The 57,671-nt window shown below is 72.5% G+C and carries 48 protein-coding genes; 19 read left to right on the top strand and 29 right to left on the bottom strand.

The window, feature by feature from the left end; translation table 11 throughout:
• Window positions 1-54: 54 nt before the first annotated feature.
• Window positions 55-255 (top strand): hypothetical protein, encoded by a 201-nt coding sequence (locus tag ACI78T_RS18550; RefSeq protein ID WP_456559601.1) that lies wholly within the window; start codon window positions 55-57, stop codon window positions 253-255.
• A 9-nt stretch (window positions 256-264) separates the two neighbouring features.
• On the opposite strand, the gene ACI78T_RS18545 is transcribed toward ACI78T_RS18550, so the two are convergent.
• The 18 genes from ACI78T_RS18545 to ACI78T_RS18460 all read right to left on the bottom strand — a co-directional run bounded on the left by ACI78T_RS18545 (window position 265) and on the right by ACI78T_RS18460 (window position 20,639).
• On the bottom strand, window positions 265-603 hold the full coding sequence (locus ACI78T_RS18545) for an RNA polymerase-binding protein RbpA (protein ID WP_456559600.1): 339 nt from the start codon (window positions 601-603) through the stop codon (window positions 265-267).
• Window positions 604-737: 134 nt separating this feature from the next.
• The gene (gene secG / locus ACI78T_RS18540) at window positions 738-971 is read right to left on the bottom strand and encodes a preprotein translocase subunit SecG (protein ID WP_116450422.1); all 234 of its coding nucleotides are present in this window, start codon (window positions 969-971) and stop codon (window positions 738-740) included.
• 57 nt (window positions 972-1,028) lie between these two features.
• Window positions 1,029-2,810, bottom strand: a complete 1,782-nt coding sequence (locus ACI78T_RS18535; protein ID WP_456559599.1) for an ABC transporter substrate-binding protein — start codon at window positions 2,808-2,810, stop codon at window positions 1,029-1,031.
• A gap of 50 nt (window positions 2,811-2,860) precedes the next feature.
• Complete coding sequence (gene tpiA, locus ACI78T_RS18530; RefSeq protein WP_456559598.1) at window positions 2,861-3,685, bottom strand: triose-phosphate isomerase; 825 nt, start codon at window positions 3,683-3,685, stop codon at window positions 2,861-2,863.
• A gap of 11 nt (window positions 3,686-3,696) precedes the next feature.
• The gene (locus tag ACI78T_RS18525) at window positions 3,697-4,890 is read right to left on the bottom strand and encodes a phosphoglycerate kinase (RefSeq protein ID WP_456559597.1); all 1,194 of its coding nucleotides are present in this window, start codon (window positions 4,888-4,890) and stop codon (window positions 3,697-3,699) included.
• Entirely contained in the window at window positions 4,890-5,894 is a 1,005-nt protein-coding gene (gene gap / locus ACI78T_RS18520; protein ID WP_456559596.1) for a type I glyceraldehyde-3-phosphate dehydrogenase, read from the bottom strand. The genes ACI78T_RS18525 and gap overlap by 1 nt, the downstream gene beginning before the upstream one ends.
• A 177-nt stretch (window positions 5,895-6,071) precedes the next feature.
• The gene (gene whiA, locus ACI78T_RS18515; RefSeq protein ID WP_116450417.1) at window positions 6,072-7,052 is read right to left on the bottom strand and encodes a DNA-binding protein WhiA; all 981 of its coding nucleotides are present in this window, start codon (window positions 7,050-7,052) and stop codon (window positions 6,072-6,074) included.
• Between the two features lie 91 nt (window positions 7,053-7,143).
• Window positions 7,144-8,076, bottom strand: a complete 933-nt coding sequence (locus ACI78T_RS18510; protein ID WP_456559595.1) for a gluconeogenesis factor YvcK family protein — start codon at window positions 8,074-8,076, stop codon at window positions 7,144-7,146.
• A 17-nt stretch (window positions 8,077-8,093) separates the two neighbouring features.
• On the bottom strand, window positions 8,094-9,041 hold the full coding sequence (gene rapZ, locus ACI78T_RS18505; RefSeq protein ID WP_456559594.1) for an RNase adapter RapZ: 948 nt from the start codon (window positions 9,039-9,041) through the stop codon (window positions 8,094-8,096).
• Window positions 9,038-11,074 (bottom strand): excinuclease ABC subunit UvrC, encoded by a 2,037-nt coding sequence (uvrC, locus tag ACI78T_RS18500; RefSeq protein ID WP_456559593.1) that lies wholly within the window; start codon window positions 11,072-11,074, stop codon window positions 9,038-9,040. The genes rapZ and uvrC overlap by 4 nt, the downstream gene beginning before the upstream one ends.
• Before the next feature lie 85 nt (window positions 11,075-11,159).
• Complete coding sequence (locus tag ACI78T_RS18495; RefSeq protein ID WP_456559592.1) at window positions 11,160-11,468, bottom strand: hypothetical protein; 309 nt, start codon at window positions 11,466-11,468, stop codon at window positions 11,160-11,162.
• A gap of 99 nt (window positions 11,469-11,567) precedes the next feature.
• Complete coding sequence (locus ACI78T_RS18490; protein ID WP_456559591.1) at window positions 11,568-11,981, bottom strand: universal stress protein; 414 nt, start codon at window positions 11,979-11,981, stop codon at window positions 11,568-11,570.
• Window positions 11,978-13,561 carry a tripartite tricarboxylate transporter permease gene (locus ACI78T_RS18485; RefSeq protein ID WP_456559590.1) on the bottom strand — a complete coding sequence of 528 codons (1,584 nt, stop codon included), beginning with the start codon at window positions 13,559-13,561 and terminating at the stop codon, window positions 11,978-11,980. The genes ACI78T_RS18490 and ACI78T_RS18485 overlap by 4 nt, the downstream gene beginning before the upstream one ends.
• The gene (locus ACI78T_RS18480; protein WP_456559589.1) at window positions 13,561-14,121 is read right to left on the bottom strand and encodes a tripartite tricarboxylate transporter TctB family protein; all 561 of its coding nucleotides are present in this window, start codon (window positions 14,119-14,121) and stop codon (window positions 13,561-13,563) included. Before ACI78T_RS18480 ends, ACI78T_RS18485 begins: the two co-directional genes overlap by 1 nt.
• On the bottom strand, window positions 14,118-15,101 hold the full coding sequence (locus ACI78T_RS18475; RefSeq protein WP_456559588.1) for a Bug family tripartite tricarboxylate transporter substrate binding protein: 984 nt from the start codon (window positions 15,099-15,101) through the stop codon (window positions 14,118-14,120). Before ACI78T_RS18475 ends, ACI78T_RS18480 begins: the two co-directional genes overlap by 4 nt.
• Before the next feature lie 69 nt (window positions 15,102-15,170).
• A complete protein-coding gene (locus tag ACI78T_RS18470; RefSeq protein ID WP_456559587.1) occupies window positions 15,171-16,097 on the bottom strand; it encodes an alpha/beta fold hydrolase in 927 nt (308 codons plus the stop codon).
• A gap of 72 nt (window positions 16,098-16,169) precedes the next feature.
• A complete protein-coding gene (gene uvrA, locus ACI78T_RS18465) occupies window positions 16,170-19,061 on the bottom strand; it encodes an excinuclease ABC subunit UvrA (protein WP_456559586.1) in 2,892 nt (963 codons plus the stop codon).
• A 129-nt stretch (window positions 19,062-19,190) separates the two neighbouring features.
• The gene (locus ACI78T_RS18460; protein WP_456559585.1) at window positions 19,191-20,639 is read right to left on the bottom strand and encodes an amidase; all 1,449 of its coding nucleotides are present in this window, start codon (window positions 20,637-20,639) and stop codon (window positions 19,191-19,193) included.
• Window positions 20,640-20,687: 48 nt separating this feature from the next.
• Between ACI78T_RS18460 and ACI78T_RS18455 the strand changes: the two genes are divergently transcribed.
• The 10 genes from ACI78T_RS18455 (at window position 20,688) to ACI78T_RS18410 (ending at window position 33,153) form a co-directional block, all read left to right on the top strand.
• On the top strand, window positions 20,688-21,374 hold the full coding sequence (locus ACI78T_RS18455) for an MBL fold metallo-hydrolase (RefSeq protein WP_456559584.1): 687 nt from the start codon (window positions 20,688-20,690) through the stop codon (window positions 21,372-21,374).
• A 270-nt stretch (window positions 21,375-21,644) separates the two neighbouring features.
• The gene (locus ACI78T_RS18450; protein WP_456559583.1) at window positions 21,645-22,652 is read left to right on the top strand and encodes a LacI family DNA-binding transcriptional regulator; all 1,008 of its coding nucleotides are present in this window, start codon (window positions 21,645-21,647) and stop codon (window positions 22,650-22,652) included.
• A 474-nt stretch (window positions 22,653-23,126) separates the two neighbouring features.
• Complete coding sequence (locus tag ACI78T_RS18445) at window positions 23,127-23,957, top strand: sugar phosphate isomerase/epimerase family protein (RefSeq protein WP_456559582.1); 831 nt, start codon at window positions 23,127-23,129, stop codon at window positions 23,955-23,957.
• 59 nt (window positions 23,958-24,016) lie between these two features.
• Window positions 24,017-25,210 (top strand): substrate-binding domain-containing protein, encoded by a 1,194-nt coding sequence (locus tag ACI78T_RS18440; RefSeq protein WP_456559581.1) that lies wholly within the window; start codon window positions 24,017-24,019, stop codon window positions 25,208-25,210.
• Window positions 25,211-25,249: 39 nt separating this feature from the next.
• Window positions 25,250-26,797, top strand: a complete 1,548-nt coding sequence (locus tag ACI78T_RS18435) for a sugar ABC transporter ATP-binding protein (RefSeq protein WP_456559580.1) — start codon at window positions 25,250-25,252, stop codon at window positions 26,795-26,797.
• 3 nt (window positions 26,798-26,800) lie between these two features.
• The gene (locus ACI78T_RS18430) at window positions 26,801-27,787 is read left to right on the top strand and encodes an ABC transporter permease (RefSeq protein ID WP_456559579.1); all 987 of its coding nucleotides are present in this window, start codon (window positions 26,801-26,803) and stop codon (window positions 27,785-27,787) included.
• A complete protein-coding gene (locus ACI78T_RS18425) occupies window positions 27,784-28,869 on the top strand; it encodes a Gfo/Idh/MocA family protein (RefSeq protein ID WP_456559578.1) in 1,086 nt (361 codons plus the stop codon). The genes ACI78T_RS18430 and ACI78T_RS18425 overlap by 4 nt, the downstream gene beginning before the upstream one ends.
• Complete coding sequence (locus tag ACI78T_RS18420) at window positions 28,866-29,516, top strand: gluconate 2-dehydrogenase subunit 3 family protein (protein ID WP_456559577.1); 651 nt, start codon at window positions 28,866-28,868, stop codon at window positions 29,514-29,516. Before ACI78T_RS18425 ends, ACI78T_RS18420 begins: the two co-directional genes overlap by 4 nt.
• A gap of 1 nt (window position 29,517) precedes the next feature.
• Complete coding sequence (locus ACI78T_RS18415; protein WP_456559576.1) at window positions 29,518-31,164, top strand: GMC family oxidoreductase; 1,647 nt, start codon at window positions 29,518-29,520, stop codon at window positions 31,162-31,164.
• Window positions 31,165-31,473: 309 nt separating this feature from the next.
• Window positions 31,474-33,153, top strand: coding sequence for a M20/M25/M40 family metallo-hydrolase (locus tag ACI78T_RS18410; protein WP_456559575.1), 1,680 nt, complete (start codon window positions 31,474-31,476; stop codon window positions 33,151-33,153).
• A gap of 46 nt (window positions 33,154-33,199) precedes the next feature.
• On the opposite strand, the gene ACI78T_RS18405 is transcribed toward ACI78T_RS18410, so the two are convergent.
• From ACI78T_RS18405 to uvrB, 6 genes are all read right to left on the bottom strand, one after another.
• Complete coding sequence (locus ACI78T_RS18405) at window positions 33,200-34,297, bottom strand: winged helix DNA-binding domain-containing protein (RefSeq protein WP_456559574.1); 1,098 nt, start codon at window positions 34,295-34,297, stop codon at window positions 33,200-33,202.
• An 11-nt stretch (window positions 34,298-34,308) separates the two neighbouring features.
• Window positions 34,309-36,348 (bottom strand): S9 family peptidase, encoded by a 2,040-nt coding sequence (locus ACI78T_RS18400; RefSeq protein WP_456559573.1) that lies wholly within the window; start codon window positions 36,346-36,348, stop codon window positions 34,309-34,311.
• Between the two features lie 47 nt (window positions 36,349-36,395).
• Complete coding sequence (locus ACI78T_RS18395) at window positions 36,396-37,490, bottom strand: TerC family protein (protein WP_456559572.1); 1,095 nt, start codon at window positions 37,488-37,490, stop codon at window positions 36,396-36,398.
• Between the two features lie 117 nt (window positions 37,491-37,607).
• On the bottom strand, window positions 37,608-38,726 hold the full coding sequence (locus ACI78T_RS18390) for a TerC family protein (protein ID WP_456559571.1): 1,119 nt from the start codon (window positions 38,724-38,726) through the stop codon (window positions 37,608-37,610).
• A gap of 264 nt (window positions 38,727-38,990) precedes the next feature.
• On the bottom strand, window positions 38,991-39,332 hold the full coding sequence (locus ACI78T_RS18385; RefSeq protein ID WP_456559570.1) for an MmcQ/YjbR family DNA-binding protein: 342 nt from the start codon (window positions 39,330-39,332) through the stop codon (window positions 38,991-38,993).
• A gap of 10 nt (window positions 39,333-39,342) precedes the next feature.
• Window positions 39,343-41,454: an excinuclease ABC subunit UvrB gene (gene uvrB, locus ACI78T_RS18380; protein WP_456559569.1), complete on the bottom strand. Its 2,112-nt coding sequence runs from the start codon at window positions 41,452-41,454 to the stop codon at window positions 39,343-39,345.
• Window positions 41,455-41,940: 486 nt separating this feature from the next.
• On the opposite strand from uvrB, the gene glgX reads away from it, so the two are divergent.
• Both glgX and treY read left to right on the top strand, forming a co-directional pair.
• Window positions 41,941-44,052: a glycogen debranching protein GlgX gene (glgX, locus tag ACI78T_RS18375; RefSeq protein ID WP_456559568.1), complete on the top strand. Its 2,112-nt coding sequence runs from the start codon at window positions 41,941-41,943 to the stop codon at window positions 44,050-44,052.
• Entirely contained in the window at window positions 44,049-46,355 is a 2,307-nt protein-coding gene (treY, locus tag ACI78T_RS18370) for a malto-oligosyltrehalose synthase (RefSeq protein WP_456559567.1), read from the top strand. The genes glgX and treY overlap by 4 nt, the downstream gene beginning before the upstream one ends.
• Window positions 46,356-46,426: 71 nt before the next feature.
• On the opposite strand, the gene ACI78T_RS18365 is transcribed toward treY, so the two are convergent.
• From ACI78T_RS18365 to ACI78T_RS18355, 3 genes are read right to left on the bottom strand one after another with little or no spacing between them, the layout of a single operon-like run.
• On the bottom strand, window positions 46,427-47,647 hold the full coding sequence (locus tag ACI78T_RS18365; protein WP_456559566.1) for an ABC transporter permease: 1,221 nt from the start codon (window positions 47,645-47,647) through the stop codon (window positions 46,427-46,429).
• Window positions 47,644-48,372: an ABC transporter ATP-binding protein gene (locus tag ACI78T_RS18360; RefSeq protein WP_456559565.1), complete on the bottom strand. Its 729-nt coding sequence runs from the start codon at window positions 48,370-48,372 to the stop codon at window positions 47,644-47,646. The genes ACI78T_RS18365 and ACI78T_RS18360 overlap by 4 nt, the downstream gene beginning before the upstream one ends.
• The gene (locus tag ACI78T_RS18355; protein ID WP_456559564.1) at window positions 48,369-49,391 is read right to left on the bottom strand and encodes an efflux RND transporter periplasmic adaptor subunit; all 1,023 of its coding nucleotides are present in this window, start codon (window positions 49,389-49,391) and stop codon (window positions 48,369-48,371) included. Before ACI78T_RS18355 ends, ACI78T_RS18360 begins: the two co-directional genes overlap by 4 nt.
• A gap of 226 nt (window positions 49,392-49,617) precedes the next feature.
• On the opposite strand from ACI78T_RS18355, the gene treZ reads away from it, so the two are divergent.
• Window positions 49,618-51,372 carry a malto-oligosyltrehalose trehalohydrolase gene (gene treZ, locus ACI78T_RS18350; protein WP_456559563.1) on the top strand — a complete coding sequence of 585 codons (1,755 nt, stop codon included), beginning with the start codon at window positions 49,618-49,620 and terminating at the stop codon, window positions 51,370-51,372.
• A gap of 1 nt (window position 51,373) precedes the next feature.
• Window positions 51,374-52,111, top strand: a complete 738-nt coding sequence (locus ACI78T_RS18345; protein ID WP_456559562.1) for a dihydrofolate reductase family protein — start codon at window positions 51,374-51,376, stop codon at window positions 52,109-52,111.
• On the opposite strand, the gene ACI78T_RS18340 is transcribed toward ACI78T_RS18345, so the two are convergent.
• Both ACI78T_RS18340 and ACI78T_RS18335 read right to left on the bottom strand, forming a co-directional pair.
• A complete protein-coding gene (locus ACI78T_RS18340; RefSeq protein WP_456559561.1) occupies window positions 52,081-52,416 on the bottom strand; it encodes a GYD domain-containing protein in 336 nt (111 codons plus the stop codon). The genes ACI78T_RS18345 and ACI78T_RS18340 overlap by 31 nt on opposite strands.
• A gap of 77 nt (window positions 52,417-52,493) precedes the next feature.
• Window positions 52,494-53,051, bottom strand: a complete 558-nt coding sequence (locus tag ACI78T_RS18335; protein ID WP_456559560.1) for a maltokinase N-terminal cap-like domain-containing protein — start codon at window positions 53,049-53,051, stop codon at window positions 52,494-52,496.
• A 57-nt stretch (window positions 53,052-53,108) separates the two neighbouring features.
• Between ACI78T_RS18335 and ACI78T_RS18330 the strand changes: the two genes are divergently transcribed.
• The 4 genes from ACI78T_RS18330 to ACI78T_RS18315 form a co-directional block, all read left to right on the top strand.
• Complete coding sequence (locus tag ACI78T_RS18330) at window positions 53,109-54,197, top strand: ATP-dependent DNA ligase (protein ID WP_456559559.1); 1,089 nt, start codon at window positions 53,109-53,111, stop codon at window positions 54,195-54,197.
• A 40-nt stretch (window positions 54,198-54,237) separates the two neighbouring features.
• A complete protein-coding gene (locus ACI78T_RS18325) occupies window positions 54,238-55,797 on the top strand; it encodes an alpha/beta hydrolase (RefSeq protein ID WP_456559558.1) in 1,560 nt (519 codons plus the stop codon).
• A 42-nt stretch (window positions 55,798-55,839) separates the two neighbouring features.
• The gene (locus ACI78T_RS18320; protein WP_456559557.1) at window positions 55,840-56,907 is read left to right on the top strand and encodes a DNA polymerase domain-containing protein; all 1,068 of its coding nucleotides are present in this window, start codon (window positions 55,840-55,842) and stop codon (window positions 56,905-56,907) included.
• Window positions 56,908-57,229: 322 nt separating this feature from the next.
• A partial coding sequence (locus ACI78T_RS18315) for a flagellin N-terminal helical domain-containing protein (protein ID WP_456559556.1) occupies window positions 57,230-57,671 on the top strand: 442 nt, incomplete at its 3' end.

Raw genomic sequence — 57,671 nt, 5'->3', positions numbered from 1 at the left:
CCCTCCGGAGGCGGCATCCTGCCGCCGAGTGGACCCGGAGACCAGGAGCACCCGATGACCGACGGCACCGTTCTCGCCCGCCCGACGACGGGCGCGATCCCCGCCCCGCGCACGCCGGGGACGGTGCGCCCGCTGCCCTGGCTGGAGCCCGGGCAGTACGCGCGCGGCAGCCGGCCCCGGTCGCAGTACTGGGACGTGGAGACAGCCCGCTGGGTCACCCGGGCGGCCGTGCCCGGCCCGCGCCGGGGCGACTGACCGCGGGGCTCAGGCCCGGCGCTGGTGCAGCCGGGTCAGGGCCTCTTCGAGCAGGGCGTGCCCGTCCGCGTCGCTGCGCCGCTCGCGGACGTAGGCCAGGTGCGTCTTGTACGGCTCGGTGCGCGGCGCCGGCGGCGGGTTCTGCTGGTCCTGACCGGCCGGGAGGCCGCAGCGCGGGCAGTCCCAGAGCTCGGGCACGTCGGCGTCGGACGCGAAGGCCACCCGCGTCTCGTGCCGGTTCGCGCACCAGAACGGGATCCGGTTGCGGGGCGCGGCTTCCCCGCGCTCCGCCTCACCCATCGGACCTGCGCCGACCCGGGTCCCCCGGATCGCGTTGCCACCAGCCACGAGCGCCCCCTGTGTCTTCGGGTTCGTGCGGCAGATCACGGCCGCGCGGGCAGTCTAGGGCCTGGAGGGGCGATCTCCGGTCACGATTTCGCTCCGGATCGGTGCCGATCCGGAGCGAGGGGGTGTGAAGGCGCTCAGCCGACCTTGAGGAGGATGCCCAGGCCCACGATGCAGACGGCCCAGATCAGCGCGCAGAAGACGGTGAGCCGGTTGAGGTTCTTCTCGACCACGGAGGAGCCGCTGAGGGACGAGGACACCGCGCCGCCGAACATGGAGGACAGGCCGCCGCCCTTGCCGCGGTGCAGCAGGATCAGCACCACGAGGATCGCGCTGGTGAGCACCAGCAGCACGTTGAGGACCAGCTCCATGACGACTTCTCCAGGTTGGGCGGCCGGCAGGACGACACCGGGCTCTGACCTCCGAGCCTACTTCACGCCCGCGGTCGCGAGGTCGTAGCCGCTGTAGGGCTGCATCACCACGCCGTTGCGCAACCGCTGCCCCGCCAGCAGCTGGACGCGGGTCTCGGCCAGCGGCACGTACGCCGACGTGCCGTCCACCGCGCCGACGACCTCGCGCCACGCCGCCGGGTCGCCCGCCAGCCGGGCGGCGTCCACGAGCGCGTCGACGTCCGGGTCGGCCAGCCGCGCGTAGTTCGTGTTCCCGACCGCGCGGGTGCTGCGGCTGTCGACCAGCGGCGCCAGGAACGACGCCGGGGTCGGGAAGTCCGCCGTCCACGTGGCGAGGACGAGGCCGAACCCGTTGGCCGCCACGTTGTCCGGGGAGCCGACGTCGGTGGCGTAGAAGCTGGTCGCGCCCAGCGGCTGCACGGTCACGTCGATGCCGACCTCGCCCAGCTGGCCGGCGATCAGGTCGGCGACGTCGACGCTGGTCGGCGTGTCGGCGACGGCGAGGACGGTGCTGAAGCCGTCGGGCTGACCGCAGGCCTCGAGCGCGGCGCGCGCGGCGCCGGGGTCGCGGCGGGGATCGGCGTCCTCGGGGCCGCCGTCGAGGGCCCGCGGCCACAGCACCGACCGGCGGACGGCGTTGACCGGCCCGCCGAGCTGCTCCTGGATCGCCTCGCGGTCCACGGCGGCCGCGACCGCGGCCCGGCAGTCGGGGTTGTCCATCGGCGCGACGTCCGTGGGCATCGCGAGGAGGCGCATCGCGCCGGTGGTCGTGTCGTCCACCCGGTCGCGCACCGGGTGGTCCTCGTCCGCGGCCAGCCGCGACGTCGTCGCCGGCTGGACGCCGGTGCCGGTGATGTCGACGTCGGCCGACCCGGCCAGCAGCGCCTGGTCGCGCTCGACGCCGTTCACGCCGGTCCGCACGACGACGCGGTCGGGCAGGGCGGTGCGGACGTCGTCGGTGTCCGGGTTCCACTGCGGGTTGCGCTCGAGCAGGATCCCGGTCGCGGGGTCGACCGACGTGATCGCGTAGGGACCCGACGACACCGGGTCGGCGCCGTACCCGGCCCCGGTGTCGGCCTCGATCGGCACCGGGCCGCTCGACGGCAGCGCCATCACGAAGGGCAGGTCCGGCTGGGGAGCGCGCAACCGGAAGACGATCGTCCGGTCGTCGGGCGTCTCGATGGTCGGCAGACCCAGCTTGTCGGCGGACTCGTCCTGGTACGGCCCCGCGTACTCGTTGCCCGGCACGTCGAACAGGTCGACGACGTACGTCGGGCCGCCGACGATCACGTCGGAGGCGAAGGACCGCTCGATGCCGTACTTGATGTCGCGGCTGGTGATCGGCCGGCCGGTCTCGAACATCACGCCCTCGCGCAGCGTGAACGTCCAGCTCAGCCCGTCCTCCGACGCCGTCCCCAGGTCGGTGGCGAGGTCGGGGACCAGCTCGTCGGTGTGGCCGGGCTCGGAGGAGTACGTGACGAGCGTGCGGGTGTAGAGCCGCATCAGGTTCCAGACACCGGGCAGGTACGAGCGCTGCGGGTCCAGGCTGTCGATCTCGGCCGACACCACCCGCAGCGTCTCGCCGGTCGCCGTCGACGGCGCCCGGACGCCGGTCACGCCGGCGTCCGGCTCGCCCTCGACGACCGGGACGTCGGCGCGCCCGCCGGAGCCGCCGCCGCAGCTGACGGCGATGACGACGATCAGCAGGACGACGGCGGCGGCCGCGGCGATGCGGCGCGGCGACCGGTTCCGGGCCCATGCCGGCAGCCGGCCGGTCAGCCGCTCCAGGGTGTTCTCCACTGCCTGCTGCCCGCCCCCACGTCCCATGCGGCCGGCGGCGGCAGCGGGGCTCAGCTGCCGTCGGCGGCGATCCGACAGATCTGCGCGAACTCGTCGGCGTCCAGGCTCGCGCCGCCGACCAGTGCACCGTCGATGTCCGCCCCGGCCAGGATCCCGGCCGTGCTCGCGGCCTTCACCGACCCGCCGTAGAGGATACGGACGGATGCGGCCGCGTCCGGGCCGTACCGCTCGGCGAGCCGTGCCCGGAGTGCGCCGCAGACCTCCTGGGCGTCCTCCGGGGTGGCCACCTCACCCGTGCCGATCGCCCAGACCGGCTCGTACGCGATGACGATGCCGGCGACCTGCTCGGCGGTCAGCCCGTCGAGCGAGGCGTCGAGCTGATCGGTGCAGTAGCCGACGTGCTCCTCGGCCTTGCGGACGTCGAGCCCCTCCCCCACGCAGACGATCGGCACGATGCCGTGCCGCAGGGCGGCCTGCGCCTTGGCGGCGACGACGGCGTCGTCCTCGGCGTGCATGGCCCGGCGCTCAGAGTGCCCGACCGTCACGTACTGGCAGGCCAGCGCGGCGAGCATCGTGCCGCTGACCTCGCCGGTGTAGGCGCCGGAGTCGTGGACCGAGAGGTCCTGCGCCCCGAAGCCGACCGACAGCTTGTCCCCGGTGACGAGCGTCTGCACGCTGCGCAGCGCGGTGAACGGCGGCAGGACGACGACCTCGGCGGTGTCGAGGACCGGTCCGGGGACGGTGAAGGCGAGCTTCTGCACCAGGCCGATCGCCTCGAGGTGCGTCATGTTCATCTTCCAGTTGCCGGCGATCAGCGTCCGCCGGTCACCGCCCTGGAAGGCCCCCCGCTTGGGAGCGGACTCCTTGCGTGCCATGTCGGCCCCGTTCAGTCGGCGAGCACCGTGAGGCCCGGGAGCTCCCGGCCCTCGAGGTACTCCAGGGAGGCACCGCCACCGGTGCTGATGTGGCCGTAGGCGGCCTCGTCCAGCCCGAGCTGCCGGACGGCCGCGGCGGAGTCGCCGCCGCCCACGACGGACAGCCCGGCCACCGCGCCGACGGCCGCGGCCACGCCGCGGGTCCCGGCTTGGAACGGAGCCAGCTCGAACACGCCCATCGGGCCGTTCCAGAACACCGTGCGGGCGTCGCCCAGCGTGGTCCCGAACAGCTCGACGGTGCGCGGGCCGACGTCGAGGCCCATCTGGTCCTCCGGGATCTGCTCCACGGACACCGTCGTCGTCGGGGCGTCGGCGCTGAACTCCGGCGCGCAGACCACGTCGACCGGCAGCACGATCCGGTCGCCGGCCTCGTCGAGCAGCCTGCGGCACGTGTCGACCTGGTCGGCCTCGAGCAGCGACTTCCCGACCTCGTGGCCCTGGGCCTCGAGGAAGGTGAAGCACATGCCGCCGCCCACGAGCAGCCGGTCGACCTTGGGCAGCAGCGCCTCGATCACCGCCAGCTTGTCGCTGACCTTGGAGCCGCCGAGGACGACGACGTAGGGCCGGTCGGGCTCGGTGGTGAGCCGCTGCAGGACGTCGAGCTCGCGGGCCACCAGCCGCCCGGCGTAGCGCGGCAGCCGCTCGGCGACGTCGAACACCGAGGCGTGCTTGCGGTGCACGGCGCCGAACGCGTCGTCCACGTAGACGTCGGCCAGGGCGGCGAACCGGTCGGCGAGCTCGCCGCGCTCGGCGTCGTCCTTGGACGTCTCGGCGGCCTCGAAGCGGACGTTCTCCAGCAGGAGGACGTCGCCGTCGCCGAGCGCGGCCGCCTTGGCGCGGGCGTCGTCCCCGGCGACGTCGCCGGCCAGCGGGACCGTCGTCCCGAGCAGCTCGCCCAGGCGCGCGGCGACCGGCGCGAGGGAGAACTGCGGATCCGGGGCGCCCTTCGGGCGGCCGAGGTGGGCGGAGACGATCACCCGCGCGCCGGCCTCGCGCAGCGCCTGCAGGGTGGGCAGGCTCGCGCGGATCCGGCCGTCGTCGGTGATCTCGCGGGTGCTCTTGTCGAGCGGGACGTTCAGGTCGGCGCGCAGGAGCACGCGCCGACCCGAGACGCCCTCGGTGATGAGGTCGTCGACGGAACGCATCAGAGCTTGTTGCCCACCAGCGACACGAGGTCGACGAGGCGGTTCGAGTAGCCCCACTCGTTGTCGTACCAACCGAGCACCTTGGCCATGGGCCCGAAGACCTTCGTCAGCTTCGCGTCGTAGATGCAGGACGACGGGTCGGTGACGATGTCGGAGGAGACGATCGGCGCGTCGGTGTAGGTCAGGTACTTGCCGAGCGGGCCGGCCGCGGCCTCGCGGTAGGCCTGGTCGATCTCGTCGGCCGTGGCCTCGCGGGTGAGCTGGACGGTGAGGTCGGTGGCCGAGCCGGTCGGCACGGGCACGCGGATGGCGTAGCCGTCCAGCTTGCCCTTGAGCTCGGGCAGCACCAGCCCGATCGCCTTCGCGGCGCCGGTCGAGGTCGGCACCATGTTGAGGGCGGCGGCGCGGGCGCGGCGCAGGTCCTTGTGCGGGCCGTCCTGGAGGTTCTGGTCGGCGGTGTAGGCGTGGATGGTCGTCATCAGGCCGCGCTCGATGCCGAACGCGTCGTTGAGGACCTTCGCCAGCGGCGCCAGGCAGTTCGTGGTGCAGGACGCGTTGCTGATGATCGTCTGCGAGCCGTCGTAGAGGTCGTCGTTGACGCCCATGACGATCGTGATGTCGTCGTCGGTGGCGGGCGCCGAGATGATGACCTTCTTGGCACCGCCGGCGTCGACGTGCTTGCGGGCGTCCGCGGCCTTGGTGAAGAAGCCGGTGGACTCGACGACGACGTCGACGCCCAGGTCGGCCCAGGGCAGGTTCGCGGGGTCGCGCTCGGACAGCACCTTCATGGTGCTGCCGCCGATCTTGATGCCCTCGCTGTCCGCGGCGACGTCCTCCTTGAGGACGCCGAGGATGCTGTCGTACTTGAGCAGGTGGGCCAGGGCCTCGTTGCTGGTGAGGTCGTTGACCGCCACGATCTCGATGTCCTGGCCGCTGGCCGCAGCCGCCCGCCAGAAGTTGCGGCCGATCCGACCGAACCCGTTGATGCCCACCCGGACAGTCACTGCAGCCTCCACGTCAGCTCATGGGCCGCGCGTCGGGGATGCGGCCTCGCTCACCGGAAACCCTATCGGTCCCGGTGTGACGAGGCTCCCGGTCCCCGGCGATCAAGAGGACGACCTCCGCCCCGCATGCGACAGGCCCGCCACCCATGAGGGCGACGGGCCTGTCGGCGTGCTCCGCTACTGGGCGAGCATGTCGTCGGTGACGACGGACTCCGTATCAGGGATGCCGAGGTCCTTGGCCCGCTTGTCGGCCATGGCGAGCAGCCGGCGGATCCGGCCGGCGACGGCGTCCTTGGTCATCGGCGGGTCGGCGCGCTGACCGAGCTCCTCCAGCGACGCCTGGCCGTACTCCAGGCGCAGCCGGCCGGCGACCAGCAGGTGCTCGGGCGCGTCGTTGGCCAGGATCTCCAGCGCGCGCTCCACGCGGGCGCTGGCCGCCACCGCGGCCCGCGCCGAGCGGCGCAGGTTGGCGTCGTCGAAGTTGGCCAGCCGGTTGGCGGTGGCCCGGACCTCGCGGCGCATCCGCCGCTCCTCCCAGGCGAGGACGGCGTCGTGCGCGCCCATGCGGGTCAGCAGCGCGCTGATGGCGTCGCCGTCGCGGATGACGACGCGGTCCGCGCCGCGGACTTCCCGCGCCTTGGCCGGGATCCCGAGCCGGCGAGCGGCGCCCACGAGCGCCATCGCGGCCTCCGGCCCCGGGCAGGTCACCTCGAGCGAGGAGGAGCGGCCGGGCTCGGTGAGGGAGCCGTGCGCCAGGAAGGCGCCACGCCAGGCGGCCTCGGCGTCGTTGATGCCGCCGGACACGACCGCCGGCGGCAGTCCGCGCACCGGCCGGCCGCGCTGGTCGACGAGCCCGGTCTGACGGGCCAGGCCCTCGCCGTGCTTGGCGATCCGGACCAGGTAGCGCACCCCGCGGCGGATGTTGCCGCCGGCGAGCACGCTGACCCCGCTGGTGTAGCCGTAGACCTCGCTGATGTCGCGGCGCAGCCGTCTGGCCACCGATCCCGTGTCGAGCTCGGCCTCGATGACCACGCGTCCGCCCACGATGTGCAGCCCGCCCGAGAAGCGCAGCAGCGCCGTCACCTCGGCCTTGCGCTCGGACGTCTTCGTGCACTCGACCCGCGAGAGCTCGTCCTTGACCATTGCGGTCATCGCCATGTGCGGCGTCCCCTTCCCCCTTGTACCGACCGCTCAGGATCGAAAGCTGTCGACCGCCAGTTCCGATACCCGATCGGACACCCGTACTCCCTCACCGGGCACCGACCACGGAGGCCAGTGCGGCGGACAGTCGCACGGGATCGTGCCGTGGCGCGCCGTCGAGCTCGGCGACCGGAGCCAGGACGAGCTCGGCGCCGCACTCGCGCACCGCAGACAGGAGACCACGGCGGTCAACCACCGAGTCAGCATCGGCGATCACCGTGTGCAACGCCACTCCGCCCAGATGGGCCCGCAGGACGCTCAGATGCTCCTCCGGAGAAAAGCCGTCGGTCTCGCCCGGCTGCGGGACGAGGTTGAGCACCACGACCACCCGGGCCTGCGACGCGGCCAGCGCGGCGCGCAGCCGCGGCACGAGCAGGTGCGGCAGGACAGAGGTGTACCAGGAACCGGGACCGAGCGAGACCACGTCCGCCGCGGAGATGGCCGCGAGCACGTCCGGGTGCACCGGCGGGTCCGACGGGGACAGGAGGATGTCGCGGACGTGACCGGGCGTCGCGGCGATCGCCACCTGGCCGCGGATCGTGCGGCTGCGCTCCGGGTCATCGGGGTCGGTGCTCTCCACCCGCGCCACGAGGTCGAGCGGCACGTCGGCCATCGGCAGCACCCGCCCGCAGCAGCCGAGCAGCTGCCCGAGCTGGTCGAGGGCGCGGGTCAGGTCGCCGCCGTGCATCTCGGTGAGCCCGGTGAGCATGAGGTTGCCGACGGGGTGCCCGGCGAGGACGCCGGTGCCGCCCAGGCGGTGCTGCAGCAGGTCGGCCAGCTCCCGCCCCTGGTCGGTGTCGCCGGCCAGGGCGGCCAGCGCCATCCGCAGGTCGCCCGGCGGCAGCATCGGCATCTCGCGGCGGATCCGGCCGGACGAGCCGCCGTCGTCGGCGACGGTGACGACGGCGGTCAGCTCCGCCGTGATCCGCCGCCACGCGGCGAGGGCCGCCGCCAACCCGTGCCCGCCGCCGAAGGCGACCACGCGAGGTCCGGCGCCCACTACTCGCGGCCCAGGTCGCGGTGCCGGGCCGCGGCGGTGAGGCCCTCGGCGGTGAGCCGCCGGGCGAACTCCTCGGCGATGGCCACGCTGCGGTGCTTGCCGCCGGTGCAGCCGACGGCGAGCGTCAGGTACCGCTTCCCCTCCCGCCGGTACCCGGGGATGAGCAGCCGGAGGACGTCGCTGTACCGGTCGAGGAACTCGCCCGCGTCGGGCTGGCCGAGCACGTAGGCGCTCACGTCGGCGTCCTGCCCGGTCTTGGGCCGCAGCTCGGGGATCCAGTGCGGGTTGGGCAGGAAGCGCGCGTCCACCACCAGGTCGGCGTCCAGGGGCAGCCCGTACTTGAAGCCGAAGCTCATGACCGTCGCCGTCAGCGGCTGGGTGCGGCCCTCGCGGGCGAACGCGTTCTCCAGGGTGGCGCGCAGCTGGTGCACGTTGAGGTCGCTGGTGTCCACCCACAGGTCGGCGTCACCGGCGATCCCGGTCAGCAGCGCCCGCTCGGCGGAGATCCCGTCGATGAGCGTCCCGTTGCCCTGCAGCGGGTGCTCGCGGCGCACCGACTCGTAGCGACGGACGAGCACCTCGTCGCGGGCGTGCACGTAGATGACACGCGGCCGGTTGCCCGCGTCGGACAGGACCCGGATCGACTCCTGCAGGTCGCTGGAGAAGGCGCGGCTGCGCACGTCGACGACCGCGGCGAAACGGCGGATGTCGCCGCGCGCACCCAGCTCCACCATCGGCTGCAGGAGCGCCGGCGGCAGGTTGTCGACGACGAACCAGCCCAGGTCCTCCAGGACGCGGCCCGCGCTCAGCTTCCCCGCCCCCGACAGGCCGGTGACGACGACGACCTCGAGCGGCTGCACCTCGGTGCTCGCGGGGTCGAGCCCCGGCGGGACGTCGGTCTGCGGTCCGGCCGGGCCCGGTGCCCCGCCGTCGAGCTCGTCGCTCACGAGGCCACCCGGCCGACCTCGGCGGTCTCCCCCGCGCCCGGCCGTGGAGTGCCGCGCTCCGCCGGCCCCTGCGGCGCGGTGGTCGACTCGGCGCCTCCGTCGTCCTGCTGCCCGTCCTCGACCGCGGGCTCGGCGATCGCCGCCTGCACCGCCTCGGCCGTGCGCCGGCCGATGCCGGGCACCGCCGTCAGCTCCTCGACGGTGGCGGCCCGCAGCCGCTTGAGGGAACCGAACTGCTTCATCAGCGCCTTCCGCCGCGTCTCCCCGAGGCCGGGGACGTCGTCCAACATCGACACCAGCATGCTGGTGGACCGCTTCTGCCGGTGGTACGTGATCGCGAACCGGTGGGCCTCGTCACGCACGCGCTGCAGCAGGTACAGCGCCTCGGAGGTGCGGGGCAGGATCACCGGGTCGCTGTCGCCGGGCAGCCACACCTCCTCCATGCGCTTGGCCAGCCCGCAGACCGCGACGTCGACGATGCCGAGTTCCGTCAGTGACCGGCTGGCCGCCGCCACCTGGGGTGCACCGCCGTCGACGACGAGGAGGTTCGGCGGGTAGGCGAACCGGCGTGGTCGGCCCTCCTCCGCGGCGACGCCCTGCTCGTCGCGGCGGTCGGCCTCCTCCTTGAGGTGCCGGGCGAACCGGCGGCGCACGACCTCGGCCATCGCGGCGGTGTCGTCGGTGCCCTGGGCGACGGAGAAGCGGCGGTAGTCGGACTTCTTGGCCAGCCCGTCCTCGAACACGACCATGCTGGCCACCACGTTGGTGCCCTGGACGTGCGAGATGTCGATGCACTCGATGCGCAGCGGCGCGTCCGGCAGCTCCAGCGCCTCCTGCAGCTCGGACAGCGCCAGGGAGCGCGCGGTGAGGTCGCTGGCCCGCTTCACCCGGTGCCGCGCGAACGCCTCCTTGGCGTTGCGCTCCACCGTCTCCAGCAGGCTGCGCTTGTCACCCCGCTGCGGCACCCGCAGCGAGACCCGGCCGCCGCGGAGCTCCTCGAGCAGCTCGGTGTACACGTCGGCGTCGTCAGGAAGCTCGGGCACCAGGACCTCCCGGGGAACGGCCTCCCCCGCCTCGCCGATGCCGGTCTGCTCGTCGACGCCGCCGTAGACCTGCAGCAGGAACTGCTCGACGAGCTCGCCGGTGGTCACCGCCTCGACCTTGTCGACGATCCAGCCCCGCTGGCCGCGGACCCGGCCGCCGCGCACGTGGAAGACCTGGACGGCGGCCTCCAGCTCGTCCTGCGCGAAGGCGACCACGTCGGCGTCCGTGCCGTCACCGAGGACGACGGCCTGCTTCTCCAGCGCGCGGCGGAGGGCGCCGATGTCGTCGCGCAGCCGGGCGGCCTTCTCGTACTCCAACGCCTGCGCGGCCTCGGCCATCTCGCGCTCGAGCCGCTTGATCATGGTCTCGGTCTTGCCGGCCATGAAGTCGCAGAAGTCGTCGACGATCTTCCGGTGCTCGTCGGCGCTGACCCGCCCGACGCAGGGCGCGGCGCACTTGCCGATGTAGCCGAGCAGGCAGGGGCGCCCGATCTGGCCGGCCCGCTTGAAGACCCCGTTCGAGCAGGTCCGGGCGGGGAAGACACGGGTGAGGGTGTCGAGCGTCTCGCGGATGGCCCAGGCGTGCGCGTAGGGCCCGAAGTACCGGACGCCCTTCTTCTTCGGACCCCGCATGACCTGCAGCCGCGGGTACTCCTCGTTCAGCGTCACGGCCAGCGACGGGTAGCTCTTGTCGTCGCGGTAGCGGACGTTGAACCGGGGGTCGAACTCCTTGATCCAGTTGTACTCGAGCTGGAGGGCCTCGACCTCGGTGCCGACGACGGTCCACTCGACGGCGGCCGCCGTCGTGACCATCTGGCGGGTGCGCGGGTGCAGGCCGGCGACGTCGGCGAAGTAGCTGTTCAGCCGCTGGCGGAGGCTCTTGGCCTTGCCGACGTAGATGACCCGGCCGTTGGGGTCGCGGAACTTGTAGACCCCGGGCGACTCCGGGATGCTGCCGACCGCCGGGCGGTACGTGGACGGATCGGCCATGCCCCCACATTAGGTCGCGGGACCGACACGCCGCCGAGCCCCGTACCCGTCCGCCCCTGGCGTCACATCGGACGGGCGGTCCGGCTCAGGGCGTCGCGCCCGCGGCCGGCCGGGACGGGTGCAGCGCTCGCGCCACGGAGGCCGCCGCGGTCGATCCAGCGCGCTGCGCGAGCCGGACGGCCCGCGCGACGAGGGCGAGGGCGCACGGGGCGGCGACGACCAGCACGGGGACCGTCAGGAGGCCCGGGGCACCGGCACCCACGAGCAGCACGGCCAGCACCACGAAGCCCAGCAGGACCGCCCCCGACAGCAGGCGCGGGCGGGCGGGGACGGAGCCGTACGGCGCCCCGGTGGTGGACATGTCCGGGTCGCAGCCGGGCGTGAGCGCGGTCATCCACTGCCTCCTCGCGGCCACCGTCCGGCGACCCAGGGTGACGTCCGTCACACGGACCATAGGTCCGGGCGGCGCAGCTGCCAAGGGGCGGCCCCGAGGTCACCCCTGCGCGGGTGGACCCTTCACGGCGAGGACGGGGCACTCGACGTCGAGCAGGATCCGCTGGGCGGCGCTGCCCATCAGCAGCTTGCCGACGGCGCTCCGACGGCGGAGCCCGATGACCACGAGCTCCGCGCCGGTCTCCTCGACGGCCGCGGCGAGCTCCTCGGCGACGTCCCGGCCACGCGCGGGTTGGCGCAGCTCGGCAGGCACGCCGGCGACGTCGAGCTCGTCCTGCAGCCGGCGCAGCGCGTCGCCCTGGACGTACCGCTCGTCCACGAGGGCGTCGCCCCGCGAGCTGTTGACGACGACGAGGCGCGCACCCCGTCGTCGGCACTCCTCGATGCCGTGCAGCAGCGCCGCCTGCCCGCGCGGCCCGGGGACGAACCCGACGACGACGGCCGGTGCGCTCACGGCCCCTCCCCTCCGCTGACGTCACCGCTGTCGTGGCGGGCTGCGACCACGGGTCCCTTGTGCTCCAGCCGGCCGTCCCGCTGGACCTCCTCGGGTGTCGAGCGCCGCCCCCGCACGAGGCGGAGCACGATCGGGCCGATCAGGGCCGCCAGCGCCAGGAACAGCACGATGCGGCTGAACCAGGTGTCGACCAGCACCGACAGGTCGCCGCTGCTGATCGCCAGGGCGCGGCGGAGGTTCGTCTCCGCGATCGGTCCGAGGATGAGGCCGACCACCGCCGGGGCGACCGGCCAGCCGTAGCGCCGCATGAAGAACCCGAGGAGGCCGACCACGAGGAGCAGCACCAGGTCGAACGGGTCGGCGTTCACCGCGTAGCACCCGAGCGAGGCGAACAGCAGGATGCCGGCGTAGAGGTAGGGCCGCGGGATGCGCAGGACCTTCACCCAGACCCCGGCCAGCGGCAGGTTGAGCACCAGCAGCATGAGGTTGCCGATGAGCAGCGACGCGATCAGCGTCCAGACCAGCGTCGACTCGGTCGTGAGGAGCGTCGGGCCGGGTTGGATGCCGTAGCCCTGGAAGGCGGTCAGCAGGATGGCCGCGGTGGCCGACGTCGGGATGCCGAGGGTGAGCAGCGGGACGAGGACGCCCGCCGCGGCGGCGTTGTTGGCGGCCTCGGGCCCTGCGACGCCCTCGATCGCCCCCTTCCCGAACTCCTCGGGGTGCTTGGTGAGCCGCCGCTCGGCCGCGTAGGAGAGGAACGTCGGGATCTCCGCGCCGCCGGCCGGCATGGCCCCGAACGGGAAGCCGAGGGCGGTCCCGCGCAACCAGGGCTTCCACGAGCGGCGGAAGTCCTGCCGCGTGAGGGTGGGACCCGACACGGGCATCACCTGGACCGGCCCCCGGCGCAGCCGGGAGGCGACGTACAGCGCCTCCCCGACGGCGAAGAGGGCGACGGCCACGACGACGACGTCGATGCCGTCGGACAGCTGCGGGACGCCGAGGGTGAAGCGTTCCTGCCCCGTGAGGACGTCCGTGCCGACCAGCCCCAGGTACAGGCCGACACCGAGGGCGGCCAGACCCCGCAGCGGGGAGGCGCCCAGGATGGTCGCGACCGCGACGAAGGCGAGGACGGCGAGCGCGAAGTAGTCCGCGGCGGTGATGCCGACCGCGAGATCGACGATCGTCGGGGCGACGAGGGCGAGCAGCAACGTCGCGATGGTGCCGGCCACGAACGAGCCGATGGCCGCGGTGGCCAGCGCGGCGGCGCCCCGGCCCGCCTTGGCCATCTGATTGCCCTCCAGCGCGGTCATGATCGAGCTCGACTCGCCAGGGGTGTTGAGCAGGATCGACGTGGTCGAGCCGCCGTACATCCCGCCGTAGTAGATGCCGGCGAACATGATCAGCGCGCTGGTGGGCTCGAGGACGTAGGTGGCCGGCAGGAGGAGCGCGACGGTCATCGCCGGCCCGATGCCCGGGAGCACGCCGACCGCCGTCCCGAGGACCACGCCGATCAGGGCGAACAGCAGGTTGAGCGGGGTCAGGGCCTCGGCGAACCCGCCCAGGAGGTCGCTGAACCCCATCAGAACCAGCTCGTCGCGAGCTCGAGCAGCACCCCGCCGGGGAGCGCCACGTTCAGCGCCTTCACGAACACGATCCACACGATCACCGACGTGATGCCGCCGGCGAGCAGCGGCCGGACGATCCCGCGGGCCCCCAGCGCCCACGCCACGACGCCGAACATGAGGGTCACGGCCAGGGGCCAGCCGATGACGTTGATCAGCATCGCGTGGGCCAGGAACGCCACCGCGACGATGCCGAGCGACCGCCACGACGTCGGTGCGTCGAGGTCGACGTCCTCGCTCTCGTCCCCGGCCACCCGATCGCCGCGGTAGACGCGGATCCCCAGCGCGAGGGCCGTGGCGACGACGAGCCCGCCGACGAGGTAGGGGAAGAACCGGGGCCCGATCGTGTTCGTCGAGTCCGGCACGGCGATGCTCGCGGCGTCGAGGACGAGGTAGAGCCCCAGCAGGCCGAGCAGGACGGCCATGACGAGCTCGCCGGTGTTGCGCCCGGCAGGTGGCTGCGGGGCCCCGTCCTGCGTCGGCTCCGGCGCGGGCACGCTGCCCGCTGCGGTGCTCACTGGATCAGCCCGATCTGGGTCAGGATCTCCCGCACGCGGATCTCCTCCTCCGCGAGGAAGTCGCGGTAGTCGTCGCCGGTGAGCAGGAGGTCCTCCCACCCCCGGTTCTCCAGCTCCTCCTGCCACTCGTCGGAGTCGTGTGCGTCCACGACCAGCTGGATGAGGTCCTCGCGGGCCGAGCGGCTCATGCCCGGCCGGGCCATGACGCCGCGCCAGTTGTCCACCTCGACGTCGAACCCCGACTCGACGAGCGTCGGCACGTCGGGCACCTGGTCCGAACGCTCGGCCGTGGACACCGCGAGCCCGACGAGGTCGCCGGACTGCACCTGCGGTCCGTAGTCGGCGGTGCCGGAGATGCCGGCGAGCACCTGGCCGCCCAGCAGGGCCGAGAGCGACTCTCCGCCACCCGAGTACGGGATGTAGTTGACCTGGGCGGGGTCGATGCCGGCGGCCTGGGCGAGCAGGCCGGCGAGGATCTGGTCGGTCCCACCGGCCGACCCTCCGGCGATGGGGGTCCCGGCCGGGTCCGCGGCCCATACCTCGACGAAGCCCTCGATGTCGTCGAACGGCGCGTCAGCGGCAGCGACGATCAGCTCCGTCTCGCCGATCAGCCGGGCGATCGGCGTCACGTCGGTGAGCCGGGTCGCCGAGTCGTTGGTGTCGACGGCGCCGACCATGACCAGCCCCATCATCATCAGCAGCGCGTCGTCGTCCTCCCGGGCCAGCTGGCCCAGGCCGATGACGCCGCCGGCGCCCTCGACGTTGAACACCTGGACGTTGCGCGCCAGCCCGCTGGTCTGGATGACCCGCTGCAGGACGCGGGCCGTGGTGTCCCAGCCGCCCCCGGGGCTGGCGGGGGCCATGACCCGCAGGCGCGAGAGGTCGCCGGGTTGGACGACCGTGCCCGCGCACCCCGACAGCCCCCCGAGCACGGGCGCGACGACGGCACCGGCCAGGAACGAGCGCCGGGTGATCCCCACGTCTCACCTCCGCCGGTCGGTGGCGCGCTCCACGTTCCTCCTGCGGGATCGGACGCGCGACCCGGCAGGTCAGGCGACCGGCGCCCCCAGCCTCGGGTCCAGCCAGGCGAGGAGGTCGGCGACGACCTCGTCGCGGTTGGTCTCGTTGAAGACCTCGTGGCGGGCCTGCGGGTACACGTGCTGCTCGACCGGCAGGCCGCGTTCGGTGAACAGCTGCGCGAGGGCGGTCACCTGGACGGCGTCCGTGCCGCCGACCGGGTCCAGCTGCCCTGACTGCAGGAGCACGGGGAGCCCGTCCGGCAGGGCCGCGACCGCCTCGGGGGTGGCGGCCCGGACGGCGAGCGCGAAGACCCCGGCCGCGTAGGCGACGGTCAGCGGCATCTCGTCACCGCTGAGCGGATCGGCGATGTAGGCGTCGACCTCCGCCGGGTCTCGGGAGAGCCAGTCGTAGCGCGTGCGGGCCGGCTCGAAGGACTCGTTGAAGGCGCCGAGCGCGTCGAGGGCGTGGTCCCCCGCGCCGGCGGCGACGGCCTCCTCGAGCGCCGTGACGCTGTCGACCAGGTGCGGGGCGACACCGATCGGCCCCGAGAGCGCCAGCCCGGCGAGGTCGGCGCCGTTCCGCTCGGCGGCGGCCAGCGCGATGATCGAGCCCATCGAGTGCCCGAGCAGCACGCGCGGCACCCCAGGGTGGCGCTCGTCCATCACCAGGTGCAGCGCCTCGACGTCGCCGAGGACCGCGTCGACCCCGAGCCCTCCGAACCGCCCGATGCCGGTGCTCTCCGCCGTGCGGCCGTGGCCGCGCAGGTCCATGGCGTACACGGCGATGCCGCGGTCTGTGAGCGCGCCGGCCAGACGGCTGTAGCGGCCGGAGTGCTCCGAGGCACCGTGCACGACCTGCACGGTGCCCCGGACCTCGCCGCCCGGCTGCCAGTGGCGGTAACGCACCCGGGACCCGTCGGGCCCCTGCAGCACGCCGTCGTCGGACCTGAAGCTCATCGCACGCCCCTCCCGGCAGCCGGTGTGCACCCCGGACTACCGGTCGGGCCGTGCGCGGTCAAGCCGCTGGCCTCAGCTCGCCTTCCTGCGCGCCCGCTTCTTCGGGGCGGCGGCCGCCGCGACGGCGTCCGGGTCGAGCATGGGGACCAGGTACCGGCCCGTGTGGCTCTCGGGGACCGTGGCCAGGAACTCCGGCGGCCCCTCCGCGACGACCGTGCCGCCGCGGAACCCGCCCTCGGGACCCATGTCGATCAGCCAGTCGGCGCTCTTGATCACGTCGAGGTTGTGCTCGATGACGATGACCGAGTTGCCCTTGTCGACCAGGCCCTGCAGGACGAGCAGGAGCTTGCGGATGTCCTCGAAGTGCAGACCCGTGGTCGGCTCGTCCAGGACGTAGATGCTCCGGCCGTTGGACCGCTTCTGCAGCTCGCTGGCCAGCTTCACGCGCTGCGCCTCACCACCGGACAGCGTGGTGGCGGGCTGCCCGAGCCGTACGTAGCCCAGACCGACCTCCGTGAGCGTGCGCAGGTAGCGGGCGATCGCCGGGATGGCGGCGAAGAAGTCCGCCGCCTCCTCGATCGGCATGTCGAGGACCTCGGCGACCGTCTTGCCCTTGTAGTGCACCTCGAGGGTCTCCCGGTTGAACCGGGCGCCCTTGCACACCTCGCACGGGACGTAGACGTCGGGCAGGAAGTTCATCTCGATCTTCAGGGTCCCGTCACCGGAGCACGCCTCGCAGCGGCCACCCTTGACGTTGAACGAGAAGCGGCCCGGCTGGTACCCGCGGATCTTCGCCTCGGAGGTGCTGGCGAACAGCTTGCGGACGTGGTCCCAGACGCCGGTGTACGTCGCCGGGTTGGACCGCGGGGTGCGGCCGATCGGCGACTGGTCGACGTGCACGACCTTGTCCAGGTGCTCCAGGCCGGTGATGGTCCGGTGCCGGCCGGGCACCATCCGCGCGCGGTTCAGCTGGTTGGCCAGCGTCGTGTAGAGGATGTCGTTGACCAGGCTGGACTTGCCCGATCCGGACACGCCGGTCACGGCCACCAGGCACCCGAGCGGGAACGTCACGTCGACGCCCTTGAGGTTGTGCTCCCGGGCGCCCTTGACGACGAGCTCGCGGCCCGGGGTCGGCTCGCGCCGCTTCTCCGGCACCTCGATCGAACGGCGCCCGGACAGGTAGGCGCCGGTCAGCGACCGCTCGTTCGCCTTGAGGTCCTCGAGCGATCCGCTGACGACGATCTCGCCGCCGTGCTCGCCGGCGCCCGGACCGATGTCGACGATCCAGTCGGCGACCTTCATCGTGTCCTCGTCGTGCTCGACGACGATGAGCGTGTTGCCCATGTCGCGCAGCCGCACGAGCGTCTCGATCAGGCGGGTGTTGTCTCGCTGGTGCAGGCCGATCGACGGCTCGTCGAGGACGTAGAGGACGCCGACCAGGCCGGACCCGATCTGGGTGGCCAGCCGGATGCGCTGCGCCTCACCCCCGGCGAGGGTGGCCGCCGGCCGGTCCAGGGACAGGTAGTCCAGCCCGACGTCGACCAGGAAGGACAGCCGCGCCTGGATCTCCTTGAGCACCCGGTCGGCGATCGCCCGCTCGCGCTCGCCCAGCTCCAGGGAGTTCAGCCAGTCCGACGCCTCGCCGATCGACAGGTTGGTGACCTCGGCGATCGAGCGGCTGTTCAGCTTGACCGCCAGGATCTCCGGCTTCAGGCGGGTGCCGTGGCAGACGGGACAGGGCACGTCCCGCATGTAGCCCTCGTACTTGTCCCGCATGTAGTCGCTGTCGGTGTCCTCGTGCCGGCGCTCGAGGAAGGGCAGCACGCCCTCGAAGGCGGCGTAGTAGCTGCGCTCGCGGCCGTAGCGGTTCTTGTAGCGGACGTGCACCTGGTCGGGCGAGCCGTGCAGGATCGCCTTCTGCGCCTTGGCGGGCAGCCGCTCCCACGGGTCGTCCATCGAGAAGCCGAGCTGCTGCGACAGACCGGTGAGCAGCCGGGTGAAGTACTCGTTGCTCATCGACGTCGACCACGGTGCGATCGCACCCTGGGCGAGGCTCTTCTCCGGGTCGGGGACGACGAGCTCGGGGTCGACCTCCTTGCGGGTGCCGATGCCGGTGCACTCGGGGCAGGCGCCGAAGGGCGAGTTGAACGAGAAGGAGCGGGGCTCGAGGGCCTCGAACGACAGGCCGTCGTCCACGCACGCCAGGTGCTCGGAGAACGTGCGCTCGCGCTCCGGGTCGTCCTCCGCGAGGTCGACGAAGTCGAGGACGACGAGACCGCCGGCCAGGCCCAGCGCGGTCTCGACCGAGTCGGTGAGCCGGCGCTTCGCGCTCTCCTTGACGGTGAGGCGGTCGACGATCACCTCGATCGTGTGCTTCTCCTGCTTCTTGAGCTTGGGCGGCTCGGTCAGCGAGTGGATGACGCCGTCCACGCGGACCCGGGAGAAGCCCTGCGTCTGCAGGGAGCTGAACAGGTCGACGTACTCGCCCTTGCGCGCGCGGACGACCGGGGCGAGCACCTGGAAGCGGGTGCCCTCCTCCATGGCGAGCACCTGGTCGACGATCTGCTGCGGCGTCTGCCGGGAGATCGGCTTGCCGCAGTTCGGGCAGTGCGGCTGACCGGCGCGGGCGTAGAGCAGCCGGAGGTAGTCGTAGACCTCGGTGATGGTGCCGACGGTCGACCGCGGGTTGCGGTTGGTCGACTTCTGGTCGATCGACACCGCCGGGGACAGGCCCTCGATGAAGTCGACGTCGGGCTTGTCCATCTGCCCGAGGAACTGGCGGGCATAGGCCGACAGCGACTCGACGTACCGGCGCTGGCCCTCGGCGAAGATGGTGTCGAAGGCGAGGCTGGACTTGCCCGAGCCGGAGAGCCCCGTGAAGACGATCAGCGCGTCGCGGGGCAGGTCGAGGTGGACGTCCTTGAGGTTGTGCTCACGGGCGCCGCGGACGACGAGCCGGTCCATGTGATCCCTGTCAGTCGCTGTGGCCAGATGCATCATCACCGGGAGCAAGGCCCCCGGTCAGGGAGCTGTTCCCCCCGCTCGGCGTGCCCCCGTGTCGCTCCCGTCACGCTCGCGCGACGGCGCGCCGTCCTACCCCGCGGACGCCCGGGCGGGCGGCGCGGACGGTGGCGCGGTGGGATCGAAGACGGGGGCGTAGCGCCGCCAGGGCTGCAGGCGTTCCAGCTCTCCGGCCAGCCAGAGTAGCCGCGATTCGGCACCCGGGGGGCCGACGAACTGGACCGCCACCGGCAGCCCGTCGGGCCGGCTGCCGGCGGGGAGCACGGCGGCCGGCAGGCCGGCGAGGTTCCAGGCGGCGGTCCACGGTGCCCAGCGGGCGTTGGCCGCGATGTTGGCCAGGAACCCGCGCTCGTGCCAGGGCCGCGCGGGCAGCGGCGGACCCGTCGTGACCGGGCTGAGCAGAACGTCGACGTCGCCGAAGAACGCCACCATCCGCTCCCGGAACCGCTCGGCCGTCCGCGGGCGGACCAGGCCCGCCCGCCGGACGAGGCGACCGATGCGGGCGTGCGTGCGGCTGCGCGGCTGGAGCGCGCGCCGGTCGATCCCCAGGTGCTCCGCGTCGTCCTCCGCGCCGACCATCCACCGGGTCAGCGCCCCGGCGGCCGCACCGAGGGTGATCGGGGGCTCGCGGCGCACCACCGTGTGGCCGGCCGCCCTGAGGCGCTCGACCACCGCCTCGACCGCCGCGCGGGTGGCCGCGTCGGCACGCACACCCGGGACCGGGGAGCGGGTGGACAGCGCGATGCGCAGCGGCCGGCCGGGAGCCTCGGGCTCGCCCGGCTCCTCCCCCGCCAGCACGGCGTGGGCCACCGCGAGGTCGGACACCGTGGTCGCCAGGGCGCCGTTCACCGCCATGCCCGACCAGCTGTCCGCGCCGATCTCGGCGGGCACGACACCGGTGCCGGGCTTGAGGGTGACCAGGCCGCAGGCGGCGGCCGGGAGGCGCAGGGACCCCATGCCGTCGTTGCCGTGCGCCAGGGGGACCGAGCCGGAGGCCACCGCCGCGGCGCTGCCCCCGGAGCTGCCGGCCGGCGAGCGCGCCGTGTCCCAGGGGTTGCGGCTGACCGCGCCGGGGCCGTCGGTCGCGGCGTAGAGGCACAGCTCGGGGGCGCGCGTGATGCCGACGACGATCGCCCCCGCCTTGCGGAGCCGGGCGACCACCGGGTGGTCCCGGTCCGCCGTCCGCTCCGGGCAGGCCGGCGAGCCGTCGGTGCAGACCTCGCCCGCGACGTCCACGTTGTCCTTCACCGCGATCGGGACGCCGGCGAGCGGGAGCGCGAAGCGGGTGAGCGCCGTGTCGATGGCGTGCGCCTCGGCGAGCGCGGCCTCGCGCCGGACGACGCGGAAGGCACCGACCCGGGCATCCACGGTGTCGATGTGGTCGAGGTGGGCGCGGACGACGTCGACCGCCGTCACCTCGCCCGAGCGCACCAGCCGCGCGATCTCGGTGGCCGGCAGGCCCACCGTGGCGGCCGCGCTCGGAGCGGGCCGGGCACTGTCGAGAGCTCCGCTAGCGTCCATGCCTGGACCGTAACGGCGTCCGCCGACACTTTCCGATCGGAGTCCTCGATGACCGCCTCTCCCCCGTCCGGCGACCGGGCCTACACCGGCGACGTCGAGGTGGGCGGCCCCGCCGACGTGCGCGAGCTGCCCGGGCTCACCATCACGAAGCTCGCGGTGAGCGAGATGGCGAACAACGCGTACCTGCTGCGGTCGACGGCCACCGGCGAGGGGCTGCTGATCGACGCCGCCGCCGATCCCCAGGCGCTCCTGGCGCTCATCGGGGACGGGGGCGTGCGCACCGTCGTCACCACCCACGGCCACTGGGACCACCACCGGGCGCTGCCCGAGGTCGCCGAGGCGACCGGAGCTGTCACCGTCGCGGGGACGGCCGATGCGGCGGACCTGCCGGTCCCCGTGCAGCGCACCGTGGAGCACGGGGACACGGTGAATGTCGGCGACCAGGTGCTCGAGGTCGTCCACCTGCGCGGGCACACCCCCGGCAGCATCGCCCTCGTCTGGCGAGGCCCGGACGACGCGGGCGTCCACGTCTTCACCGGCGACAGCCTCTTCCCCGGCGGGGTCGGCAACACGCAGAAGGACCCGGAGCGCTTCGCCAGCCTCATCGAGGACGTCGAGCGCCGTCTGTTCGACGTCCTCCCGGACGAGACGTGGGTCTACCCCGGCCACGGAAAGGACACGACCCTCGGCGCCGAGCGCCCCCACCTCCGTGAGTGGCGCGAACGCGGTTGGTGAGGGCGTCGAGGCCGTCGACGGGAATCACCGTGAGGCCGTGACGCGTCCACCACGTGCGTCCGCGTCTGCGAGTCGGCGGGTTCTCGCGACGCCTGACGGGGTGGCCCACCACGTCGGTGCCCGACGATCACCCGGGCCTGATCCACGCCACTCCCGGGCACTCCCTCACGACCGCCCACCGCGGATGCGCTGGACCGCGAAGCGGCGCTGACCTGTACCGATATCCTTGCCCGAGTCTCGCCTCGCCAGTCGAGCGGCCAGAGGAGCAGCGTGAGGTCCAGGGTCAGGCCACCGTCGCTGAAGGATGTCGCCCGGGAGGCAGGGGTCTCCCACCAGACCGTCTCCCGCGTCATCAACAACGGGCCGCGGGTCTCCGTCGCCACCCGGGACCGCGTCCTGGCGGTGATCGCCGAACTTGGCTACCGGCGCAACGACGCCGCCCGTGCGCTCTTGACCAGCCGGTCGCGCACGATCGGCGTGATCGCGGACGCCTCGCCGCGGTTCGGGCCGGTGAGCACGCTCGCCGCCGTGGAGTCGGCGGCCCGGGAGGCGGGCTACTCGGCGCTGGTGGCGACGATGAGCAACCCGAACCCGGAGCTGTTGACCGACACGTTGGGCAAGTTCACCGAGCGCGGCGTGGAGGGGATCGTCGTCATCGCTCCGCGCGTGCCGATGGCGCACGTCGCCCAGGAGACGTCCGCGGACCTCCCCGTGGTGATGCTGTCCCCGGGCGAGGCCAGTCACGCCGGGATCACCGTCTTCTTCGAGGACCAGGAGCTCGGAGCCCGCCTGGCCGTCCGTCACCTCGCCCGCCTGGGCCACCGGGAGATCGCCCACCTGGCCGGCAGCCAGGAGTGGCTCGACGGTCAGGTCCGGCTGCGTGGCTGGCAGGCCGAGCTCGAGGCCCACAGGCTCCGGCCCGGCCCCATCCGTTACGGCGACTGGTCCGGGGAGAGCGCATACCGGATCGGGCAGGAGATGGTTGCCGAGGGCCTCCCGACGTCGATCTTCATCGCGTCGGACCTCATGGCCCTCGGTTTCCTGCGCGCGCTGTACGAGGCCGGCGTTTCGGTCCCTGGAGACATCTCGGTGGTCGGATTCGACGACAACGAGTTCGCGCCGCAGGTGCATCCGCCGCTGACCACGGTCCGTCAGTCGTTCCAGACCGTCGGCGCGCGCTGCATGGAGATCCTGCTCGGTCTGATCGCCGGCGACGACGTCGACACGACGCCCGCCATCCCCCAACTCATCGTGCGCGGATCGACCGCGCACCGCTGAGCACGGGAACGCTCCGAGCAGCTCAGCGGGCGGGCACGCGGCGCAGCCGAGGGCCCGCTGTCGGCCTCCTGGCGATCCTGAGGCGAACGTTCGCCCAACCCTTGACGCGACATAGGGCGAACGTTCACACTTCCTGAGACGCGCGCCACAAGCGGGCGACCACATGAGGTCGAGGCGAGGCGGCACAAGCAGCCGTCCCCGCTCTCTGCCCACGAACCGGCCGGCTCTCGCCCGGCTGGTGCACCAGCCGGCCGTACCGGTGCACGTCGAACCTGTCTCGACCCCTGCCGAGGACGCGGGGCCGCGGGATCCACGGCAACGACGGGCGTTCGGGAGCCCGTCGAGCCGCTCGACATCACTCCCTGCCTGGCCGGACGTCGTCGCCGGAGACCCCGCAGCCGCGGAGGGCGACGACGAGCCACTCGACATCACGACTGAGCAGTCGTGCAGCGCACCACGTGGAAGGACGCAACGATGCGGATCGCTCACCACACGATCACCTGGGGTGGGGTCGTCGGGGACCCCACCGGAGTGACCAGCATCAAGGACCTCTACTACCGGTCCCACGGCTCGATCATCGAGGCGGTACAGGCCATAGGGGCCCTCGGCTACGAGGGGACCGAGGTGTTCGACGGCAATCTCGCCGCGATCGCCGACGACCCGCTGCCCTTCCTCGACACGCTCGCCGCAACGGGCGTGGAGCTGGTCAGCGTCTACTCGGGTGCCAACTTCGTGTACGCCGACGTGCTGCCCGACGAGATGGCGCGCCTGCGCAGGGCGTGCGAGCTGGCACGTCGGTTCGGGGCCTCGCGCCTCGTCGTCGGCGGCGGTGCGCGCCGGGCCACGGGCACCCCTGAAGAGGACTACGACCGGCTCGGTGCGGCACTCGACGCGGTGGTCGACCTCGCGGCCGAGCACGGGCTCGACGCCAGCTACCACCCCCACCTGTCGACCATCGTGGAGTCCCCGGACGAGCTCGACCGGCTCATGACCCGCACCCGCATCGGCTTCTGCCCGGACACCGCTCACCTCGCCGCCGGCGGCGGGGACCCGGCCGCGCTGATCCGCCGCTATCCCGAGCGCCTGAAGCACGTCCACCTGAAGGACATCGACCTCGCCACCCGCACCTTTCTCCCGCTGGGGCAGGGCGACCTGGACTTCGACGACATCCTCCGTGCCGTCGTGGAGGCCGGCTACGACAGCTGGCTCGTCGTCGAGCTCGACTCCACCGAGGGCGCCCCCCGGGATGCCGCCGCGGTGAGCCTCGACCACCTGCGCCGCCTGCTCGTCGGCGGCCCGTCCTGACGCACCGCCTCCTGCGTTCGATCCAGCCCTCGTCCGAAACCCTCTCGAAAGGTCTCTCCATGTCCAGGTCAGTCCTGCCGGGCCGCCGCGGCTTCGGCGTCCGGCTGCTCGCGGTGCCCGCCGCGTTCTGCTTCGCCCTCACGGCCTGCACCGCCGCAGGTGGGGGCGCCTCCGACCCCGAGGGCGAGGTCGACGAGGCCTTCCTCGAGCAGGTCGACGCGGCGCTCGCCGAGGTGGAGTCGCAGGTCCTCAGCACCGGACCGAACGGTGAGGAGCCCGAGTCCGCGGACGCGGCGGAGCTCACGGACGAGCAGGTCGAGCAGGTCAAGGCCCTCGGAGCGAGCGCGGCCGTCGTCATGCACTACGCGGGAGACGACTGGTCCACCTCGCAGATCGAGGGTCTCCGGGACGAGTTCGGGCGCCTCGGCATCGAGGTCCTCTCCGTCACGGACGCCGACTTCGACCCGGCTCAGCAGGTGTCCGACATCGAGAACGCGCTCACCCAGCAGCCCGACGTCATCGTCTCGCTGCCCACCGACCCGGTGGCGACCGCAGGCGCCTATCGGGCGGCGGTCGAGGCCGGCACGAAGCTCGTGTTCATGGACAACGTCCCGGAGGGTTTCGTCGCCGGAGAGGACTACGTCTCGACGGTCTCGGCGGACAACTTCGGCAACGGCGTCATCTCGGCGCACCTGATGGCCCGGTCGCTCGGCGGTCAGGGCACCCTCGGCCTGATCTTCCACGAGGCCGACTTCTTCGTGACGCAGCAGCGGTACGACGGCTTCAAGCAGACCATCGAGCAGGAATACCCCGACATCGAGATCGTCGAGGAGCAGGGCATCGCCGGTCCGGACTTCGCCGGTGACGCGCAGACGGCGGCCAACGCGATGCTGAGCCAGCACCCGGACCTCGACGGTCTGTGGGCGGTGTGGGACGTCCCCGCGGAGGGCGTGCTGGCAGCGGCGCGGGCCGCTGGACGCGACGACCTCAAGGTCGCGACCCAGGACCTCGGGCTGAACGTGGCCATCTCGATGGCCCAGAACAAGAACGTCGTCGGGCTCGGCGCCCAGCGGCCCTACCAGCAGGGTGTCACCGAGGCCCGGCTGGCCGCCCTGGCGTTGCTGGGCGAGCAGACCCCGGCCTACGTGGCCCTGCCCTCGCTCGGCGTCTCGCACGAGAACGTCCTGGAGGCGTGGAAGACGGTCTACGGAGAGGACGCGCCCGCGGACCTCGCCGACTCGTACGTCGACTGACCACCCCGACCGACGCCGGCCCCGACGAGAAGGAGCGACATGAGCCCAGGCAGTGACGGCGGCACGGCCGCCGGAGCACCTGCGGTACGGATGCACGGGGTCACCAAGTCCTTCGACGGAGTCCGCGTCCTGACCGACGTCGACTTCGAGGTGCGGCGAGGCGAGATCCATGCCCTCGCCGGGGGGAACGGGGCCGGCAAGTCGACGCTGATGAAGATCCTGCAGGGCGTCTACAGCAAGGACGCCGGCGAGATCGAGGTGGACGGACGCGCGGTCGAGCTGACCAGCACCCACGACGCGCGGGCCGTGGGCATCGGCATGGTGTTCCAGGAGTTCAGCCTCGTCCCCACCCTGACGGTGGCGCAGAACATCTTCCTCGGTGTCGAGCCACTCGCCTCCGGCCTCATCCGGGACAAGCAGGCCGTCGCCCTGGCGCGGGCCGTCTTCGCCCAGATGGAGGTCGACGTCGACCCGACCGCCACGGTCGGCCGGCTCGGCACGGCGTACTGGCAGCTCACGGAGATCGCCAAGGCGCTCGCTCAGAACGCCCGCGTCCTCATCATGGACGAGCCCACCGCCAGCCTGGCCAAGCACGAGGCCGACAACCTCTTCGAGCTCGTCGGACGGCTCAAGGCGCGGGGGATGTCGGTCATCTACATCTCGCACCGGATGGACGAGGTCTTCAGGATCGCCGACCGCATCACCATCCTGCGCGACGGCCGTCGCCTGCTCACCGAGCGGCTGAGCGACCTCACCCCGGCGCAGGTGGTGGAGGGGATCGTCGGCCAGCAGATGGAAGGAGAGATGGCGTACAAGCAACGCACCGCTCAGGGGGAGCCCGCGGGCGGCGGGGCCGACGTCGCCCCGGTGCTCGAGCTGCGCGGCGTGACTGCAGGCCCGTGGGTCCAGGACGTCTCCTTCTCCATCGCCCCCGGGGAGATCGTCGGGCTCGCCGGGCTGATGGGCAGTGGGCGGACGGAGCTGGCCCGAGCGCTGTTCGGCATCGACCCCATCACCACCGGCGAGGTGCTCGTCCACGGCCGCGCCGTACGCCTCACCAGTCCCCGGCAGGCCATCGCCGCCGGGATCGCCATGATCCCGGAGGACCGGCGGGCCCAGGGACTCGTCCTCGACCACTCGGTCCGGGACAACCTCCTGCTGCCGCTGCTGCGACGGTTCCGGTGGGGGCCGCTCGTCGACGACCGCGCAGCGCGAAGGGTCGCCCGGGATCTCATCCAGCGGTTCCGCGTCAAGGTGGCCGACGACGCCAGGGCCGTGCGCCGGCTCTCGGGCGGCAACCAGCAGAAGGTCGTCATCGCCAAGTGGCTGGGAACCGACCCCGCGGTCCTGGTCATGGACGAGCCGACGGCCGGGGTCGACATCGGCACCAAGACCGAGATCCTGGACACGATCCGCGGTCTCGCCGACGAGGGCATGGGCGTCCTCGTCATCTCTTCCGAGTACCCCGAGCTGCTCGCCGTGAGCGATCGCGTCGTCGTGCTGCGCAACGGCGCGGTGCACCGCGTCCTCGCGCGGGCCGACATCCCCGACGAGCAGTTCCTCCAACTATCCGTGCAAGGAGCCTGACCCATGGCGACGACGACGTCCCCACCGGCCGACGTGGGGAGCCGCAGCGCGAGCCGCACCGCCTTCCTCTCCGGGCTGGACTGGCGCCGGTACATCATCTACATCGGCTTCGTCCTGGTCTTCATCGTCTTCGCGGTGACCCTCGGCGACAACGGCTTCCTCACCCCGAACAACCTGCTCAACATCGTCCGGCAGTCGGCGATCATCGCGATCATCGCCGTCGGCATGACGTACGTCATCGCCTGCGCCGAGATCGATCTGTCCGTGGGATCGACCGCCGGCCTGGCCAGCGTGATCACCGCGATGGCGATCTCGAACTACGGCGTCGTGGCCGGCATCGCCGGCGGCCTCCTGGTCGGCATCGTGGTGGGGTCGATCAACGGCGCGTTGGTGAGCATGCTCAACATCCCGTCCTTCCTGGTCACGCTCGGCATGCTCGGCATCGCTGTCGGGGTCGCGCAGTGGATCACCGATTCCGCGCCCCAGCCGATCCTCGACGCGACGTACAACCTCGTCTTCGGTGGCGGCAACTTCGGGCCGGTCCCCGGCCTGCTCGTCTGGATGGCCATCGTCGTCGTCATCGGTGCCGTGGGTCTGGCGAAGACCCGCTTCGGGCGCCAGGTCCTCGCCACCGGCGGCAATCGCACGGCCGCGGACTTCACCGGGATCAACACCCGCCGGATCAAGTTCCAGGTCCTGCTCATCTCGTCCGTGCTGGCCGCTCTGGCGGGCATGCTCTACGCCGGTCGGCTGGAGTCGGGGCGCTTCCAGTGGGGCACCGGCGACGAGCTCTCGGCGATCGCCGCGGTGATCCTCGGTGGTACCAGCCTGTTCGGAGGCGCGGGGTCGGTCGTCGGGACCCTGGTGGGCGCCCTGCTCATCGGACTCATCAACAACGGGCTGGTGCTCGCCGGGCTGGACACCAGCCAGCAGCAGGTCGTCCGAGGCGTGATCATCATCCTCGCCGTCGCGCTGGCGAGGCGGAAGTGAGCGACGCGCCGCTGCGGCACGGGATCGTCGGCACGGGGTTCATGGCGACCGTGCACGCCCGCGCGGTGCGGCGGGCGGGGTCGGTCGTCTCCGTGGTGGCCGGCAGCACCCCGGAACGGGGACAGGCCGCCCGCTCATCCCTCGGCGCCGAGTCGGCGGCGGGTCACGCGGCGGAGGTCGTGACCTCGCCGGAGGTCGACGTCGTGCACATCTGCACGCCGAACGACACCCACGGGACCCTCGCGCGCCTGGCGCTCGAGGCCGGCAAGCACGTCGTCTGCGAGAAGCCGCTCGCGACCGACCCGGCCGAGGCGGCCACGCTCGCGGAGCTCGCCACCGCGGCGGACGTGGTCGCCGCCGTCCCGTTCGTCTACCGCTTCTACCCCACCGTCCGGCACGCCCGCGCGATGGTGGCCCGCGGCGACGCCGGCACGTTGTGGATGCTGCACGGTTCCTACCTGCAGGACTGGCTCGCCGCTCCCGGCGGGACGAACTGGCGAGTGGACGCCGCACGGGGCGGGCAGTCCCGCGCGTTCGGCGACGTCGGCATCCACTGGTGCGACCTCATGGAGTTCGTCACCGGGCACCGCATCACGGCGCTGTCGGCACGGACAGCGGTCCTGCACCCGGAGCGGGCCGGCCAGCCGGTGTCCACGGAGGACGGCGCCTCGGTGGTGTTCGAGACCGATCAGGGGGCCACCGGCTCCCTCGTCGTGTCCCAGGCCTCGCCGGGCCGCAAGAACCGGCTGGCCTTCTCGTTCGACGGAACGGTCGCGTCCGTGGCGTTCAACCAGGAGCAGCCCGAGGAGCTGTGGATCGGCGGCGTGGACGGCAACCGCACGGTGCTGCGGGATCCCGCCGCCCTCGACCCGGCAGCCGCGGGCTACGCCGTCGTCCCGGCCGGGCACCCGCAGGGCTACCAGGACAGCTTCGACGCGTTCGTCCTCGACGTCGTCCGCTCGGTCCGCGGGGAGCACGTACCCGGCCTGCCGACCTTCGCCGACGGCGCACGCGCCGCTCGGATCACCGACGCGGTGCTGCGCTCGTCGCACGCCCGGACCTGGGTGGGAGTGCCCGCATGACCGGCGACACGTTCTTCGACGGGCACCAGCGAGCCACCATCGCCGCCGCGATGGCCCGGATGATCCCCACGGACGACGCGCCCGGCGCTGCCGAGGCAGGGACGATCGACTTCCTCGACCGGTACCTGTCCGGTCCCGGGTACGTCTACGCGCGCCCGGACGGCAGCGGCTTCGAGGCCCTGACCGGGCGACGGCTCGCCGCCTGGACGCACCGCCTGGAGCTGATCCGGGAGCGGTACGTCGCCGGCGTCCGGGCGCTGGACGCCGCAGCGCGCAAGCACGGGGCAGATTTCGTCGACCTCGACGCCGACGCCCAGGACGACGTCCTCCGGGAGCTCGAGCGTCCCGAGGGTCACGCGCAGGAAGCCGATCTCGCCCGCAGCCGGGTGACCCTGTACGGCGCCCCGGTCGAGACCGCCCTGCAGCAGACCAACGCCGAGCTCGACCTCGGGTTCGTCCCGCTCCTCGCCCTGCACACCCGCCAGGGCTTCTACGCCGATCCGGTGTACGGCGGCAACCGCGACCACATCGGCTGGCAGGTCATCGGCTTCCCGGGGCCGGCCAGCCTCGCCGAGGTGCACCAGGGCCGCTACACGACGATCGACTACTTCGCCGAGAACCCGGTGCACCCCGGGACGGAGGACTGACATGACCACGACCACCGGCCGCGATCGCACGGACGTCCTCATCATCGGCGCCGGCGCCTCGGGCGCGACGGCCGCCAAAGTGCTCACCGAGCGGGGGCTGCGAGTCGTGGCGCTCGAGAAGGGGCCGTGGCGCACCAAGGAGACGTTCGGCGGTGACGAGCTCGCCAGCATCAACCGGTACGACCTCTGGCCGGACCCGCTGCTGAACCCCCGGACGCACCGCACCGGCGTCGACCAGCCGGCCACCACCGAGCTGTTCTGCCCCGTGCCCCAGATGGTCGGCGGCGGCACCGTGCACTGGCAGGGCTGGCTGCCCCGCTTCACCGAGGAGGACTTCCGCTTCCACAGCGTCGTGGGGGACGTCCCCGGCGCCTCCCTGGCCGACTGGCCGATCTCCTACGCCGAGCTCGAGCCGTACTACACCGCTGTCGAATGGGCCTTCGGTGTCTCCGGCAAGGCCGGTGCCAACCGCTACGAGTCTTTCCGGTCCAAGGGCTATCCGTGCCCGCCGATGCCCATGTCGCGGTACGCGGAGAAGTACCACGCCGGTGCGTCGGCCCTGGGCTGGAACTCGTTCCCGACCCCGCAGGCCGCCCTCTCCCAGCCCTTCGACGGCCGGCCCGCGACGGTGATCAGCGCATTCGCGCAGCAGCACGGCGACCCGACCGGCACCCGGTCGAGCGCCCTCAACGTCTTCGTGCCGCACGCGGTCGCGACCGGGCGGTACGACCTGCGCCCGGACAGCTATGTCCGGGAGATCACGGTCGACGAGCGCGGCAGAGCCAAGGGCGCGGTCTACGAGGACGCCGAGGGCCGGCTCCACGAACAGGAGGCCGACGTCGTCATCCTGGCCTGCGGCGCGGTGGAGACCGCGCGGCTGATGCTGCTGTCCACCTCGGCCCGGCACCCTCGCGGCCTCGCCAACGAGAACGACCTCGTCGGCCGCAACGTCACCTTCCACGAGTTCAGCTCCGCCGTGGGCACCTTCGACGACCCGATCTACGCGTGGGCGGGCGGCGGCTACGTCAGCGCGAGCTCCTTCGAGTTCTACGCCCACGACGACAGCCGCGGGTTCGCGGGCGGCGGTCACATGGCGACGTCCGGGGTCGGCATCCCCCTGCCGATCAACTGGTCCCTGCCGGACCGTCCGGCCTGGGGGGCGGAGGCGAAGCGCGTCGACCGGGAGTTCTTCAACCACTCCATGGCGGCGTCGATGGTGCTGCACGACCTGCCCCAGCACGACAACCGCGTCGACCTCGACGACACCGTCGTCGACGACTGGGGACTGCCCGTCGCGCGCATCACGCTCACCCCCCACGAGAACGACCTCGCGATGGGACGGTTCCTCATCGACCGCAGCGCGGAGATCCTCGAGGCGGCCGGCGCGACCAGTGTGCAGAAGGTCTACCCGGACCGGGTCACCGGCAACTGCTCCCACCAGCACGGGACCACACGCATGGGCGACGACCCGGAGACCTCGGTGCTCGACCGCGACTGCCGGGCGCACACCGTCAGCAATCTGTTCGTCGTCGACGGCGGCCCGTTCCCGACCGGTACCGGCGCGAACCCGACGCTGACGATCATGGCCAATGCCTGGCGCGTGGCTGAGCGCATCGCAGCGGGACGGGACGCCGCGAGCCGAGGCTGATGGCGCGAGCCCGCTCCAGCCCCGTGTGGGCGAGTGGCGCGCCCGCGGATGGTGACTCGAACGGCCCAAGTGATTGACGCACAGTCACATTCGACACATCGGTGCGTCGCCGCTTGGTGACGTGCAGTCACAGGAAGTTTGCCCGGGCTGGCGCGGTGGTTGCGAGAGCAACTTCCGCTGGTACCCCGTTTCCCCGTAACCGATCCCTCACTCCTCGCGTTGTCGGGTGGTCCCCGTCCGGCCATCGTCACCGGAATCGGGGACCGCCCAGCACCGGCGACCGCGCCGGGCGAGACGAAGGGGAACGGGATGCACGAACTGCGAACGAGGCCGGGGCGCCGCGCGCTGGCCGTGACCACGGGCGCGCTGCTGCTCGCCGTAGGCCTGCCCGCCACGGCGGCCGCCGCACCCGGCGGCGGCAAGCCCGGCGGTGGGCACGGCGGCGGGAACGCCTGCGAGCACCGGAGCAACAACAGCTACGACAAGTTGCTGGAGTGCGTGACGCTCGAGGGCGTCATGGAGCACCTCCGGGCCTTCCAGGACATCGCGACGAAGAGCACCGACCCCGTCTACCCCGGCACGCGCGCCGCGGGGACCGACGGCTACGCCGACAGCGTCGACTACGTGGCCGGCCTGCTCGAGGACGCCGGCTACGTCGTGACGCTCGACCCCGTCGAGGTCACGTTCAACTTCCCCGCGACCCTGCGCCAGCTCGCTCCCACCCAGGCCGAGTACGAGACGGGCGTCTTCACCGGCAGCGGGTCGGGCGAGGTCGAGGGCAACGTGTTCCCGATCGACATCAACCTCGAGAAGGGCGACGACGCCGTCTCGACGAGCGGCTGCGAGCCGGAGGACTTCGCTCCGTTCGACTGGTCCGGTGACAGTGACATCGCACTCGTCCAGCGCGGTACCTGCTTCTTCGGGACGAAGGCCTTCTACGCCGAGCAGGCGGGCGCCGAGGCCGTGATCGTCTTCAACCAGGGCAACACGCCGGAGCGCGAGGAGCTCGTCGTCGCGGACGCGACGAGCGTGGACGAGCCGATCCCGGGGGCGCCCGGACCGGTCACCCACGGCATTCCCGTCGTCGGGGCGAGCTTCGAGGACGGCCTCGCACTCGCCGAGCCGGGCTCGACGGCGTACGTGAACGTCGACCCCGCCGAGACGCGCACCGACTACAACGTCATCGCCGAGCTGCCGGGCAAGAACACCGACAACGTGGTCATGGCCGGCGCGCACCTGGACAGCGTCATCGAGGGCCCAGGCATCAACGACAACGGCTCCGGGTCCGCCGCAATCCTGGAGACCGCCCTGATGCTGGCCAACACGAAGCCGGAGAACACCCTCCGCTTCGGCTGGTGGGCGGCTGAGGAGCAGGGCCTGGTGGGCTCCGCCGACTACGTCGAGGGGCTGTCGGAGGCCGAGCGCGACCGCATCGCGCTCTACATGAACTACGACATGGTCGGCTCGCCGAACTACATCCAGATGGTCTACGACGCCGACGAGTCGACGTTCGAGGCGCCGGTGCCCGTCCCGCCCGGCTCGACCGCCATCGAGGACGTCTACGAGTCGTACTACACGATGATCGAGGAGCCCTACGACGACACCGAGTTCTCCGGTCGCAGCGACTACGAGGCGTTCATCCTCGCGGGCATCCCGTCGAGCGGTCTGTTCACCGGCGCGGAGGTGCTGAAGACCGCGGAGCAGCAGGAGATCTGGGGCGGCGTCGCCGGTGAGTCGTTCGACCAGTGCTACCACCTGGCCTGCGACGACATCGACAACCTGAACGAGCACGCGTTGGAGGTCAACAGCGACCTGATCGCGTTCGCGATGCAGACGTTCGCCTACTCGACGGAGTCGGTGAACGGCGTCCCGGGCAAGAAGGTCCCCGGCAAGCCGTTCGTGCTGCCGGCTCCGGCGGGCCCGCAGGGCACCTTCGCCACCGAGGAAGCGGGCGGCGGCGGGCACTCGCACGAGCTCGAGACCGCGTAGCACCTGATGTGGTCGGGGCCGGCCCTGCGGGCCGGTCCCGACCACGTCACTCCCCGAACCGGACGTCGTGCTCCCGGCCCGGGGCCAGGAAGGACAGCAACCCCTCCCCCTCCGCCAGGACGTCGTCCCGCTCCGCGGGCGTCAGCGGCTCCGACTGCCGGACGGTGAGCACCGTCGCCCCGCCCTCGCGGCGGGCCGCCCAGGTGGCGCGGAGCAGCCCGTCCACCAGCACCGTCCCCACCCAGCCGCGGGGCCCGCCCTGGAGCAGCACGTGGTCGGCGTCGGCGACGACGCGGGAGCGGTCCGCGTGCGACAGGACGACGTTGTCGTACTCGGCGAGGAAGCGGACCGGCGCCGGGGTGTCCGGGTCGGGCAGTTCGCCGTCCGGGACGTCGAACAGCTCGGCGCCGTCCTCCCCGCGGAACCGCCGGAGCTCGTCCCCCAGGCGGTCCACGACCTCCCGCAGCTTCGTCAGGCCGCACCAGGCCTGGACGTCGCGCACGGTGGCCGGCCCGAACGCCCCGAGGTACCGCCGGACCAGGTCGTCCAGCGAGCCCGCCGTGGCCGGACGCCCGGCCAGCCACGCGTCGACCGTCGTCATCACCGCCGCGCCCGTCCCGTCCCACAGCCCGCGCGGCGGGGGCTGCACCCACGGCACCCAGTAGGAGACGCAGAAGGCGACGGCCTCGGCGTCGACACCCGGGTGCCGCCGGGCCAGCTCACGCTGGAGCTGCGCACGCCCCATGGGCGTTCCCGCGAGCAGCTCCGCCGCCTCGGCGACCACCGCCGCGACGTCCTGACCCCGGAGCCGCTGGCCCCAGGCGGTGCTGGAGACCGTGCGGTCGAGCACCGGCTGCAGCAGCGGCCGGAGCACCAGCGCATCCGCGGCCGTGACCGTGTGGATGGTGGTCCGCATCAGCTGCGTGCGCACCACGTCCCGCCCGGTCATCAGGGCGTCGAGCTCGGCGGTGTCGTATCCCCGCAGCCGGTCCCAGAGCGCCAGGTGCGGCACCCGCGGGACCTGCGCCTGCAGGCCGACCAGGTGCTCCAGCGCCCCGGCGACCGGCCGGTCCACCCGCTCCAGCAGCAGCTGCCGGGCCAGCGTGGCCCGCCCGAGCGCCCGGCGGCCCAGGACGTCGGGCATCCGCGCGGTCCTCAGCCGACCCGGCCGGCGCGCACCGCGAGCGGCTGGGCGGGCCGGTGCCCGTTCGCCGCCGCCGCCTCGGCCGGCCCGACCTCCTGCGCGTCGCCGGGGTTCTGCGCCGTCGGCAGCCAGCGGGCCCACCAGCGGAGGATGTGATCGAACCGCGCCAGGCGGTGCCGAGGCCGACCCGACCGGCTGAGCTCGTGCCCCTCTCCGGGGAAGAGCAGCAGCTCGGACGGCACGTCCCGCCGCTTGAGCTCGACGTAGAGCCGCGCGCCCTGCTCGAGGGGCGTGCGCCAGTCCTCCTCGGAGTGGATCACCAGGGTCGGTGTCGTGATCCGGTGCGCGGACGCCAGGGCGCTCTGGGCGGCGATGCGCTCCGGGTCGGTGCCCAGGTAGCGGTCCGGGAGGTACCAGCCGACGTCCGACGACCCGACGAAGCTGACCGGGTCGGTGAAGGCGCGCTCCACGACGGCCGCGGCGAACCGGCTCGTGCGGCCGATGAGCAGCGCGGTGAGGTAGCCGCCGTACGACCCGCCCATGACGCCCACCCGCTCCTCGTCGAGCGCCGGGTCCTCGAGCGCGGCGTCCAGGAACGCGAGCACGTCGTCGACGTCCACCCCGCCCCACGCGCCCTCGATGGCCCGGCCGTGCGCGGCCCCGTAGCCGGACGAGCCGCGCGGGTTGCACTGGACGACGGCGTACCCGGCGGAGACGTAGGTCTGGGTCTCGTCGAACAGCGTCCAGCCGTACTGCGTGAACGGGCCACCGTGCACGGTGAGCAGAACGGGGTGCGGCCCGGGCCCCGGCGGGGTGGTCACCCAGCCGTGCACCGGGTGCCCGTCGGGCGCCGTCGCCGTCCGCTCCCGCATGCGGTGCACCCGGCCGGTCTCACCCAGCGCCCGGCCGAACGAGGTCAGCAGCCGGCGCCGTCCGGACGTCAGGGCGACCAGCTCGCCCGCGGACCTGTCGTGCGCGACGACGGCCACCACGACCCCTCCCCCGGTGGCGAAGGAGCGCACGCCGAACGGCCCGTCGACCAGCGCGGTCGGGGCGCTGCCGTCGAGCGGCACGGACAAGAGCTCCACGCTCCCGCGGCGCTCGACCCCGACGAGGAGGGCTCCGTCGGTCACCACCGTCGCCGGCGTCTCGTCACCGCGCTGGTGCTCCTCCGGGTCCAGCAGCGGGACGAGCGACCCGTCGTCGGCCACCCGGCACGGCACCGCCTGCTGGGCGACGAAATCCAGACCCTCGGGGCCCAGGTCGGGGACGGCGGTGACGAACAGCTCGTCGCCCGCCCAGGCGGGAAGGGCGCAGTCGCCTCGGGAGGCGGTGACCCGGCGCAGCCCCGAGCCGTCGGGGGCGACGGCGTAGACGTCCCGGACGAGGTCGCGGTCGGCGCGGGGGTGGCGCGCCGAGACGAAGGCCAGCTCCGCGCCGTCCGGGCGCCACGTGACGTCCTCGCAGTCCGCGTCCCCCTCCGTCACCTGGACCGGCTCCGGCAGCGGGGCCGTGTCGTCGGTGAAGTCGGCAGGCAGGTCGAGCATGAACACCTGGCTCCGGCGGTCGGCCAGGAAGCCGACGCCGTCCAGCCGGTACTGCAGGGTCGTGATCAGCCGGGGCGGCTCGGCCCCGGGTTCCACGTCGGCGACCGTGCCGTAGCGGCCGTGCTCCGGCACCCGGGCGACGTACGCGAGCCGCCGGGAGTCCGGCGACCAGACCGGCGCGCCCGCACCCAGGTGGTGGTCGGTGAGCCGGCGCGGCTCGCCCCCCGCAGTGGGCAGCAGCCAGATCTGGGGACGCCCGCCCGGCTCGGCGCTCAGGAAGGCCAGCCAGCGGCCGTCCGGGGAGAAGGCCGGGGCGGTGTCGCGGTGCCCCGACGTCACCGGCCGGGCAGGGGCGGACCCGTCCGTGGGCACGGCCCAGAGCTGGCCGCGGTACTCGTCGGACTCGAGGTCGGGTCGGGTGACGGCGACCACCGCCATCCGGCCGTCCGGCGACACCGTGGGGGCGCCCGGCGTGCGCAGGAGCGCGAGGTCGGTCGGCCGCATGACCGCGACGCTAGCCGAGCGGGCGGAGCCCGAGCCCCGCCCCCGGCTCAGCGGCGGGCGCGCTCCTCGTCGGACTCGTCGGCGATCCGGGACTCCGCGGCGGCTGCCGCCTCCGGGCCACCGGTCGGCACCGACTGCGCGGTCGCGGTGTCGACGGCGGTCTCGTCGGCGTCGACCAGCTGCCCCCGCGTCTTGACCAGGCTGGCGACCGTCGCGACGACGAGGACGCCGAGGATGATCGTGAGCGACAGCCAGATGGGGATCTCCGGCACGGCGTCGATGTGCTCCCCGCCGTTGATGAACGGCAGCTCGTTGGTGTGCAGCGCCTCCATGATCAGCTTCACGCCGATGAAGGCGAGGATCACCGCCAGGCCGATCGACAGGTAGACCAGCCGCTTGAGCAGGCCGCCCAGCAGGAAGTAGAGCTGGCGCAGACCCATCAGCGCGAACACGTTGGCCGTGAAGACGATGAACGGCTCCTTCGTCAGGCCGAAGATCGCCGGGATGCTGTCGAGGGCGAAGAGCAGGTCCGTCGTCCCGAGGGCGAGGAAGACGACGATCATCGGCGTCCACATCTTCTTGCCGCCCTCGGTCACCCGGATCTTGGCGCCGTGGAAGTCCTTGGTGATCGGCAGGACCTTGCGCATCCGCCGGATAAAGGCGTTCTCCTCGTAGTCCTCGTCCTCGCCGCGGTGCCGCACGAGGTTGATCGCCGTGTACACGAGGAACGCGCCGAAGATGTAGAAGACCCAGGTGAAGCGCTCGATCACCGCGGCGCCCAGCAGGATGAAGATCCCGCGGAGCACCAGCGCGATGATGATGCCCACCATCAGCGCCTCTTGCTGGAGCTTCCGGGGCACCTGGAAGCGCGCCATGATGATCACGAAGACGAAGAGGTTGTCGACCGAGAGCGAGTACTCGGTCAGCCACCCGGCGTAGAACTCCGTCGCGTACGTGCCGTTGGTGAAGGCCAGCAGCAGGAGCCCGAATATCAGGGCGAGCCCGACGTAGAAGCTGACCCAGAGGCTCGCCTCCTTGACGGAGGGCTCGTGCGGACGGCGGGCGACGATGGCGAGGTCGGCGAGCAGCAGGACTGTCAGCCCCACGAACGTCGTGACCTCGAACCAGACGGGGAGCTCCACGGGGCCTCACTCTACGGGCGGGCCCCCGCCGTCGCTGACGGCGCCGGAACCGGTCGGGCGGTCATGACGCGTCGCTGCGGCCCGTTGCCGGCACCGCAGCGACGCGGTGGATCAGTGCTAGCGGTGGAGCGGTTCGTCCTCGGAGGCGGTGACCGACGCGGCGACGTCCCGGTCGGGCGTACTGCTCGCCGGGACCGCCGGCCCGGCGTCGGCCGGGGCCGCGCCGCCGACGGCGCCGCTGCCGGCCAGCGCGACGTGCTCGGCCCGGTCGCGCCGGTTCTTCGCCAGGCTGGCCACGGTGGTGACGACGAGGGTCACGAGGATGACCGACAGCGACAGCCACGTCGGGATCTCCGGGATCACGGTGACGTGCTCGCCGCCGTTGATGAACCCCAGCTCGTTGGTGTGCAGGGCGTGGATGACCAGCTTGACGCCGATGAACCCGAGGATGACGGCGAGACCGTAGGACAGGTAGACGAGCCGGTCGAGCAGGCCGTCGATGAGGAAGAACAACTGGCGCAGGCCGAGCAGCGAGAAGGCGTTGGCCGCGAAGACCAGGTAGGTCTCCTGGGTGAGCCCGAAGATCGCCGGGATCGAGTCGACCGCGAAGAGGATGTCGGCGCTGCCGATGGCGATGAGCGCGATGGCCAGCGGGGTGATGTACCGCTTGCCGTCGATCTTCACGGCCATCTTGTCCGAGTGGTACTCGTCGGTGGTCGGGAAGATCCTGCGAGCGCCGCGCAGGAGGATGTTCTCCTTGTAGTCCTCTTCCTCCCCGTGCCCACCGCTGCGCGCCTGCGCCCAGGCGGTGTAGATCAGGATCGCGCCGAAGAGGTAGAAGACCCAGCTGAAGTTCTCGATCGCGGCGGCGCCGATGAGGATGAAGACGGTCCGCAGGATCAACGCGAACGTGATGCCGTACAGCAGCACCTTCTGCTGCAGTTCCCGCGGCACGGAGAAGCTGGCCATGATCAGCACGAAGACGAAGAGGTTGTCGATCGACAAGCTCTTCTCGGTGATGTAGCCGGCGAAGTACTCGCCGCCGAACTGGGCCCCGTAGAACCAGAAGATCAGCAGGCCGAACACGACCGCGATGGCGACGTAGACGCCGGACCAGATCGCGGATTCACGCAGGGTGGGCGCGTGCGGGGTCCGCACGTGCCCGACGAGGTCGAAGATCAGCATCCCGACGATCAGACCGATCGTGAGAGCCCACACCCAGAAAGGGACGTCCATACGGCATTGCCTCCGGCAACTGGCAGCAGTCAGTTCCGGAGGTCTCTCCCGCCACCGGCCGGAGCCGGCGACCGACGGGACCGGAGATCATGGGATCTCGTACTGACGGCCCTGCCGCGTGGGGATACTCCCCTCCACGGACCCCCGGTCGAGGGCGCGCGTCAGCGCCCGCACTCCGTGTGGTCCGTCCCGTGCAACGGCAGCCGGCGGGCGAGAGTTCCCGGTCGCCACCGGCGCTCGCGAGACGTGCGTCACAGCGCCCGCTCAGGCGGGGCGCCGGCTCCTCGGCAGCGCAGCGACGGCGGCGTCGTAGGAGGCGTCGACCAGCTCGTGCACCTCGTCGTCGGGCACCGGGCCGGTGAAGTCGACGGAGTTCCAGCCGTACCGGCCCACGTAGTGGCTCGCCGTCACGGCCCCGGGGTAGCGGTCGCGCCACTCCCCTGCCTCGGCGGCGTCGCGACCGCACTTGACGCTCACAGTGCTCGCGCCGATGAAGGCGAAGCCCTTGCCGCCAACCTTGGCGACCAGCTCCTCCTCGCCCCAGGGGTACGTCTCCTCGGCGCCCGGCTTGGCGAGGCAGTAGGCGACCAGCTCGTCCCGGGTCACGGCGGACCCGTCACGCGTGAGCCGCGTCGAACTGGCGGAGCTCCTTCTTGAGCTCGCTCAGCTCGTCGCGCAGCCGGGCGGCGACCTCGAACTGCAGCTCGCGCGCCGCCGCCAGCATCTGCTCGTTCATCTGCGTGATCAGGTCGGCCAGCTCGTTGCGCGGCAGGCCCTGGACGTCGATCGAACCGGCCTTGGCCTTGCCCTTCGACGACAGACCCGGGACGGGCGCCTTGCCACGCGACTGCTGCCGGCCCGAGCCGCCGATGAGCTCGGCCGACTCGGAATCCTCCGCCTCGCGGTAGATGCCGTCGAGGATGTCGACGATCTTCTTCCGCAGCGGCTGCGGGTCGACGCCGCGCTCGGTGTTGTAGGCGATCTGCTTCTCGCGCCGGCGGTTGGTCTCCTCGATCGCCTGGGCCATCGACGGCGTGATCTTGTCCGCGTACATGTGCACCTGGCCGGAGACGTTCCGGGCCGCGCGCCCGATGGTCTGGATCAGCGAGGTGCCCGAGCGGAGGAAGCCCTCCTTGTCGGCGTCCAGGATGGCGACCAGCGACACCTCCGGCAGGTCGAGACCCTCGCGGAGCAGGTTGATGCCGACCAGCACGTCGTACTCGCCCTGCCGCAGCTCGCGCAGCAGCTCCACCCGGCGCAGGGTGTCGACCTCCGAGTGCAGGTAGCGGACCTTGATGCCCAGCTCCAGCAGGTAGTCGGTGAGGTCCTCGGCCATCTTCTTGGTCAGCGTCGTGACCAGGATCCGCTCGTCCTTCTCCGTGCGGAGGCGGATCTCGTGCACCAGGTCGTCGATCTGCCCCTTGGTCGGCTTGACCACCACCTCGGGGTCGACCAGGCCGGTCGGGCGGATGACCTGCTCGACGAACTCACCGCCGGTGCGCCCGAGCTCGTAGTTCCCCGGCGTCGCGGACAGGTAGACGGTCTGGCCGATCCGGTCGGTGAACTCCTCCCACTTCAGCGGCCGATTGTCCATGGCCGACGGCAGCCGGAAGCCGTGCTCGACCAGCGTCCGCTTGCGGCTCATGTCGCCCTCGTACATGCCGCCGATCTGCGGCACGGTCACGTGCGACTCGTCGATGACGAGCAGGAAGTCCTCGGGGAAGTAGTCGATGAGACACGCGCCGGCGCTGCCCGGCGCCCGCCCGTCGATGTGCCGCGAGTAGTTCTCGATGCCGGAGCAGAACCCGACCTGGCGCATCATCTCGATGTCGTAGGTGGTGCGCATGCGCAGCCGCTGGGCCTCCAGCAGCTTGCCCTGGCGCTCCAGCTCCGCCAGCCGCTGCTCGAGCTCGGCCTCGATGCCCCGGATGGCCCGCTCCATGCGGTCGGGGCCGGCGACGTAGTGCGTGGCCGGGAAGACGAACAGCTCCTGGACCTCGCGCACGACCTCACCGGTCAGCGGGTGCAGGTAGTACAGCCGCTCCACCTCGTCGCCGAACATCTCGATCCGGACGGCGAGCTCCTCGTAGACCGGGAAGACCTCGATCGTGTCGCCGCGCACGCGGAACGTGCCACGGGTGAACGACAGGTTGCGGGTGTACTGCTCGGTGACCAGCGTGCGGAGCAGCTCGTCGCGGTCGCGCTCCTCCCCCACCGAGATTTTCAGCGCCCGGTCGACGTACTCCTGCGGGGTGCCCAGGCCGTAGATGCAGGACACGGTGGCCACGACCACGACGTCCCGCCGGGTGAGCAGCGCCTGCGTCGCCGAGTGGCGCAGGCGCTCGACCTCCTCGTTGATCGAGGAGTCCTTCTCGATGTAGGTGTCGGTCTGGGGGACGTACGCCTCGGGCTGGTAGTAGTCGTAGTACGAGACGAAGTACTCGACCGCGTTGTTGGGCAGCAGCTCGCGGAACTCGTTGGCCAGCTGCGCCGCGAGGGTCTTGTTCGGCGCCATGACCAGCGTCGGGCGCTGCACCTGCTCGATCAGCCAGGCGGTCGTCGCCGACTTCCCGGTACCGGTGGCGCCCAGCAGGACGACGTCCTTCTCCCCCGAGTTGACCTTCTCGGCGAGGGCCGTGATCGCCGCCGGCTGGTCACCGGAGGGCTCGAACTCGCTGACGACCCGGAACTTGCCCTGGGTCGGCCGGATGTCGGTGGTCGCGCGCACGGGAGAAACGGTACGACGCGGGTGTGACAGAACGGGTCCGAGCGAGCGGATGGGCCGACTGGTGAACCCGGGGAGAACGGGACGCAACTGATACTTGTCCTCGATGGCGGCGCCCCCCTAGCGTGCCTGGTCGCAGGAGCGGTTCCAGACCGGGGACCAGCGCCACCCGGCTTCGCCGGGCGAGGTCGGCCCCCGGATGGGCGGTGTCCGACCCCCCGGGGTAGCCCGCCGCGCGCCGCCCGGTCCCTGGCCGCTCGCCGCGGTCCCGGGCCGGAGCCTGCGCACGACGCCCCCCGCGGCCCGGCCGCGGGGGGCGTCGTCGTCCCGGTGCCCGGAGCGGCAGGACTCACACGGAAGTCAGGTGTGCGGGGCGGTTCCCCAGGGCACCCGTGCACGGTCGCACCAGACGACTTCCTCCGCGAAGATCGCCGGAGAACCACCCCACGCCCCGGGGACCGGGGCACAGCGCAGGAGGAAATTCCCAGGATGACGCAGGTCTGGCCCGGCAGTGCCTACCCCCTCGGGGCCACGTACGACGGCACCGGCACCAACTTCGCGATCTTCAGCGAGGTCGCCGAGAAGGTCGAGCTGTGCCTCTTCGACGACGACGGCAACGAGGAGCGGATCCGGCTCCCCGAGATGGACGGCTACGTCTGGCACGCCTTCCTCCCGGGGATCCACCCCGGCCAGAAGTACGGCTTCCGCGTGCACGGCCCCTACGACCCGGCCCAGGGGCTGCGCTGCAACCCCAACAAGCTCCTGCTCGACCCGTACGCCAAGGCCGTCGACGGCCAGATCGACTGGGACCCGTCGGTGTTCGGCTACGACTTCGAGACCAAGGAGCGCAACGACGAGGACTCCGCGGCGCACATGCCGAAGTCCGTCGTCGTCAACCCCTACTTCGACTGGGGCGTCGACCGCCCGCCCAAGACGCCCTACAACAAGACGGTCATCTACGAGGCCCACGTCAAGGGCCTGACCATGACCAACCCGCGCATCCCCGAGGAGCTGCGCGGCACCTACGCCGGCATCGCGCACCCGGCCACGATCGAGCACCTCACCGAACTCGGGATCACCGCGATCGAGCTGCTGCCCGTGCACCAGTTCGTGCAGGACGACACCCTCCAGCAGAAGGGCCTGCGCAACTACTGGGGCTACAACAGCATCGGCTTCTTCGCGCCGCACAACGAGTACGCCAGCGCGACGACGGCCGGCCAGCAGGTGCAGGAGTTCAAGGGCATGGTCCGGGCCCTGCACGAGGCCGGCATCGAGGTGATCCTCGACGTCGTCTACAACCACACCGCCGAGGGCAACCACAACGGCCCGACGCTGTCCTTCCGCGGCATCGACAACCGCACCTACTACAAGCTCGTCGAGGGCGACGAGCGCTACTACATGGACTACACGGGCACGGGGAACACCCTCAACGTCCGGACGCCGCAGTCGCTGCAGCTGATCATGGACTCGCTGCGCTACTGGGTCACCGAGATGCACGTCGACGGTTTCCGCTTCGACCTCGCCTCCGCCCTGGCCCGCGAGCTGCACGCCGTCGACCGGCTGGCGACGTTCTTCGACCTCGTGCACCAGGACCCCGTGGTCAGCCAGGTGAAGCTGATCGCCGAGCCGTGGGACGTCGGCGAGGGCGGCTACCAGGTCGGCAACTTCCCGGCGCTGTGGACCGAGTGGAACGGGAAGTACCGCGACACCGTCCGCGACTTCTGGCGGGGCGAGGACGCGACCGTCGGCGAGTTCGCCAGCCGGATCACCGGCTCGGCCGACCTCTACCAGCACTCGGGCCGCCGGCCGGTGGCCAGCATCAACTTCGTCACCGCCCACGACGGCTTCACGCTCAACGACCTCGTCTCCTACAACGAGAAGCACAACGAGGCCAACGGCGAGGACAACAACGACGGCGAGAGCCACAACCGCAGCTGGAACTCCGGCGTCGAGGGCCCCACCGACGACCCGGAGGTCCTGCAGCTGCGGGGGCAGCAGCGGCGGAACTTCATCGCCACGTTGATGCTCAGCCAGGGCGTGCCGATGCTGCTGCACGGCGACGAGCTCGGCCGCACCCAGCAGGGCAACAACAACGGCTACGCGCAGGACTCCCCGCTCACCTGGATCGACTGGGAGCACGTCGACGAGGGGCTGCTCGAGTTCACCAAGAAGGTGACCAAGCTCCGCCACGACCACCCGACGTTCCGCCGCCGCCGCTTCTTCCACGGCCGGCCGGTGCGCCGCGGCCTGGGCGAACCCGTCCCCGACATCGACTGGCTGACCCCCGAGGGCGAGCAGATGGGCGACGAGGACTGGGACGTCGGCTACGCCAAGTCGCTCGCCGTGTACCTCAACGGCGTCGGCATCCGCGAGATGGACGAGCGCGGTGAGTACGTCACCGACGACCACTTCTACCTGGCGTTCAACGCCTCGCACGAGCCGATCGAGTTCACCCTGCCCGGCGAGGAGTACGCCCAGCAGTGGACGACGGTGCTCGACACCGCCGAGATGCACGAGGTCGAGCCGGTCGAGCTCAAGCCGGGCGAGACCGTGACCGTGCAGGGCCGCTCGATCATCGTGCTGACGGGCCCGGCCCAGTGACCGAGCGGCGGGACGTCCCTGCCGCGACCTACCGCCTGCAGATCCACGCCGGCTTCCGGCTGGACGACGCCGCGGAGGTGGCCGGCTACCTGGCCGACCTCGGGGTCACCCACGCCTACTCCTCGCCGCTCCTGCGGTCGGCGGAGGGCAGCAACCACGGGTACGACACCGTCGACCACGCGCACGTCGACGAGGCACGCGGCGGCCGCGAGGGCTTCGACCGGTTCGTCGCCGCCCTCCACGAGCACGGTCTCGGCCTGGTGCTCGACCTCGTGCCCAACCACATGGGCGTCGACGACCCGTCCGCCGCGCCCTGGTGGTGGGACGTGCTGCAGCACGGGCAGGCGTCGGCGCACGCCGACGCGTTCGACGTGGACTGGGAGTTCGGCGGCGGCAAGGTCCGCATCCCCGTCCTGGGCTCGGCGGACGACGTCGAGAAGCTCGAGGTGGTGGACGGCGAACTCCGCTACTACGACAACCGCTTCCCGCTCGCGCCCGGCACGGGGAGCGGCACCCCCCAGGAGGTGCACGCCCGGCAGAACTACGAGCTGGTCGACTGGCGGCGCGCCGACTCCGACCTCAACTACCGGCGGTTCTTCGCGATCAACACCCTCGCCGGGCTGCGGGTCGAGGACCCGGCGATCTTCGACGCCACGCACGAGCTGGTGCTGCAGCTGGTGCGCGACGGCGCCGTCGACGGGCTCCGGATCGACCACCCGGACGGTCTCGCCGACCCCAAGGGCTACCTGGACCGCCTGGCCGAGGCCTCGGGCGGCCGGTGGACGGTCGTCGAGAAGATCCTCGAGCCGGGCGAGGACCTGCCCGAGTCGTGGAAGACCGCCGGGACGACGGGCTACGACGCCCTCGCCGAGGTCGACGAGCTCCTGGTCGACCCGGCCGGTGAGGAGGCGCTCACCGCGCTCGACACCGAGCTGGCCGGGAAGCCGGTCGACTACGAGCAGCTCGTCCACGACTGCAAGCGCGAGGTCACCGACGGGATGCTCGGCTCGGAGGTCGCCCGTCTGGTGCGGGTGATCGGCGAGCTGCCCGGTGTCGACGCCGCCCAGCAGACGGAGGCGCTGGCGGAGCTGCTGGCCACCTTCCCCGTCTACCGCAGCTACCTGCCCGACGGCCGCGAGCACCTCGACGCGACCGTCTCCGCCGTCCGCGAGCGGCGTCCGGACCTCGCCGCCGCCGTCGACGCCCTCCACCCGGTCCTCTCGCAGGCCGGCACCGAGGCCGCGACCCGGTTCGAGCAGACCAGCGGCCCGGTCATGGCCAAGGGCGTCGAGGACAGCGCGTACTACCGGTGGGCGCGGTTCGTCATGCTCAACGAGGTCGGCGGGGACCCCGCCCGCTTCGGCAGCACCGTCGAGGAGTTCCACGCGGCGCAGCAGCGCCGGGCGGAGCGCTACCCCGAGTCCATGACGACGCTGTCGACGCACGACACCAAGCGCAGCGAGGACGTCCGGGCGCGGCTGGCGGTCCTCGCCGAGGTCCCGACCGAGTGGGCGAGCCTGGTCCGCTACCTGCTCTCCCGGCACCCGCTGGCCGACCGCCCGCTGGCGCACCTGGTCTGGCAGAACCTGGTCGGAGCGTGGCCGATCTCGCGCGAGCGGGCGCACGCCTACGTCGAGAAGGCGGCCCGCGAGGCCGGCACGTCGACCACGTGGACGAACCCGGTCCAGGAGTTCGAGGAGCAGCTGCACGCCCTCGTCGACGCCGCGTACGACGACGAGGCGACCGCGGCCCGGATCCACAAGTTCGTCGAGCGCATCACGCCGTCCGGCTACGGCAACTCGCTGACCCAGAAGCTGCTGCAGCTGACCATGCCCGGCGTGCCGGACGTCTACCAGGGCACCGAGCTCTGGGACTTCTCGCTCGTCGACCCCGACAACCGCCGTCCGGTCGACTACGCCCGGCGGCGAGAGCTGCTCGCGGCGCTCGACGGCGGGGAGGTGCCGGCGCTCGACGAGAGCGGCGCGGCCAAGCTGCTGGTCGTGTCCCGGGTCCTGCGGGCCCGCCGCGACCACCCGGAGTGGTTCGCCGGCTACGAGCCGGTCGAGGTCACCGGGACGGCCGCCGAGCACCTGGTCGCCTTCGACCGGGGCGGGGTCGTCGCGGTGGCGACCCGGCTGCCGGTCGGGCTGGCGGCGACGGGCTGGGGCGACACCGCGCTGAAGCTGCCGACCGGCGCGTGGCAGGACCTGCTCACCGGCGAGCGGGTCGTGTCGGACATGGGCGGCGTCGGCGTCGAAGCCCTCCTGGCGAAGCTCCCGGTCGCCCTCCTCACCCGCGCCTGAACCCCGCCGAGATCCCGCGATCTCGGCGCATCAGGCCCTCTGAACTGCCGAGATCACGGGATCTCGGCAGTTCAGAACCTGATCGCGTCGATGACCTTGGCGCGGACGGCGATGATCGCAGGGAGCAGCCCAGCGAGCGCGCCGACCGCCGTGGCGGCGATCAGCCCCTCGACCGCGGCCGCGACCGGGAAGCCCGGCATGTCGGCGATCGGGATGCCGTTGTTGAGCAGCCGCTCGAGCGGCAGGTTCCGCACGAGCACGATCGACGCCCCGACCGCGAGCACGCCCGCCAGCGCGGTGGCGCACACGCTCTCCAGCATCACCGCCGCGAAGATCCGGCCCGAGGTGGCGCCGAAGCTCCGCCGCACGCCGATCTCGCGGATCCGCTGCCGCACGGTGACCAGGCCGATGTTGAGCACCCCGAGCCCGCCGAGGATCAGGACGACGGTCCCGGCGCCGCGGATCGCGAGCCGGAGCATGGCGATCGTCTCCTCGGCGCCCTGCGGGTCGCTGCGGTACGTGTCCACCTGCAGCCCGCCGCCCAGGGCGAGCGACAGGTCGTTGCGCACCGTCTCCATCACCTGGTCGACCTGGTCGGCCGGCACCCACAGCTCCAGGGTGCTGGGGCCGCCGTACATCGCGGTCGCCGGGTCCACCGCGGCGTCCCAGGGCCCGGCCGAGCGGTCCACCCGGTAGGCCAGCAGCTCCTCGCCGTAGCCCTCCCGGACCACGCCGACGATGGTGGCGACCACCGGGCTCGGACCGCCGATCACGACGGTCGGCCGGCCGGCGAGGTCGGGCGCACCGAGGGCGGCCATGAAGGCCTCGTTGACGACGACGGACGGCGAGAGGTTCTCCCGGTCGCCCTCCCGCAGCCAGCGCCCCTCGATCGGCTCGACGCGGTGCAGCTCGCCGTAGCTGGGCGACACCCGCCGGGTCTGCACGGCGGTCGTGCCCCCGGGCATCCGGAAGCGCGTCTCGCCGTAGGAGATGGTCGCCGCCGTCGCGATGTCGTAGCGCTCCACCAGGTCGGCCACGGCGGCGTCCCACCGCGTGCTGTTCGGCGGCATCCCGGTGGCCGGGTCCCAGGCGCTGACGGCGACGGTCGCCGCCCGGCCACCCGACCGCTCCCCCAGCTCCTGCTGCACCTGGGCGACCATGAGCCCGAGCGCGGTGACGGTGGTCATCGCGAACACGGCGAGGAAGACGCCGACCAGGGACAGCAGCACCCGCGTCTTGTGGACGCGCACCTCGTCCCACGCCTCGGCGAGCGTGCCGAGAAGGCCGGTCATGCCGGGCCCCGGTCCGAGGTCGCCGCCCCGAGCGCGCCCGCGTCGACGAGCGGCGACAGCCGCCCCTTCTCCAGCCGGAACCGGCGGCCGGCCAGCGCCGCCACCGACAGGTCGTGCGTGATCGTCACCAGGGCGGCACCGTTCTCCGCGGTCGCCTGCGCGAGCAGCGCCATCACCTGCGCCCCGGTCTCCACGTCGAGGGCGCCGGTGGGCTCGTCGGCCAGCACCACGCGCGGGTTCCGGACGAGCGCCCGCGCGATGGCCACCCGCTGCTGCTCGCCGCCGGACAGCCGCTCGGGCACCTGGTCGGCACGGGCACCCAGGCCCACCCGGTCGAGCATCTCGCGGGCGGTCCGCCGGCGGCGCAGGTAGTCGCGGCCGCGGGCGTAGAGCAGCGGGGCCGCGACGTTCTCGGCGGCGGTGCGCCGGGGCAGCAGGTTGAACTGCTGGAAGACGAAGCCGAACACCTCGCCGCGCAACCGCGAACGCCGCCGGGCCGACAGCCGGTCGGTCGGCTCGCCGTCCAGGAGGTAGCTGCCCGACGTCGGGGTGTCGAGCAGGCCGAGGAGGTTGAGCAACGTCGACTTGCCCGAACCGGACCGGCCCACGACGGCGACGTGCTCGCCCGGCGCGACGTCCAGGTCGACCCCGGTGAGGATCGGCAGGACGCTCTCGTCGGGGAGCAGCACCTCCCGGCTAATCCCGCGCAGCTCCAGGAGGCTCATCCGACCGGGCCCATCATCGGGTCCTCGGCCGGGCTGTCGTCCGGCACGGGCACGCACTGGCGGACCTGCTCGCCCTCGGCCAGACCCTCGCGGACCTCGATCTGCTCCCCGTCGGTGAGCCCGAGGGTGACGGCCCGCTGCTCCTCGGTGCCGTCGTCGCCGACGACCCACACGTTGCCGGTCTGCACCGACCCCTGGACGGCGGTGATCGGGACGACGAGCACGTCCTCGGCGGTGCCGGCCTGGACGCGGACGGTCGCGCCCATCCCCGCGAAGACGGTGACGCCGGCGGGCACCGCGCAGCGGGCCGTCGTCCCGCCACCGCCCGGGGCGCCGGGGGCAGGGGCGCCCGCCTCGGGCGTCTGCGGGTCCTGGGCCGGCGCGGCGCCCAGTGTGAGGCCGGTGCAGGTGAACGGAGCTGGGCCGCCCTGCACCTCGACCTCAGCGGTGGCCGGCGGGCTGAGCAGCCGGAACTGCTCGTCCTGCGTGAGGGTCGCGGTCACGGACAGCGTCCCGGGGGCGACGGACCCGAGCGTGTCGCCGACCGCGACGACCTGGTCGACGAGCACGTCGAGCGTCCCCACCGAACCCGCGGAGGGAGCGGCGACCGTCACCGTGCGCACCCGTGGCGCGCGCGGCGTCGACGTCGGGTGGCCCTCGGCGTCGGTGCCCACGACCGGGTCGAGCTGCTCCTCGACGCGGATCTCGACCAGCGCCTGCCCCGAGGTCACGGTGGCGCCCTTCGCCACCAGCACCCGGCGGACCTTCCCCGCGGCCGTCGCCTTGACCGGCACGGCGGCGTCGGCGACGACGGTGCCGGTCACGGAGACGGTGTTGGTCACCGTCCCCCGGCTGACCGGCACGGTGGGCGACCCCAGCTCGAGCGTCGGGGCGCCCGGGCCGGAGGGGTCGCTCCCGCCGGTCCCGCCACGGAAGGCCAGGACGACGAGGGCGGCGGCGATGACGGCCCAGACCAGCAGCCGGAGGGCCGGGAAAACGACGGTGCGGAGGACGGACATGCACGCTCCCTGCGCGCTCGGGTACCCGCTGGTACCGGTAGTGCGGAAACGTAGCGGCGCGGTCGCCCCCTGTCGTCAGCCTGCGGACGGACGCGCGGTACGACCGGGGGTTGACCTCACGCCGGGCGGGCATGATGCCTCCGCCGCCGTCCGCCCCCGTCGTTCTCCGGTCCCGCCCCACCACCCTGTTGCCACCCACCCCGCCACCCCAACTGGAGGCCCCTGCATGTCCGCTCCCGTCGAGTTCGCCGTCTGGGCGCCCCTGCCCGAGCGGGTGCGGGTCCAGGTCGACGGCGCCGTGCACGACATGCGCCAGGACGAGGGCGGCTGGTGGCGGGCCGAGGTCGAGGCGTCGCCCGAGGCCGACTACGGCTACCTGCTCGACGACAACGAGACGCCGCGGCCCGACCCGCGCTCGCGCCGCCAGCCCGACGGCGTCCACGGGCTGTCCCGGCGGTTCGACCCGGCCTCCTACGAGTGGGGCGACGGGGCGTGGACCGGCCGGCCGCTGGCCGGTGGCGTCGTCTACGAGATGCACGTCGGGACGTTCACCCCCGAGGGGACCCTGGACGCCGCGATCGGCCGGCTGGGGCACCTCGTCCGGCTCGGCGTGGACTTCGTGGAGCTGCTGCCGGTCAACGCCTTCAACGGCACGCACAACTGGGGCTACGACGGCGTCCTCTGGTACGCGGTGCAGGAGGAGTACGGCGGACCGGAGGCCTACCAGCGGTTCGTCGACGCGTGCCACCAGCAGGGCCTCGGAGTGATCCAGGACGTCGTCTACAACCACCTCGGCCCGTCCGGGAACTACCTGCCCGAGTTCTTCCCGGTCTTCGCCGAGGGCGGCGCGAACACCTGGGGCAACTCGATCAACCTGTCCGGCCCCGACTCGGACGAGGTGCGCCGGTACATCATCGACAACGCCCTGATGTGGCTGCGCGACATGCACGTCGACGGGCTGCGGCTCGACGCCGTGCACGCGCTGGTCGACGAGCGGGCCACCCACGTGCTGGAGGAGATGGCGCAGGAGGTCGACAAGCTGTCGGTCGCCGTCGGCCGGCCGCTGACGCTGATCGCGGAGAGCGACCTCAACGACCCCCGCATGGTCACCCCCCGGGTGGCCGGGGGCCTGGGGCTCACCGCCCAGTGGAGCGACGACTTCCACCACTCGCTGCACTCGGTGCTGACCGGCGAGGGCCAGGGCTACTACTCCGACTTCGCCGAGGCCGGTCTCGGCGGCCTGGCCAAGGTGCTCACCGGCGCGTTCTTCCACGACGGCGCCTGGTCGAGCTTCCGGCGCCGCCACCACGGCCGACCGGTCGACACCGCGACGCTGCCCGGCTGGAAGTTCCTGGGCTACCTGCAGGACCACGACCAGATCGGCAACCGGGCGGTGGGCGACCGCATCTCCGCCACCCTCTCCCCCGGCCAGCTCGCGGTCGGGGCCACGCTCGTCCTGACCAGCCCGTTCACCCCGATGCTGTTCATGGGCGAGGAGTGGGGCGCCTCGACGCCCTGGCAGTTCTTCACCAGCCACCCGGAGCCGGAGCTGGGCAAGGCCACCGCCGAGGGCCGGATCGGCGAGTTCGCCGAGCACGGGTGGGACGCCGACGTCGTCCCCGACCCGCAGGACCCGGAGACCTTCACCCGGTCGAAGCTCGACTGGTCGGAGCTCTCCCGCGAGCCGCACGACCGGCTGCTCGCCGTCCACCGGTCGCTGCTGGCGCTTCGCCGGGCGCACCCCGACCTGGTCGACCCCGACCTCACGGCCGTCCACGTCGACCGGGACGACGCCGACCGCTGGCTCGTCGTCCACCGCGGTGGGCTGCGCGTGGTGGTCAACCTGGCGGAGGAGCCGCGCGAGGTGACCCTGGACCGGACGGTGGGTGAGGTCCTGTTCAGCACCGCCGAGCTCCCCGAGGTGGACGGCGCCACGGTGACCCTGCCGGCCGAGAGCGCGGCCGTGGTCAGCACCCGCTGACGTGCGCCGCCTCCTGCCCGAACCGGGCGACCTGGACGACGCCGGGCTGGTCGACGCCTACCGGCTCCCGGCGGGCCGCTCCCTGCGGGTGAACTTCGTCGCGTCGCTGGACGGCGCGATCACCGTCGGCGGCGTCAGCGAGGGGCTCGGGTCACCGGGCGACCGGCGGATCTTCCGCGTGCTGCGGGCGCTCGCGGACGCCGTCCTGGTCGGGCACGGCACGTCGTCCGCCGAGGGCTACCGCCCCATCACCGCCGACTCCCCCGTGGGCCGCCTGCGGTCCTCCATCGGCCGGCCGCCCACGGCCCCGGTGGTCGTCGTCTCGCGCCGGGCGTTGCTGGCGCCCGACGACCGCCTCGTGAGCGCGCCCTCCCCCACGATCTGCGTCACGTGCGAGGCGGCCGACCCGGCTCGCCGGGCCGCGCTGGAGGCGGCCGGGGTGCGGGTGCTGGTCTGCGGCGAGGACGACGTCGACCTGCCGACGGCGCTGGACTCCCTCGCGGAGCTCGGCCACGAGCAGGTCCTCTGCGAGGGCGGCCCGCAGCTGCTGCTCGCCGCGCTGACCGCGGGCGTCGTCGACGAGCTGGACCTCTCGATCGCGCCCGCCCTGGTGGGCGGCGAGAGCCGGCTGCTGGAGCACGCGCTCGCCGCACCGGTGCGGCTCGAGCTGCGGCAGCTGCTCGAGGAGGACGGGATGCTCTTCGCCCGCTATTCGCCGGCCTCGCCCGGCGGCCGGTAGCCGACCGTCTGGGCACGGGTCAGCGCCTCCAGCGTCTCCTCGACCGTGAGGAGCACGGTCGTCTCCATCGGGCTGAGCGCCCCGCCGCCGCCGATGGCCAGCGCGACGGCCGCCATCGCGACGTTGTCGGGCGCCTCCCACAGCGTCACCCCGTCGCGCTCGCCGAAGGCGTACCAGAACCCGTGCAGCCGCCCGCCCACGGACTCGATGTAGGCGGTGGCCGCCTTCCGGCGGTCCTCGGGGTGGGCGATCATCATCGCCCAGGTCTCCGGGGTGTAGCTGAACCTCGTCAGGTACATGGGCATCGTCGTGCCTCCTGGTCGTCCCCCGCGGGAGCGACGGTAGGGGCAGGTCAGGGCACCGTCGAGGGTCCGCGGCGCGGCTACCGGACGACCACCACGACACCCCGCGCCCGCGACCCGTCCGGCGCCGTCCAGTCGGCCTCGACCCGGCCCCGCCCCGTGCCCGTCGCCCCTGCCACGGGCACGCGGACCAGCTCCACGACGCCGCCGTCTCCCCCGTCCCACGCCCGGCCCACCGAGGGGTCGAGGGTGTCGCTCTCGCTCTGGTGCTGGGCCTCGACCGCACCGGCGACGAAGCCGAGCAGCTGTGCCGTGGCGACCGGGTCGTGCTCGGCGTCGTAGACCCACCGGGTGCCCAGCACCCCGTGCTCGGACGTGCCGACGAGCGCGTGCTCCGCCTCCGGCAGCGGGGCGCCGCGGTAGGTCAGCGGGACGAAGTAGGTGGCCGGCTCGCCCGCGCCGTCCGTGACGAACATCAGCTCGATGCCGACCTCGCCGGCGGGGTCGTCGAGCCGGAACCCGCCGGCGCGGGACAGCTCCGGTGTGCCCGTGCCGCGGTACCAGGGCTGGCCGGGCAGCCAGGCCGTGAGGAGCTCGAGCTTCGTGGGCGCCATGGTCGTGCGGTGCATCGTGGCCATGCCGGGCACCCTGGCACACGGTGCCGGACGTCGTCCCCGGCTGCTTGGATACCGCGCATGGATCTCCCCGTGCTGCCGCCGGTGAAGCCGATGCTGGCCAAGGCGACGACGAAGGTGCCGACCGGCGACTACTTCTACGAGCCCAAGTGGGACGGGTTCCGCTGCGTGGTCTTCCGCGACGGCGACGAGGTGGAGCTGGGCAGCCGCAACGAGCGCCCGCTCACCCGCTACTTCCCCGAGGTCGTCGAGGCGGTCAAGGCGAACCTGCCGGAGCGGTGCGTCGTCGACGGCGAGATCGTCGTCCCGGCCGGGGACCGGCTGCACTTCGAGGCGCTGCTGCAGCGCATCCACCCGGCCGAGTCGCGGGTGAACCTGCTGGCCGAGCAGACCCCCGCCTCGTTCGTCGCCTTCGACCTCCTCGCGCTGGGCGACGAGTCGCTGCTGGAGACCCCGTTCGCCGAGCGTCGCACCCGGTTGGAGCAGGCCCTCGCGGGCGCCCGGCCGCCGGTGTACGTCACCAGCGTCACCCGCGACCCGGCGACGGCCGAGCGCTGGTTCGAGACGTTCGAGGGCGCCGGGCTCGACGGCGTCGTCGCGAAGGCCGCGGACCTGCCCTACGGCCCGGACCAGCGCCTGATGACCAAGATCAAGCACGTCCGGACCGCCGACTGCGTCGTCGCCGGCTTCCGCTGGCACAAGAGCGGCCCGATCGTGGGCTCGCTGCTGCTCGGCCTCTACGACCAGGGGCAGCTCCAGCACATCGGTGTCGCGGCGTCCTTCCCGATGGCCCGCCGCGCGGAGCTGGTCGAGGAGCTCGCGCCCTACCGCGCGGAGGCCCTCGACGGGCACCCCTGGCAGGACTGGGCCAACGCGCAGGTGCAGGAGAACGGCGAGAACCGCATGCCCGGAGCGGTCAGCCGGTGGAACGCGAAGAAGGACCTGTCGTGGGTGCCGCTGCGCCCGGAACTGGTCGTGGAAATCAAGTACGACCAGCTCGAGGGCCGTCGACTTCGTCACACCGGCCAGTTCCTCCGGTGGCGACCGGACCGCGACCCCGTGAGCTGCACGTACGACCAGTTGGAGGTCCCGGTGCGCTACGACCTCGCCGAGGTCCTCGCGGGTGGCCGGTCGCCCGATCGGCAGTGATCGTCTGCACGGCCTGCGCATCGCTCCTAGGCTCGTGATCATGCGTCTGCACCGCGGCCGGCTGGCCGTTCCGTCGATCCTGCTCGCCCTGGGCATGGTCCTGGCCGGCTGCACCTCCTTCTCAGACAGCAGCGGCGAGGAGGCCGCGACGACCACCTCGGCCGCCCCCGAGCCGGAGGCGGCGGAGATCGACTGGACCGACTGCAACGAGCAGATCCAGGCGCTGGTCGCCGGGCAGCCCGGCAGCGAGCGCGACCTCTCGTTCGAGTGCGGTCGCACCGAGGTGCCCATCAGCTACGACGAGCCGGAGGGTGCGACGCTGCCGCTGTTCCTCGTGCGCGTGGTGAGCGGGACGCAGACCGACCGGATCGGCTCGCTGGTGGTCAACCCCGGCGGCCCGGGCGCCTCGGGTGCCGACGCCGCGATCGGCCTGGCGCTGACGCTCCCCGACGAGATCCTCGGCCGCTTCGACATCGTGGGCTTCGACCCGCGCGGCGTCGGGCTCTCGACCCCGGTCGAGTGCATCTCCGACGAGCGCAAGGAGGAGATCATCGCCGCCGAGCCGCGGCCGACCACGGACGAGGACCTCGACGCCGCCTTCGCCCTGGCGGAGGAGGTGGCCGACGGCTGCGCCGAGGAGTACGGCGACGCGCTGGGCACGTTCAACACCGTCGACACCGCCCGCGACATGGACCGGCTGCGCGAGGCGCTCGGCGACGAGCAGCTGACCTACCTCGGCTACTCCTACGGCACGACCCTCGGCTCCACCTACGCGGAGCTGTTCCCGGACAAGGTCCGCAGCCTCGTGCTCGACGCCGCCGTCGACCCCGACGTCGATGCGCAGGAGGACGCCGAGCAGAGCGCCGCCGCCTTCGAGGCGGGCTTCGACGCCTTCGCCGCCAACTGCACCGGCTTGCTCGCCGGCTGCCCGCTGGGGGCCGAGCCGCGCCAGTTCGTCGAGCAGGTCATGGCCAAGGCGGAGGCCACGCCCATCCCCAGCAGCGAGCCGGGCGAGACGCGGCAGGCCACCGCCGGCGTCGTGCTGACCGCCATCCAGGCGGCGCTCTACGACACCGAGTCGTGGCCGCAGCTGGCGCAGGGCCTCGCCGCCGCGCAGAACGGCGACTCCAAGGGCCTGTTCTCCCTCGCCGACAGCTACTCCGGCCGGCTGGAGGACGGCACCTACTCCAACCTCTTCGACGCCAACCTGGCGATCAACTGCGCCGACAGCGACGAGCGCTTCGAGCAGGCCGAGATCCGCGACCTCGCCGCCGAGTGGAACGCCGAGTACCCGCTGTTCGGTGCCGGCTCGGCGATGGGCCTCTACACCTGCTCGGTGTGGCAGGCCGAGCGCACCCCGCTGCCCGAGCGCGACGCCGAGGGCAGCGCGCCGATCCTGGTGGTCGGGAACTCCGGTGACCCGGTGACCCCGCTGCCGGGTGCGGTCGACCTCGCCGAGGACCTCGAGTCCGGCGTCCTGCTCACCTGGCAGGGGCAGGGGCACACCGCCTACCCGAAGACCCCGTGCGTCACGGCCGCGGTGGACGCGTACCTGATAGACCAGACCGCTCCGATGGACGGGCTCACCTGTCCGGCGTAACGGACCGCTCCTGGGTCGGCCCGCTGCGGTAGGAACAGACCCATGGCCAGCAGCAAGGACGCCGTCGTCCTGGACGTCGACGGGCACGAGGTGCGCGTCTCCAACCCGGAGAAGCCGTACTTCGGCGAGCGCGGCATCCGGAAGATCGACGTCGTCGAGTACTTCGTCTCGGTCGGCGAGGGCATCCTCTTCGCGCTGAAGGACCGGCCGACGACGCTCGAGCGCTGGCCGGGCGGCGTCTTCGAGGGCGCCCGGATCTCCACCCGCGTGGACAACACCGGCGACGCGTTCTACCAGAAGCGGGTGCCCAAGAACGCCCCGCCGTGGGTGCAAACGGCGCACATCACCTTCCCCAGCGGCCGGACCGCCGACGAGATCGCGCCGGACTCGGTCGCCGTCGTCGCCTGGTGCGCCAACCTCGGCACGCTGACCTTCCACCCGTGGCCGGTGGACAAGACCGACGTCGAGTCGCCCAACCAGATCCGCATCGACCTCGACCCGCAGCCGGGCACGGACTTCTCCGACGCCGTCCGGGTGGCCCCGCACGTGCGGGAGCTGCTGCACGAGTTCGGCATGGAGGGGTGGCCCAAGACCTCGGGCGGGCGCGGCGTGCACATCTACGTGCCCATCCAGCCGCGGTGGACCTTCACCGAGGTCAGGCACGCGGTGATCGCGTTCGGCCGCGAGCTGGAACGGCGCCTCCCCGACCAGGTCACGATGTCGTGGTGGAAGGAGGAGCGCGGCGAGAAGATCTTCATCGACTACAACCAGATGGCCCGGGACCGCACGATCGCCTCGGCCTACTCCATCCGCCCCAAGCCGCACGCGCCGGTGTCCGCGCCGGTCGACTGGGACGAGCTGCCCGACGTCTCCCCCTTCGACTTCGACGTGCTCACCATGCCCGCCCGCTTCCGGGAGGTCGGTGACAAGCACGCCGGGCTGGCCGGGCACGCGTTCGGCATCGAGCCGCTGCTGGAGCTGTTCGAGAAGCAGGTGACGGACGCCGGTCTCGGCGACCTCCCCTATCCGCCCGACTACCCGAAGATGCCGGGCGAGCCCATGCGGGTGCAGCCCAGCCGGGCCAGGCGTCCGAGCAGCACGGATGAGTGAGCCCGGCGTCGCACGCCACTGAGCCCAGCGCTCGTTCCCCACGATGACCGTCCTTCGGCCGGACACCGGCACGGGCACGGGCACCAGGAACGCAGCGACACGGCCGGCGATCAGACGCGTCTCGTGGCACACGGCGCGTCGTCGCCGATCGGCAGATCCGGGCGATTCATGACCGTGGTCGGCGACGTGCGCACCACGTGTCACACGGGCTTCGGCTTTCGCCTCAACCCCACCAGTCCCGTTGCCGTATTGAGGCTCAGCACCACGCACGAGCCCGCTGCACGGACGCAGTCGGGGTGAACGTCGTCCAAGGAGGAAAACCGTGGGTCTGCGCGTCAACACCAACATCGCGGCGCTCAACGCTTACCGCAACCTGTCCGTCACCGACGGCCAGATGAGCAAGTCGCTGGAGAAGCTCTCCTCCGGCTTCCGCATCAACCGCGCGGCCGACGACGCGGCCGGTCTGGCCATCTCCGAGGGCCTGCGCTCTCAGATCGGTGGCCTCAAGGTCGCCGTCCGCAACACCCAGGACGGCATCTCGGTCGTGCAGACCGCTGAAGGTGCGCTCACCGAGACGCACAGCATCCTGCAGCGCATGCGCGACCTGTCGGTCCAGGCCTCGAACGCCGGTGGCATCAACGACGACGCCAAGGGCAACATCCAGTCCGAGGTCGTCCAGCTGAAGGCTGAGCTGGACCGCATCGCCAACACCACGACCTTCAACGGCAAGAAGCTGCTCGACGGCAGCTACTCGGCCAACTTCC

Source organism: Blastococcus sp. SYSU D00922, from assembly GCF_054050495.1.
This window is presented reverse-complemented; position numbering and strand designations above follow the sequence as displayed.

What these genes read in the sequence shown, in the direction of transcription:
- ACI78T_RS18550 (WP_456559601.1), top strand. Translation starts at nt 55, where the DNA reads ATGACCGACGGCACCGTTCTCGCCCGCCCGACGACGGGCGCGATCCCC.
- secG (WP_116450422.1), bottom strand. Translation starts at nt 971, where the DNA reads ATGGAGCTGGTCCTCAACGTGCTGCTGGTGCTCACCAGCGCGATCCTC.
- tpiA (WP_456559598.1), bottom strand. Translation starts at nt 3,685, where the DNA reads ATGGCACGCAAGGAGTCCGCTCCCAAGCGGGGGGCCTTCCAGGGCGGT.
- ACI78T_RS18525 (WP_456559597.1), bottom strand. Translation starts at nt 4,890, where the DNA reads ATGCGTTCCGTCGACGACCTCATCACCGAGGGCGTCTCGGGTCGGCGC.
- whiA (WP_116450417.1), bottom strand. Translation starts at nt 7,052, where the DNA reads ATGGCGATGACCGCAATGGTCAAGGACGAGCTCTCGCGGGTCGAGTGC.
- uvrC (WP_456559593.1), bottom strand. Translation starts at nt 11,074, where the DNA reads ATGGCCGATCCGTCCACGTACCGCCCGGCGGTCGGCAGCATCCCGGAG.
- ACI78T_RS18495 (WP_456559592.1), bottom strand. Translation starts at nt 11,468, where the DNA reads ATGACCGCGCTCACGCCCGGCTGCGACCCGGACATGTCCACCACCGGG.
- ACI78T_RS18485 (WP_456559590.1), bottom strand. Translation starts at nt 13,561, where the DNA reads ATGGGGTTCAGCGACCTCCTGGGCGGGTTCGCCGAGGCCCTGACCCCG.
- ACI78T_RS18470 (WP_456559587.1), bottom strand. Translation starts at nt 16,097, where the DNA reads ATGAGCTTCAGGTCCGACGACGGCGTGCTGCAGGGGCCCGACGGGTCC.
- uvrA (WP_456559586.1), bottom strand. Translation starts at nt 19,061, where the DNA reads ATGGACCGGCTCGTCGTCCGCGGCGCCCGTGAGCACAACCTCAAGGAC.
- ACI78T_RS18460 (WP_456559585.1), bottom strand. Translation starts at nt 20,639, where the DNA reads ATGGACGCTAGCGGAGCTCTCGACAGTGCCCGGCCCGCTCCGAGCGCG.
- ACI78T_RS18455 (WP_456559584.1), top strand. Translation starts at nt 20,688, where the DNA reads ATGACCGCCTCTCCCCCGTCCGGCGACCGGGCCTACACCGGCGACGTC.
- ACI78T_RS18445 (WP_456559582.1), top strand. Translation starts at nt 23,127, where the DNA reads ATGCGGATCGCTCACCACACGATCACCTGGGGTGGGGTCGTCGGGGAC.
- ACI78T_RS18440 (WP_456559581.1), top strand. Translation starts at nt 24,017, where the DNA reads ATGTCCAGGTCAGTCCTGCCGGGCCGCCGCGGCTTCGGCGTCCGGCTG.
- ACI78T_RS18435 (WP_456559580.1), top strand. Translation starts at nt 25,250, where the DNA reads ATGAGCCCAGGCAGTGACGGCGGCACGGCCGCCGGAGCACCTGCGGTA.
- ACI78T_RS18430 (WP_456559579.1), top strand. Translation starts at nt 26,801, where the DNA reads ATGGCGACGACGACGTCCCCACCGGCCGACGTGGGGAGCCGCAGCGCG.
- ACI78T_RS18420 (WP_456559577.1), top strand. Translation starts at nt 28,866, where the DNA reads ATGACCGGCGACACGTTCTTCGACGGGCACCAGCGAGCCACCATCGCC.
- ACI78T_RS18415 (WP_456559576.1), top strand. Translation starts at nt 29,518, where the DNA reads ATGACCACGACCACCGGCCGCGATCGCACGGACGTCCTCATCATCGGC.
- ACI78T_RS18410 (WP_456559575.1), top strand. Translation starts at nt 31,474, where the DNA reads ATGCACGAACTGCGAACGAGGCCGGGGCGCCGCGCGCTGGCCGTGACC.
- ACI78T_RS18405 (WP_456559574.1), bottom strand. Translation starts at nt 34,297, where the DNA reads ATGCCCGACGTCCTGGGCCGCCGGGCGCTCGGGCGGGCCACGCTGGCC.
- ACI78T_RS18400 (WP_456559573.1), bottom strand. Translation starts at nt 36,348, where the DNA reads ATGCGGCCGACCGACCTCGCGCTCCTGCGCACGCCGGGCGCCCCCACG.
- ACI78T_RS18390 (WP_456559571.1), bottom strand. Translation starts at nt 38,726, where the DNA reads ATGGACGTCCCTTTCTGGGTGTGGGCTCTCACGATCGGTCTGATCGTC.
- glgX (WP_456559568.1), top strand. Translation starts at nt 41,941, where the DNA reads ATGACGCAGGTCTGGCCCGGCAGTGCCTACCCCCTCGGGGCCACGTAC.
- ACI78T_RS18365 (WP_456559566.1), bottom strand. Translation starts at nt 47,647, where the DNA reads ATGACCGGCCTTCTCGGCACGCTCGCCGAGGCGTGGGACGAGGTGCGC.
- ACI78T_RS18360 (WP_456559565.1), bottom strand. Translation starts at nt 48,372, where the DNA reads ATGAGCCTCCTGGAGCTGCGCGGGATTAGCCGGGAGGTGCTGCTCCCC.
- ACI78T_RS18355 (WP_456559564.1), bottom strand. Translation starts at nt 49,391, where the DNA reads ATGTCCGTCCTCCGCACCGTCGTTTTCCCGGCCCTCCGGCTGCTGGTC.
- treZ (WP_456559563.1), top strand. Translation starts at nt 49,618, where the DNA reads ATGTCCGCTCCCGTCGAGTTCGCCGTCTGGGCGCCCCTGCCCGAGCGG.
- ACI78T_RS18340 (WP_456559561.1), bottom strand. Translation starts at nt 52,416, where the DNA reads ATGCCCATGTACCTGACGAGGTTCAGCTACACCCCGGAGACCTGGGCG.
- ACI78T_RS18335 (WP_456559560.1), bottom strand. Translation starts at nt 53,051, where the DNA reads ATGGCCACGATGCACCGCACGACCATGGCGCCCACGAAGCTCGAGCTC.
- ACI78T_RS18330 (WP_456559559.1), top strand. Translation starts at nt 53,109, where the DNA reads ATGGATCTCCCCGTGCTGCCGCCGGTGAAGCCGATGCTGGCCAAGGCG.
- ACI78T_RS18325 (WP_456559558.1), top strand. Translation starts at nt 54,238, where the DNA reads ATGCGTCTGCACCGCGGCCGGCTGGCCGTTCCGTCGATCCTGCTCGCC.
- ACI78T_RS18320 (WP_456559557.1), top strand. Translation starts at nt 55,840, where the DNA reads ATGGCCAGCAGCAAGGACGCCGTCGTCCTGGACGTCGACGGGCACGAG.